This window comes from Bacillus sp. PSXD-155 (assembly GCF_049310765.1).
GTDB classification, from domain to species: domain Bacteria; phylum Bacillota; class Bacilli; order Bacillales; family Bacillaceae_G; genus Bacillus_A; species Bacillus_A cereus.
This window is the reverse complement of the sequence record NZ_JBMOWC010000008.1, coordinates 115343-173013: the sequence shown is the minus strand read 5'-3', so window position 1 is coordinate 173013 and position 57671 is coordinate 115343. Positions and strand designations below refer to the sequence as shown.

The window sequence follows — 57671 nt, the reverse complement described above, 5'->3', positions numbered from 1 at the left end:
AATTGGTTTTTGAGAAGTTGCTGCACTATCGAAATAAACAAGTTGTTTGCCGTTCACTTTTTGATCAAGAATTGGAAACTGTTTGCGTATTTCATGAATATTCATTAGCGAACTTTCCTTTCAATTACCTCAACAAGCTGTGCTTTTACTCCTTCAATTGGAAGCTCATTTACTACAGGTGCTAAGAATCCATGGATGACTAAACGTTCTGCTTCGCGTTTTGGAATACCACGGCTCATCAAGTAGTATAATTGGTACGGATCTACGCGGCCTACTGAAGCTGCGTGACCTGCCATAACATCATCTTCATCAATTAAAAGAATTGGGTTCGCATCACCGCGAGCTTTTTCGTCTAGCATAAGAACGCGAGAAGATTGTTGTGCATTTGATTTAGATGCACCGTGTTCAATCTTACCAATTCCATTAAAGATAGATGTTGCACTATCTTTTTGTACACCGTGTTTTAAAATCCAACCTTCAGAGTGTTTACCGAAGTGAACAACTTTAGTTGTAAAGTTTTGTGTTTGGTTACCACGGCCAATTGTTACTGTTTTCGTATCAGCATATGAACCGTCGCCCATTAAGTTCGTAACGTTCTCTGAAATTGTGTTTCCGTCATTCATAAGGCCTAGAGCCCAATCAATGCGGCCGTCGCGTCCAACAACACCGCGGCGGTTAACGTAAGTTGTTACGTCTTTTGCTAATAGATCAACCGCACCGAATTTCACTTGTGCGCCTTGTTCCACAATTACTTCTGCTACGATATTTGCAATACCTTTAGCATTTTCATTTGCAACATAGTTTTCTACATAAGTTGCAGTACTGTTCGCATCAGCTACGAATAATACGTGGTTATATACGTTAGCTTCTTCGCCGTCTACTAAGAATACAGCTTGAAGTGGAGTTTCAAGAACAACGTTTTTCGGAACATATACGAATGCACCGCCGTTGATTAATGCAGCATGAAGTGCAGTTAGACGATGCTCGTCTACTTTCACTCCGTCTTTCATTAAATACTTTTGTAGTAATTCAGCATGCTCTGTTGCAGCTGTTACGATATCTGTGAAAATAACACCTTTGTCTTTTGCTTCGTCTGCTAAAGAAACGAACGCAGTTGTACCAGTACGTTGCACTAATACGCTGTTATTTTCATCGATTAAGTTTTTCACTGCTTCTGGAAGCTCTGTTAAAGAACTTACAGGCTCTTGCTTAGCAGCGTCGCCTTTTCCGATAAAGTCCCATTTTTCAATTTTCGTTTTATCAGGCGTTGGCATTGGAAGTTCTGTTGCTTGTGCAAGAGCTTGTAAGCGGAACTCAGTCAACCAAGCAGCTTCGTTTACTTCGCTTGCGCGTTGACGGATTGTTTCTTGATCGAAAGGTAATGTACCGATTGTCATGTTTATGCTCCTCTCTTACGCTTCTTGCTCTGTTGTTTCGTCTTCAATACCTAATTCTTTTTTAATCCAGTCGTAACCTTCAGCTTCTAGACGTTGTGCAAGCTCAGGGCCACCAGATTTAACGATACGACCGTTCATCATAACGTGAACGAAGTCTGGAGTGATGTAGTTTAATAAGCGTTGGTAATGCGTAATCATTAGGCAACCGAACTCTTCGCCGCGCATTTGGTTAATACCTTTAGATACAACTTTTAATGCATCGATATCAAGACCTGAGTCGATTTCATCTAAGATTGCGATTTTTGGCTCAATCATCATTAATTGAAGAATTTCGTTACGCTTTTTCTCTCCACCAGAGAAACCTTCGTTTAAGTAACGTTGTGCCATTTCTGGATCCATTTCTAGGAATTCCATGTTTTTATCTAATGTACGGATAAATTTCATAAGAGAAATTTCATCGCCTTCTTCACGACGTGCGTTAATTGCAGAACGTAAGAAGTCAGCGTTTGTTACTCCGCTAATTTCACTTGGATATTGCATTGCTAGGAATAGACCCGCTTGTGCGCGCTCGTCTACTTCCATTTCTAATACATCTTCACCGTCAATGATGATGCTACCTTCTGTTACTTCATACTTTGGGTGACCCATAATTGCAGAAGATAAAGTTGATTTACCTGTTCCGTTAGGTCCCATAATTGCGTGGATTTCTCCACCTTTTACTTCAAGGTTTACACCCTTTAAAATTTCTTTGCCGTCAATTGATACGTGTAAGTCTTTAACCGTTAATGTAGAACCAGCCATCTCAATACCTCCATTAATCCTATATATACATTTTAAAAATTCCTAAAACGTTCATATTCTCATTTTATTCTCATTCTAATTTTATATCAAATAAAATGATATCGCAAACGACGAAAAAAAGTAACCGTTTTTTCACAAATGTATATAAGTATTTCCTTTACATCTTTCTATGATACACCTTTCTTCTTATTTATATAAAGAAAAAAGGACTGGTAATTTCCCAGTCCTTTCCTTATATTTATTCACTTACCGGAAGTACAGCACCTTTATATTCTTTATTAATAAAATCTTGAATTTCTTTTGAATGTAACACTTCTACTAGCTCTTTAATTTCTTTTTTCTTCTCATCACCTTTACGAACTGCAATGATGTTTGCATACGGAGAGTCTGCTCCTTCAATCGCAATTGCATCCTTCGTTGGATTTAATTTTGCATCAATTGCATAGTTCGAATTAATGAATAAAGCATCTCCCTCATTATTTTCATACAACTTCGGTGAAAGTCCAGGTTCAACATCTGTTTTAAATTTTAAGTTTTTCGGATTTTCGACTACATCTTTTACTGTCGCCTTAACCACATCTACACCATCTTTAAGCTTAATCACGCCGCCTTTTTGTAACAATGCTAACATACGGCCACGCTCCGCTACGTTATTACTCATAATCACTGTCCCGCCATCTGGTAAGTCTTTTAAGCTTTTATATTTCTTAGAATAAATGCCCATTGGCTCTAAATGGATTTTTCCTGCGTTTACAATTTTATATCCTTTTTCTTGGATTTCTTTATCTAAGTAAGGAATGTGTTGGAAGTAGTTCGCATCAATTTCCTTATCCGCTAACGCTTTATTCGGCAACACATAATCTTGGAATTTTTTAATTTCTAATTTAATACCCTTTTTCTCTAATATCGGCTGTGCCTTTTCTAAAATAACAGCGTGTGGCACGTTAGAAGCTCCAACAACAAGCTTATTCTCATCTTTCCCTCCGCAAGCAGCTAATGTAAATACAGACAGCGCTGTAACAACTGACAATAGAATCTTTTTCATATGATGTCCCCTTCTCCCCAATAGTTATGTAGTTATGAAAAAGAGCTGGCATCAGACCAGCCCTTTTCAGCAATTATTCTTTTACAGGAACAACTGCCCCTTTATATTCTTTATTAATGAAGTCTTCAATTTCTTTAGAATGTAATACTTCTACAAGAGCTTTAATCTCTTTCTTATCTTTATCGCCTTTACGAACAGCTACTATGTTTGCGTACGGTGAATCATTTCCTTCAATTGCAATGGCATCTTTTTCTGGATTTAACTTTGCATCAATTGCATAGTTAGAGTTAATTAAAACAGCATCGCCTTCTTTATTGTTATACACTTGTGGCAATAAACCAGGCTCGATATCCGTTTTGAATTTTAGATTTTTCGGATTATCTGCAATATCTTTTGGAGTTGCTTTAACTGGATCTACCCCATCTTTAATTTTTAAAATGCCTTCTTTTTGTAAAATTGCTAAACCACGTCCATGGTCAGCCACAGAATTACTCATAATGATTGTTGCTCCGTCCGGAAGTTCTTTTAAGCTCTTATATTTTTGAGAATATACACCAATTGGCTCTAAATGAATTTTTCCTGCTACTTCAAAGTCATACTTTTTATCTTTAATTTCTTTTTCTAAATACGGAATGTGCTGGAAGTAGTTTGCATCTAAATCCTTATCCGCTAACGATTTATTTGGTAATACGTAGTCTTGGAATTTTTTAATTTCTAACTCGATTCCTTTTTTCTCAAGTAACGGTTTTGCCTTTTCTAAAATTTCAGCGTGCGGTACGTTAGAAGCACCAACAACAAGTTTCTTTTCATCTTTATCTTTCCCGCCACAAGCAGCTAAACCAAAAATTGAAGTTGAAATAAGTGCCGTAAGTAATAATTTTTTCATTTGAAACATCCTCCCGTTTTTTATTATCGTTTATCTATTCGAGTCGTTAAACTATCACCAATCCACTGAATTAAAAATACAACTAGTAATACACAAATTGTCGCAACGATTGTTACATCGTTATTCCCTCTCTGGAATCCTTCTAAGTAAGCAAGTGTTCCAAGACCACCAGCACCAACAACTCCCGCCATTGCTGTATAGCCTACTAAAGCAATTGTCGTAACCGTAATACCAGATACTAATGCTGGTAACGATTCTGGAATCAATACTTTTAAAATAATTGTGCTTGTTTTTGCTCCCATTGCTTTTGAAGCTTCAATTACACCTTTATCAATTTCGCGAAGTGCGATTTCAACCATTCTCGCATAGAATGGTGCCGCTCCAATAATTAAAGCCGGCAGCGCGGCACTTGCTCCAAGAATTGTTCCAAGAAGAATCTTTGTGAATGGGATTAATAAAATAATTAAAATGATGAACGGTATAGAACGGAATATATTTACGAATGCTCCAATCACCGTATTAATTGATTTGTTTTCCCATAAATTATCTTTCGCTGTCATGAAGAGTAACAATCCTAAAATTAGTCCTAAAACAAATGTCGCAAGAGCTGCGATTGCCGTCATATATAACGTTTCACCAGTTGCTTCTAACATTTGATTCCAATCAACATTTGCGAGTAACTTATCCATGTGCAATCACCTCCAGCTCTACTTGATCTTGATGAATTCCTTCTATTGCTTGCTGGATTGCTGTTTCCTCACCATTTAAATGAACAACTAAACTACCGTAAGAACCGTTATTCGTTTGTGCGATATTTCCTTGCAAAATGCTAACTTCTATATCACTGCGCTGCATCAATCGTTGAAGCACTGGTCTTTCTACAGCCTCACCGATAAACTGCAAACGAATCACTTTTCCATCTGGATATTTTTCAATTAAACTTTCAATCGTTTCATTTGTATCTTCAGAATCTGTTAACTGCTGTACAAATCGTTTCGTAATATCTTGCTTCGGATTACGGAATACATCAAGTACTGGACCCGTTTCTACAATCTTTCCTCTCTCCATTACTGCCACTCGATTACAAATCTTTCGAATTACGTGCATCTCATGTGTAATGAGTACAATTGTTAAACCAAGGCGCTTATTAATGTCTAATAGTAAATCCAAAATTTGATCTGTCGTTTCTGGATCAAGAGCTGACGTTGCTTCATCACATAAAAGTACTTGTGGGTTGTTAGCTAATGCTCTTGCAATCCCAACGCGTTGTTTTTGTCCCCCGCTCAGCTGAGATGGGTACGCGTCTCCTCTTCCTTCTAATCCAACAAGATGAATTAATTCATCAACACGTTTTCTTCTCTTCGTTTTATCAACACCTGCAATTTCAAGTGGAAACTCTATATTTTCACGTACAGTTCGTGACCAAAGTAAGTTGAAGTGCTGAAAAATCATTCCGATTTCTTGCCTTGCCTTACGAAGTTCACTTCCTGTAATTGCTGATATAACACGATTCGCAATTGTAATTTGGCCAGAAGTCGGTTTCTCTAACTGATTAAACAATCTGATTAAAGAACTTTTCCCAGCGCCGCTATATCCGATAACACCAAATATTTCGCCTTTTTCTATTTTTAAATTGGCGTTATCTACAGCAGTGACATCACCGCTTTTCGCCTTATATATTTTCCTTACATTCTCTAATAGAATCATGATGTTCACCCCTTTTTTGTTTAGGTCGACTCCGCAATTTTTTATTTTTAATGCGTGTAGTCCACTGTTATCATTACTTTTATTATTTGAATGTCCTCCACATTCAAACAATAAAAAAACCTTTCTGCTTTAGAGAAGCAGAAAGGTTTATATGCGTATATAACAACATTATCCCTCTCTCTCATCTCTCAAAGCATTCGCTTTGCAGGAATTGGCACCATTTCAACATAAGTTGACGGTTGCCGGGCTTCACAGGGCACAGTCCCTCCACCTCTCTTGATAAGAGAAATCAGATTCAATTTTCGTCTGATTTGAAATTTATGAAATTGTCTATATTTTATGACTTGAATTGTATCAATATACACTCACCATGTCAACAGAAATTTTCGCAAAAAATGAAACTTCAGAATTTTAAGCACCTACTGACATCGGTTTACATATATGAAACATTGATTCAACTAATAACATCGTTTGGTACGTTCCCGAATATTGTACACGCCCATCGTTCATTAACATTTGCAATCGTACATTTCCATTCACCAATTGTTCTATATCCTTTTCGTCTAAGCAAATGATTTGTTCCGTTCCTCTTTCCTCTTGTAGCAGCTCTATATAATCTCTTGAAATTTGTAACGAACAACTTTCATCTCTAAAGCGGAAATTAACAGTTTTCTCCTCTCGTCTTAAAAGCGGCTCTAAATGATATTGACCATTAGCGTAATTTACAAATGATTGAAGCAAAGAATATAATTTCACCCTAAATCACATCCTTCATATCACTTTCTATTACATACCATTCCCTCTCAATAAAGAGCAATCCTGTTATTTTCGCTCGACAAATACTGTATCCATCCTGCATCTCGACATATTTCCCAAGAAATATGTCGAGGCGGCAAAAATTTTGCCGCCTACTTTAATTCCGTATATAGATATTCAACCGAATGAAATGCATATATCTTCTTCATCAGTGTCCCATTTTCAAAAACAAGTAAACAAGGTACACTTTCAATCCCATACTCTTTCGCTAAATGCGGAGCATAATTTAAATCTAACATCCCAATTTTGAGGCCTTCAATTGTCATCTCAACGACTGTTAACATCTTTTTTGCTAATTGGCATGTTCCACACATTGGAGTATATACATATAACACTGTTTTTTCTTCATTCTCTATTAGGGCTGTAGCTTCGGCTCCTGTCCAATCGATCACTTCTATCATTCCTTACCGTAAATATTCTGTATAAACGTCAATGTCGGCTCCCCATAATACATTTGCTAAGTGTGTAGATGGTGCAGTTGCCACTTCTCGGTACGAGCGATCAATATAGATATGCTCGGCTTGCGGAAATTCTTTTCGAAATTGTTTCCTTAACTTTTCTCCAGCATCATCAGCATCCACTAGCACATACACTTCCTTATCAAAAAACTGATCAACGAGCTCATCCATTTTCGACAAACCAATTGTACCATTTGTACAAACAATTTCCACTGGTTCACGAATAATAGATTCAATCTTTCTTCTATCTGATGTACCTTCTACAATAATGACTTTTTCCACATAAATCATATGTCATCACCCGATCACCATATACTATACAACCTTGAACTTAGTATATAGTATATTCGTTATTTTCATGTTGTTTCCTGTTTATTTTTGCAAAAGAAAAGCGAAACCGACTGTTTAGCCCTGTTGGCTAAGGTTCTTCCGTACAGAAGACGCTTTTTGTCTTCTCGTGCGGAAGGTTCTTAGACATGAAGGGCTAGGAGTTGGAGCTAGACAATGAAAAGCACAAGCGGCTCATTTAGATTGTGAGGGGGATGGAGCTTCTGACGTAGAGGCGCTTTTTGACTTGTAGGAAGAAGCGAAGCCACCGAACAATCTAGTCGCTGGAGCTAGACAACGAAAAACAAAAACGGCTAGACCTGCATAAAGATTAAACGAAAAAGTTTTTTCAAAAAACGTTCTCCTACACGATAATTAGTATATGATTCTACATTCATTATTTTACACAAAATAAAAAAGGACAGCACAAAGGCTGTCCTTTAGTCGACTATAATTAGTCTTGGTTTGTCATTTCTGCATATTTTTCTGCAGTTAATAACTTCTCAACTTGGCTTGCATCAGAAAGTTCAACTTTAACCATCCATGCACCCTCGTATGGAGATTCGTTAACAAGTTCTGGTTGGTCACTTAATTCTTCGTTTACTGCTACAACTTTACCGCTTACAGGTGCGTATAACTCAGAAACTGTTTTAACAGATTCTACGCTTCCGAATGGCTCGTCAGCTTCGATTGTTGCACCTACTTCAGGAAGTTCAACGAATACGATATCACCTAGCTCACCTTGTGCAAAGTGAGTGATACCGATAACAACTTCATTACCTTCAGTTTTTACCCATTCGTGTTCTTCAGAGTAACGTAAATTATTTGGAATGCTCATGACTGTACCTCCAGTGAATGTATTAATTATGTAAAAATACCTTATTGGTACTTTTTCCACACACTTTCAAACTGCTCTTCGTTAAAACCAAGTGTTACATTCGTTCCATCTGTTACAATTGGACGTTTGATCAACATGCCATCAGATGCTAAAAGCTCATACATTTCGTCTTCGCTTGCATCTTTCAACTTATCTTTCAGACCAAGTTCACGGTAACGCATTCCACTTGTATTAAAGAATTTTTTTAATGGTAATTCACTTTTTTCATGTAAATTACGTAAATCTTCTTTTGATGGTGGATTTTCAACAATATGAATCATCTCATATGCTACATCGTTTGCCTCAAACCATTTCTTTGCCTTTTGACATGTGCCACACTTTGGATATGAATAAAATGTTACTGTCATAAATTCACCTACTTTTTTACTAACCTTTACCTTTATCATATAGAAAACGTTTTATTATTTCAAACCATTATTCGCTAAACTTTTACTTATTTCGTGATAATTTTTAATAATCCTGCGAATTTTTCTTATTTTTCCGCCATTTGTTAAGAAAAAAATAAATATATAAATTTTTTTAGATTCTGCACCAAACATATATCTTAAACAAGCGTTTGATTAATTTCTTATTTTCCTTTGTTAGCCTTTGAACTACATGAGTTTCTTTCTACCGAACATACAGCTTAAACAAACGTTTGATTAATTCTCTATTTTTCTTTCTTAACCTTTGAGCTGCATCGGTTTCTTCCTACCGAACATACAGCTTAAACAAACGTTTGATTAACTCCCTATTTTTCTTTACTAACCCCTGGGCTGCATCGGTTTCTTCCTATAGTCACAAAACTTGGAAACAATTCACATGACAAAGGCGCACAGATAAAAGGAACTAACGATTTTGGCCGTAATAGTGAGAGAATTCCATGATGATTAAGAAATTACTACAAAGAAAAAGCCATGCATACACATGACTTTCATAGCATACTCACTTCTATATTCAATAGAAATTAAAGTGAATTATATTTCTTTACTTTTAAAGGAATATAATTCACATATAAATCTATAGCATAAGTAATAATCAAAATTACTTTTCCTTCATCAGCAAATTTCACTTACAGAAACTGTTCTGAAATTTTCCTTTTTCCCCATCTCTTTGGAAGCCATTCAACTCCTAAGAACATAATAATAATCCCTCTACTTATTAACTAGCTACTTTTCTTTTTTCCATGATATTTCAAATTCCCCACCATGTTCTTCTGTTATAATTTTAACTTTATATGTATCATCTTTAGACACTTTAATATTATTTTCGCCTTTTCCACTATTAACTTCCAGTATTGTATTATCATCTGAATCTAAAACATAAGCCTTTATGGTTCCTTGCTTAGTTTTATCATCAAAAGTAAATATCCAACTTTCACCTTTTTTTACATCCATATCTTGAGTTGCAAAACCTGTGAAACTTTTATACTTTCCATCTATACTATTTGAACCTCCATGAACCTTACCACCAACAATCGTTCCCTCTCTTGTAAAACAACCACTAAGAACCACCAAACATAGAACAAATAATAATGTATTTTTAATAGTTTTCAACATCATTCCCCCTTATTCTCACAATAAATACCCCCTATTTCCATTCAAAAAAACTATAGCATCTATAATATTATTTTAACTCTTCACGCAACTCCATTTACATATCCAGTAAAAATCACCTCTGATATATGTTCATGATTAAAAAACATATTATATTCGGTTGAAATATTTCCGATAGGATAATAACAAGCTACATAATCCCAAGTTTTCTTAGTTTTTGAATCTTCTTGTTTTCTATCATATATCATCAATGGTTGTTCCCATGTTTTAAATTTCACAGCTGAACCAATCGGAAGTAATGTATCTTTCTCTACTTTCTCCATTTTAATTCACCTCTTTATTTAATGAAAAATTTACCTATTTTATATAAAATTAAAAAACTAATAGGAACTGTAATTAAATATATCAATGAAAAGATTATTTTTCTTTTAAATTATATGTAACATCAAACATTGTAAAAATAATAGTACCAAAAAAACAAATAACAAAAAGAATTATTAAAATTTTTTTCAAACTTTCTAAAGTCATAAAAAATAATCCTTTTTATTTTATCTTTACTTCAACACCTGTACCCACAGGACTAGCTCCAGGCCCCCAAGGGAAATTTACTTTAAATCCACTTGAACTTACCTTAAAAGAACCACCCGTTTGTCCAAGTGAGGGTGAACCCCGATATGTAAATCATGATTTGTAAATGGTATAGGTATATCTATACCCACTTCATATTTTGCTAAAGAGGCCTCCTCCCCAAGTTCAAAACCATTTTTATCTATTTTATCAGCAACTTCTGTATTCCCCATACTTAAACTAGCTTCTACATAAAAAAATAAGAAGCCTCGTTTACAGGCTCCTTCATCATCGACTTAAGTAATCCGAAATGGTTTGAAATACTACTATATACATATTATGAATATTTCGATCGGAAACAGTATCATTATATAATCCCATACCCCAATATTGACCTTCAGGGTTCCCCATATTTACAAACCCTTGCGTATACGTCATCGTTTTATCCTTTGGGGTATTATCATAATCTAAATCCTTGTTAGTAAAAATTAAATACGGTCTATCTTGCAAACCAATAAAAAATACCGGCTTCTTTAACGATAAAAATAAGTCCGTATACTGCTCCTTTGATGCCTCTTTAAAGTATTCTTTCATAACGAAAAAACCATCAACTTTTGCTGATTTCTCCTGCATTTCTTCTAACTTTATACTTTCAAACTTTACATTCCTAAACGTATCTTTCGGCTTTTCTCCAACAACTCCAATTACGAGTGCTCTTCCGTTATATTCTAATTTTTCTCCTTCGTTATTCTTTGCACACCCAGCACCTACTAGGCATAACAATATAAAAACTAAAAAATATGATAAACGCTTCATTTAGCACCCTCCCCCTTCTTTTTAGTCAAGTGACAAAAACGTAAGGTTAATTCAAGAAAATGTAAGTAAAATCGATAGCCCAATTCACGTTTCTATATTATAATCAATTGAATTTACTTACATTACTAAACATAGGAGATCAACATGAAGAAATTTAAACTTTCATCTTTTCTTCCGTTAAGTTATATACTTCTACTCGTACTCGTAAGTCCCCTTTACGACGTATTAAATAAATCGACTGTTCACGCAGTAGACGTTACAACTGTAGTAGATGATTGGATTCCATTTGTAAAAGCATTTATTATTCCTTATTTACTTTGGTTTCCATACTTATACGGCGCACTTATTTATTACTGCTTCGCTGACCGAAAGCAATATTATGTCACTTTAAGTAGTGTTATTTTTGGAAAGCTTGCTTGTTTTTCTATTTATTATTTTTGGCAAACAACTGTACCGCGTCCGACTGTCGTTGGAACAGATGTATTTTCTGAACTAGTTCGCTATATTTATAGTATCGATCAACCGGTAAACTGTTTCCCTAGCATTCACGTTCTTACTACATTTGTAATTATGTTAGCTTCCTTTAAGCGTAGAGAACAACATGCTTTTGAATATTACATCCTTACTTTCTTCGGTACACTTATTATTTTATCAACGCTATTTACGAAGCAACATGCCTTTGTAGATGCCGTTTCTGGAATGACACTTGCAAGCATACTATACTTCGGCGTTCAGCTCTTATTAGCAAAAGAACCGATAAGAGTTCCAGTAAAACAAAATCATAAAATGTAACATAAAAAAGCAGACTGTGGCTTCTCAGTCTGCTTTTATCTATTATTAAGGAGATTTTCAATTTAAGATTGCGGTACAGTCATATCACCAGAATGAATACGACCTGCTTTTTTAAGAACAATGTAAAGTATATAAGAAACAGCTACTGGAATGACGATATAAGTAATTACCATCGCCGGGAGAACTTCCCATCCTTCGCTGGAAATTAAATTAATTGGTGCGATAAGAGAACTTAATCCAAGACCTGCAATTTCTTTTCCTGCTTCCAGTTGGAAAATTAATGCGGATACCGGACCGACTATAGCACTGGCGACGACAGTTGGGACGAGAATCATTGGATTTTTAGTGATATTTGGCAACTGTACTTTCGGAGTACAAAGAGCTTGAGCTAATATGCCACCTAAATTGTTTTCTTTTGCTGAGATGACAGAGAATCCGATAAACTGAGCGACGCATCCGGCAAGAGCTGCACCACCTGCAACACCGTCTAAGCTAAGTGCGATCGCTAACGCAGCTGATGAAGCTGGAGAGATAAGTAATAGTCCCCAAACTACTGCAATGACGATAGAAGCGATAAACGGGCTACCAGCTGAGCTATCTTTAATAAACGCTCCAACTGCATTTAAAACAGGAGTAATATTATGAGATAACCAAATACCAACTAAACCAGAACCTAATATGGCCGCAAATGGAACGAGCATCATATCTAAAGCAGTTTTTCCGCTTAAACGTTTACCAATATATACAGCTAAAGTTGCTGTTAATAACGCACCGATTGGCTCACCTGTTTTAATAATTAGACCAGCTTCAGTAATTGAAATGGATCCGGCACCAATCGCTCCAGCTACCATAGCCGAGAAGATTACAAGACCATTTGCACCGAGCATAAAAGCAATTCCAGCACCAATGGCCGGTGCCATAAGTGATTTTGCAACAACTCCGATTGTAATAAGCAACGGAATATCAACAATTCTTCCTATATTTTCGATTAGTAAACCAATTCCGAGGGATACGAAAATACCTTGTGCGATTCCAGCAGATGCTTTAAATACACGAGACATTATATATTCCTTCATTTGTTTCACCTTCTTCTATAAGTTAGTAACCAATTGTTTTCATATAATCACGTAAAATATCGTTTGATTTTGCGAATCGAGATTCTTCATCCTCTGTTAAATTGAGTTCTACAACTTCTCTTATACCGTCTCTAGTAATAATAGCTGGTACTCCTGTACAAATATCGTATTCACCGTACTCACCATCTAAAATGGCTGATACAGCAATGACACGATGATCATCATTAAAGATTGAGCTTGCAATATATGCTAGAGAATTTCCGATTCCGTAATAAGTAGTTCCTTTACGTTTATAAATTTCCCATCCGGCTTTTGCAGTCTTCTCAACGATTTCATCTAAATCTATTTCACCAAATCGTTCTTTTTGTTCTTCTAAAATTTGCAGAATTGGCTTTCCACCAACAGTTACATGAGACCAAGCAACCATTTGAGAATCACCATGTTCTCCTAATGAATACCCATGAATACTACGAGGGTCTACATGTAGCATTTCAGATAAAATTGTTCTTAAGCGAGAAGAATCTAGTGATGTACCAGTACCGATTACGCGATTTCTAGGTAATCCAGATAATTTCCAAACTTGATATGTAATAATATCAACTGGGTTCGATGCAAGTAAGAAAATACCATCAAATCCACTTTCCATTACGCCACCAACAACACTTTCCATAATCTTCGCACTCGCTCCTAAAGTATCTAAGCGACTTTGCCCTGGTTTTGGTGCTGGACCTGCTGTAATAATAACGATGTCCATATCTTTGCAGTCTTCATAGCTTCCTGCATATACTTTTGTTCTTGTATTTGTAAAGTTAATGCAATGTGATAAATCCATTGCTTCCCCAACTGCACGTTCATGATTTATATCAATTAATAATAGCTCTTCGCAAATCCCTTGATTTACAATGGAATACGCACAACTTGATCCAACTAATCCAGTACCGATAATTGCAATTTTTCTTGTATGTCTTTTCATAGCAATCTCTCCTAAGTGATCATATAATCTATTTCTTTTGTTCTTTACACTCTTAATTATAGAGGTTCTCACGATAGAAACCATGGATACTTTGTGAAATATTGAACAAAGTGTTTGTCCTTTTTGTGAATTGTTATATTCCATTTTCGTCATATTTGTTACAACTGGAAAAATATTTATTATGTATTTATTGACATACAAAAAAATAAAACGAGCGAATCTATTTTCGCCCGTTTTTTCATCCAATTATTCTGCACTTAACTGACTTTTTAATTGCTGCACGATCATCGGATTAGCAGGTGCTGCCGGTTTGTAATAACTCTTTTGCTTTGCGTACTCATACATATTACGTTGGCGCGCCTCATCTTGATTACGAATTTGGATTAACGTTTGATGTAACTGTTCATTATCAGACTGAGCAATATAATTTGCATAGCTTGTTAAACTTGCATTCAATCCTGCTAAATAATCATTTACCATATCTTTTTCATTCATCTTTCTCTTCCTCCTATCCTAGGAAAGTCATTAATTGCTGTTTCGTATTTCGTGCATCTTGCGCATCTTTTTGTAGCATTTGTTTCAGTTGTGGATCTGTACACGTCTGTGCATACTGCTCCAACTTGTTAATAATGGTAGCGTGTCCACCAATCAAATGACGTAAATTTTCTACTTCAAGCTCTGTTAAGTTTTGCATATAACATACCCGCCTTTCTTTGTTCATTCATCATTAGTATTTGGTTCTTTTTGGATTGTATTCATCAACTTTTCCCACATATAAACAAAATAAAAGATGAATAGCTAGGCCATTCATCTTTTATGCTAAATATTCATTCAATTTTATAAAGAAACAATCATACTTATACTCACAAGTAGGTTCCATACAATATGTAAAATGATGCTAGGTAAAATAGATTGTGTTTTCTTATATAACATAGCAAATACAATCCCCATAATCATTGCCGTAACCGGAAAACCACCATGAAGAATCCCAAAGATAAAGGAAGAAATAATGATACCAACTAGAAAACTATATTTCTTTTCAAAAAATCGATACAAAATACCTCTATATAAAATTTCTTCTTTAATTGGTGTAATTATAGCAACACTTAACACATATATAATACTTTGTAGACTATTTTGAAGTCCTAAGCTCCCTAATTGATCTCGTTGCTGCTCTGCACTTTCAAAGCTAAACAACTCTAACATTACATACTGAGTTAATGCAATGATGATAAAACCTATTAATAAATACAAGTAGGTTTTCCCATTTTTTAAAATAGATACATCCCATATGTTCTTAATAAAATGAAGCACTGGTTTATACGCAAATAAAACAATAGTAACAACAGCTGCATCAAATAGAAGTAAATAATATCCCTCTAAATTAGCACGTAATACCTCTTCTCCAAAAATTCCAAGGGCTAAAGCAAGGAATAATCCCCCTAAGAGTGAGAACCCTAGAATGCTTGCAATCGTTACAACTAGATTTTTATATGTTATGTTATCTACTTCTCTTTCTGCATTATACGCGTCTAATACTGTTTTTCTCATACTATTCCTCCATTTGTTTTCATTACCTTAACAAAAACCCTTTAATACAAATATATAGATAATATAACAAATTTTTCAAAAAGAATAATATGCAATTTTACATATCATGAAAGCTTTGTATTATATAGTTTTTGGAATTAGATTACTATAGAATAATTATTAGATGAAATTCCAAAAATTTCTTATCTATCCACCATAACCCTCGCATCATATAAATTTTATTAGTTAAAGGAGCAATGAACATGAAAACACATGACTTCCTTACAGAAATCCAGAAGGGCTCTGAGCCTAGTCCATATCAAGATCCTATTGCTTTTATTTTCGTTTGCCTTTCCGTAGCTATATACACATTTTTCAAACCTGCTAAATAATATCATGTAATGAGAAAAAGCCTACCGTTCTTTTTGAATCATATGCACTAAAAAACCTTAGAATCACTTCTAAGGTTTTTGTTTGCCTCGCTTCTTATTCACGTAATCCTTTAATAAACGTTTCCAATAATACATGTAAACTTATATCCAGATCTAACGGCAAACCAAATCCGCCTTGCTGTTCAATCGAAGCAAATCCATGACAAATACTTCTGAATCCGCGTGTCGCATGAAGTGCATTCTCTCCTTCTAAGCCATACTGTTGTAAAACTCGAAGACAAAGCTTTACAATTTCGTCACCTGCTTTTCTTACTTCTTCATCTCGTAAAAAAGTTGCTTCATATAGTCCAGGATGTTTTCGGACAAATGCTACATACGCTTCTCCTAATGCATGAATTGCTTCATCCATACGTTTATCCTCGGCCGCTTCTTCCAGTTTGTTATGCAGCTGTTTTATTCCGTAAATACCAAGATTTTTCCGTACATCTTGTAACCCTTTTACATGATTATATAGTGAGGGCGAACGTATCCCTAACCTTTGCGCTAATGAAGCTAACGTTACTTCTTGTATTCCATTTGTATCTGCAATTTCTGCAGCTGTTTCTACAATTTTCTGTAATGTAAGTCCGATTCTCGGTGACATAAATTATCCCTCTTTCTTACTTTCTATATTCCGTTTCGCTTCCTTAATAGCAAGCCCTATAACAGCCCCTGGGTCCTTTATCATTTTTCCGTGCCCTGCCGCAAGCAAGGAAGGTTCATATTCGCTTAGCTTCTGTGCACTTTGTAATGATATTTCTTTGCTCCACGTCGCCATCGCTGGAAACGGAAACCAAAATTTCATTTGTCCCGAAACAGCCATACCTCCTCTTGTTTGAAATGCATCCCCAACAATAAGAGCTTTATTTCGTACATCAAGAAACGACATGGATCCTGGTGTATGTCCCGGTGTCATAATTGCAAGAAGCGATCCAACTCGGTCGCCATCTTCTAATAAAACATCAGGTACCGTTTTTACTTTTTTAGGTACACCGCCTTTTATCGGTATATTCGGTTCATCCTTTTGTAACGTCGTATCTCCTTCTAACAGCTTTGCGTCCCGCTTAGAAATATGGACTGGAACATGAGGAAGTACTTCCTTTAATGCATCTAATGCACCGATGTGATCATCATGCGCATGTGTTAATACAATCTTAGTAATTGGTTTCCCTATTTTCTCAGCCGCCTGTAAAATACCTTTTGCGCTATATGGCAAAGCCGCGTCAATTAAAGTTAAACTATCTTCTTCCTCTACAAAGTAACAATTTACAGGAAACGCTCTTGGCAAAAATGACAATTGATATAACGTTTTTTCATGTATCATCCTCATAGTCCCATCTCCCTTTTCACAAAAACTAATACCATTAGTTTTATTATACTAATGGTATTAGTTTTATGTCACTAAAAATTTCTTTTTTTCAAAAAAAAGAACAGTAGCCGTATAAACGACTACTGTTCTTTAAAGATATTAAACTGTGTAACGCTCATCTTCTAAAATTTTCGCAGCGATTTCACGTTTCTTCGGAATTACGTTAAGTGGTGTGTGGCGAGTTAATTTACGTAATGATGATAACATCATGCGCAGCATGTCGCCGTTTTCAACTGCGATAAGTGTTTCTTTCGCATCTGCTTCGATTTCGTTGAATGCTTCTTGGCAGAATACTTCAGTGTATAACACTTTTTGTTTATTCTTTTCAAGACCAGTTGTTTTAATTGCTTTTTCTGTACGAAGAACAGCTGACTCCATTGCGTATAGGTTGCTTACGATGTCAGCGATATTTACAAGAATTTCTTGCTCTTTATCTAATGCTTTACCGTATTTTTGAGCAGCTAATCCAGCTACCATTAAGCCGATTTTCTTCGCGTTAGTTACTAAATATTTTTGAAGTGCTAATGGCTCATCGCCTACTTCTTCTGGCATCATCATCATTAACTCTTCTTGTAATTTTTGTGCTTTTTGAAGAAGTGGTAATTCACCTTTCATCGCTTTACGTAAGAACGTACCTGGTACGATTAGGCGGTTAATTTCGTTCGTTCCTTCGAAAATACGGTTAATACGAGAATCGCGGTACATTCTTTCAATCTCGTATTCTGCCATGAATCCGTAACCACCGTGAATTTGAACACCTTCATCTACTGTATAGTCTAATACTTCAGAACCGAATACTTTGTTTAAAGAGCACTCGATTGCATATTCAGCGATAGAAGCTGCTACTGCTTTACCGTCTTTTACTTCTTCTTCAGATAATGTGCTCATGCGGCTTTCGAATAAACCTACTGTACGATATACAGAACTTTCAGCTGCATATGTTTTTGCTGCCATATTCGCAAGTTTCTCTTGAATTAATGGGAATCGAGCGATTGGTTGTTTGAACTGTTGACGTTGGTTTGCATATTGTGCTGAAATTTCTACTGCACGTTTCGCAGATCCAACTGTACCAACACCTAATTTATAACGACCGATATTTAAAATGTTGAACGCGATAATATGACCTTTACCGATTTCACCAAGTAAGTTTTCTTTTGGTACTAACGCATCTTCTAAAATTAACGTACGAGTTGAAGAACATTTAATACCCATTTTCTTTTCTTCTGGGCTTGTAGATACACCAGCGTATTCTTTCTCTACGATAAATGCTGAGAAATGCTCTCCATCAATTTTTGCATATACAACAAATACGTCAGCGAATGCAGAGTTTGTAATCCACTGTTTTTCACCGTTTAATACATAATGTGTACCTTCTGCATTTAAACGTGCAGTTGTTTTTGCGCCTAATGCGTCAGATCCTGAACCTGGCTCAGTTAATGCGTATGCAGCTAATTTTTCACCAGTTGCAAGTAATGGTAAATACTTTTTCTTTTGCTCTTCGTTACCGAATAATACGATTGGTAAAGATCCGATACCTACGTGAGCACCGTGAGTGATTGCAAAGCCGCCAGCGCGAGAGAATTTCTCTGCGATTAACGCTGAGCTTACTTTATCAAGACCAATCCCACCGTACTCTTCTGGTACGTCAGCGCCTAATAAACCAAGCTCCCCAGCTTCTTTTAAAAGACGAACTGAACGATCAAACTCATGTTGCTCTAAATATTCAAGCTCTGGAAGAACTTCATTTACGATAAAGTCCTCTGTCGTTTTTGCAATCATTTTATGCTCAGATGAAAAATCTTCTGGCGTAAACACTTGATCAATCGTAATCTCATCAACTAAAAAGCTACCGCCTTTAACCGCATTTCCTACTGTTTTTTCCATGAAAATTTCCTCCTTCATATTTTCATGAGCAGCTTCTCTCTTTTTGAAAGAAGCTGGCTCTCCCGTTTATTTTTTATAAACCTTTGTTGCTTCCATTCTTTGCTTTAGCGTCGTCTCGTTCTGAACAAGCCGCTTCCACTTTTTTATAGTAATTCAAATACTCCCGCTGCTCCCATTCCGCCGCCAATACACATTGTTACGATACCGAATTGTTCGTTGCGGCGTTTCATTTCGTGAATAAGAGATAGTGTTAGTTTTGCTCCTGTACAGCCAAGTGGATGTCCAAGTGCGATTGCACCACCGTTTACGTTTACTTTTTCTTCATCTAAACCAAGTTCACGAATAACTTGGATCGATTGAGAAGCAAATGCTTCGTTTAGTTCGAATAAGCCAATATCAGATAGCTCTAAGCCAGCTAGTTTTAACGCTTTTGGAATTGCAGCGATTGGGCCGATTCCCATTACTTCTGGTGGTACGCCAGCTACTGCAAATGAACGGAATTTCGCAAGTGGCTTCATGCCATCGCTCACTGCTTTTTCACGATCCATTAATAGTACAGATGCTGCACCGTCACTCATTTGTGAAGAGTTACCAGCTGTTACAGAACCGCGAACGTTAAATGCTGGGCGTAATTTACCTAAAATGTCTAGCGTCGTCTCTGCTCTTACACCTTCATCTTGTGCGAAAATGATTGTTTCTTCTTGCAGTTTATTGTTTGAGCCAACCGAGCGTAACGTCACATCTACAGATACTGTTTCATCAGCAAAGTTTCCTGCCGCTAATGCTTTGGCAGCACGTTGATGACTTCTTACTGCAAATGCATCTTGCTCTTCACGAGAAATTCCATATTTCACAGCAACTTGCTCTGCTGTATGTCCCATACCCATATAATATTCCGGAGCCGCTTCTACAAGGCGACTATTCGGACGAACAACGTGTCCCATCATTGGAACTAAACTCATTGATTCCGCTCCGCCTGATAATACAGCTTCAGAGTGACCAAGCATAATGCGCTCTGCTCCGTAAGCGATACTTTGTAAACCAGAAGAACAGTAACGGTTAATTGTAATAGCTGGAACATCGTAAGAAAGTCCTGCTAATCCGCCGATATTACGAGCCATATTTAAACCTTGTTCTGCTTCTGGCATCGCACAACCGAAAATTAAATCATCGATTGGTCCTTCATAATTTGCACGCTTTAACGTTTCCTTTACTACTAACGCCCCTAGATCGTCAGGACGAACTGTTTTTAATGAACCCCTCTTTGCTTTTCCAATTGGTGTTCTTGCTCCCGCAACAATGACAGCTTCTCTCATGAACGATATCTCCCCTCGTTATTAGTTACGTAATGGCTTTCCTTTTACAAGCATGTGCTGCATTCTTGCTTGTGATTTCATCTCACTTACTAAGCTAATAAATGCTTCACGTTCTACATCTAATAAATACTGCTCATCAACTTCTGTTCCGTACGGCACTTTTCCGCCCGCAATGACATATGCAAGTTTCTTCGCAATGTGAAGATCATGTTCAGAAATGTAACCTGATAAATGCATTGCTTCTGCACCAAGTACAAGAGTTGCATATCCTGTTTCACCAACAACTGGTATCTTTTTACGAATCGGTGCTTTATAGCCAGCTTCATATAAAGCAAGTGCTTTCTGTTTCGCATCATATAGTAAGTGATCACCATTCACACTAATACCGTCTTTATCGCCTAAGAAGTTGTTCGATACAGCTTCTTGTGCTGATGTAGAAACTTTCGCCATCGCTACAGATTCGAACACTTTATTCGCAACTTTTTGCAGATCAAACTCTACACCGTTTGGCATTTTATTTAAGTGTTTAATGTATAGCTCTTTATTACCGCCTCCGCCAGGGATTAAGCCAACACCAACTTCTACTAAGCCCATATACGTTTCACTAGAAGCTTGAATGCTAGCTGCTGGTAAGCAAACTTCTGTACCTCCGCCAAGCGTCATACCGTATGGTGCTGCTACAACTGGCTTAGAAGAGTACTTAATTTTCGTCATTGCATCTTGGAAGTTTTTCACAACCAACTCAATTTCAAAGTAATTGTCGTCTTGTGCTTCCATTAAGATCATTGCTAGATTCGCACCAACGCAGAAGTTCTTCGATTGGTTACCGATAACAAGACCTTTATAATTCTTTTCTACTTCATCAACAGCGTAGTTAATCATTTGCGTAATATCCATACCGATTGCATTGCTCTTCGAATGGAACTCTAAGCAAAGGATACCGTCGCCTAAATCAATTAAGCTCGCTCCGCTATTTTTCTTTAATACACCATTTTTCGCTTTTAATTGCTTAAGAGAAATTGCTTTTTTATTACGCTCGATTAGCTTATATTCGCCATTATCGTAATAGTAGCTATCGCCGTTATCATGTTTATAGAAAGTAGTGAAACCTTTCTCTAACATTTCTTTCACCCAAGTAGGAACAACTACGCCGTTTTCTTCCATCTTTTGAACAGATTTTTCAACGCCGATTGCATCCCACACTTCAAATGGCCCTTGCTCCCAGCCGAAGCCCCACTTCATCGCTTGGTCAATTGCAACGATATCGTCAGCAATTTCTTTATGAAGTTTTGCAGAGTATAAAAGAGTTGGTGTAATGATGTTCCATAACAACTCTCCTGCGCGGTCTTTTGCGTATACAAGCGCTTTCAATTTATTCGATAAACCTTTTTCTTGTTTACTTAACTCGATCGATGCAGCTTTTAATTTTTTACGAGCTTCGTACTCCATCGTTTCAGGATTTAATTCTAAAATTTCTTTTCCTTGTTTTAAGAAGAAGCCTTGACCTGTTTTGCTTCCAAGCCATTTTTTATCAAGCATGTCATGCATGAAAGCTGGTACTTTAAATACATCACGCTCTTCTTCTTGTACGTTTTCATATACGTTATTTGCAACGTGTACGAATGTATCTAAACCGACAACATCTAATGTACGGAACGTTGCACTCTTCGGACGACCAATAAGTGGGCCTGTTACAGAATCAACTTCCCCAATGCTGTAGCCGCGTTTTATCATCTCTTGAAGAGTTACTAATAAACCGTACGTACCGATGCGGTTTCCAATAAAGTTTGGTGTGTCTTTTGCGATAACAACGCCTTTTCCAAGAACGTCTTCGCCAAATAGTTTCATGAAGCTTAATACTTGTGGATCTGTTTCTTTCGTCGGTATTACCTCTAGAAGTTTTAAATATCGTGGTGGGTTAAAAAAGTGTGTGCCTAAGAAGTGTTTCTGGAAGTCGTCTGAACGACCTTCTGCCATTTTTTCAACTGAAATACCTGACGTATTCGAGCTTACAATAGAACCTGGTTTACGAACAGCGTCTACTTTTTCAAATAATTTCTTTTTAATATCTAAGTTTTCAACTACTACTTCAATAATCCAATCTACATCAGCTAGAAGCTCAAGATCATCTTCTAAGTTACCTGCTTCGATCAGTGCTAGATTTCCTTTCACTGTCAGAGGAGCTGGTTTTTGCTTCAATAGTTTCTGTACAGCCGTATTACTAAAACGATTTCTCACACTTTTATGTTCTAATGTAAGTCCCTTCGCTTCCTCTTCTTTCGTAAGCGCAGGTGGTACAATATCAAGCAATAATGTCGGAATACCAATATTAGCTAAGTGTGCCGCAATTCCCGAACCCATTACGCCTGAACCTAGAACAGCAGCCTTTTTAATTTGGAACATCCAATTCTCCCCCTATTCTTGAATGAATGCTCATTCAATTTTTCGACATAAGTCGCAATCAATGAGTGAGCCTCTACTAATAAATATATGATACTGTTTAAATTTTCGCAATATATTTATTGATAAAATTTTCTGAAATAAATATTTTTCTTTCATTTGGCTATGCTATACATGTGTATTTTCTTTGTTTAAATGCACTTTTCCTTTTTATAATCTGACGAAACTGGAGGAATATATATGGCAAAACTTAAGAAGAACCCTTCAAAGGCTGGAATTAGTGCAGCTAGTGTAACTGGAAACGCAGGTCCACATAATCAAGGTGTTGAAAAAGGACGCCAAGGTAATAACCAACAATATAAGAAGCATAATATGGGCGAAAAATAACGCTATATTTTTGGGCAGAGAACGTGGCATAATGATTAATGGCTGCTTTTTCTGCCCAATTTATTTGTACATATGGAAAACAAAAGAGGGAACGATGATGAAACGAACAATAGTTATGATTGTAATGATTGCTACACTATTTACAGGAATGATTTTCTTCTCTTATGCACAAAGGCAACAAGCTGTAAGAGCTGATCAACCTAATATTACTGGGCAATATGGAGTTACAATCGATGCAAAAACAGGTGAAATTTTGTATGGGAAACGCGAAGACGAACGTTCTTACCCGGCTAGTATAGCCAAAATGATGACAACCCTTCTTTTACTAGAGAATGTAAAAGAAGATGAAGAAATTACGGTTACAGAAAATGCAATTAAAACAGAAAGTCAAAGCAAGAAAATTAAACTTCGTGCTGGAGAAAAATTAAAGCGTGATGAGGCATTAAAACTTATGCTTATCATTAGTGCAGATCCAATAGCTGAATCAATTGCAGAACATATCGCAGGATCAAAAAATGAATTTGTGAAAATGATGAATGCTAGAGCAAAGGAACTTGGTACAAAGCATGCAACTTTCAAGAACGCAAGTGGTGCTGATGCAATTGGGAATAAAGTATCACCATATGACATTGCTATTATTACGAAAGAAGCATTAAAGTATCCAGTTGTTTTAGAATATATGAATTCAACACGTACAACTCTACATACTTCAGAACGCTCTCCAAACATCGCAAATTATGGACGAGAAGAACTATATGACGATCCATATGCGATTGGAAGTAAAAGCGGTCTATCAGCACTCGGCAAATATACAGTCGTAACAGTGGATGAAAAAGACGGTAAACGCGTCATTAACGTCGTATTATCTTCTACTCGCGCGCAACTATATCCTGATACGAAAAAAATGGCGCATTACGCATTTCAGCAATTAAAATAACCAAGGAGTATTTTCTCCTTGGTTATTTTTTAACCATACCTTTTAATACGAACGCAACGTTTGCTGGACGCTCTGCTAGACGACGCATGAAGTAGCCATACCAGTCGTTTCCATAAGGTACGTAAACACGCATTTTGTAACCTTCTTTTACTAGCTCAAGTTGACGCTCATTACGAATACCATATAGCATTTGGAATTCAAATTGATCCCTTGGAATGTTGTGTTCTTCGGCAAGTTTTTTTGTATATTCAATAATCGCTTCGTCATGTGAAGCAATTGCAGTATAATTCCCATTTAATAAGTGCATTTTAATAATTTTTTTATAATTGTCATCTACATCTTTCTTGTCCGGGAACGCCACTTCTTCAGGTTCTTTATAAGCCCCTTTTACAAGACGTAAATTAGGATTATAAGCGTTTAAGTCTTCAATATCTTTTTCTGTACGATATAGGTAAGCTTGAATAACAGTACCAATATTATCGTATTCAGATTTTAATTGTTTAAAGATATCAATTGTTTTCCCGCAGCGTGTATAGTCTTCCATATCAATTGTAACGAACACACCATTTTCTTTTGCAGCTTCTAAAATACGGCGCATATTGTTCATTACGATTTCATCAGAGATATCTAATCCCATAGAAGTCATCTTTAAAGAAAGCTGCGAATCAAGACCTTCTCTTCCAATTGCACGGATCGCTTCAATCGATTGGTTAGCCATTTCATTTGCTTCCGCTTCATTATCAACGAATTCACCTAAATAATCGATTGTTACACAAAGTCCTTGCTTATTTAATGCCTGAATGGCAGCTGTCGCTAATTCAATCGTCTCCCCTGCGACGAAGCGACCTGCACCAAAGCGTAAACCGTACTTTTTAGCCAGTTTTGTTAGCGCTTTATTTTTAGATAAGAAAAGAAACGAATTTCGCATTAATTGTTCCATGTAATTCACCCCTATGACTGTAATTTATCTGTTTTTTACCCCTCTTCAAAATTATATCATTGTTTAAAATTATTGGATACAAATAATTATTTAGATAATTTACAAAATACTATAAAAACATTTAAAAACCTATATTCTCGCATGTAAATATGAAGGGAATATTTTTCGACATTTAGAAAAAACGGGTTTACTAGGGCAAAAATAGGCATACCGAAAATATTCGACATGCCTATAAAACCCTTAATATTCCATGTAAATTATATAAGGATATTAATAAAGAAAACTTGAGGTAGCATTCACCTCAAGTTTTCTCACTGCTCATTTCGCTTCTCTTCATTCAGCCTTTTAATATCCGTAATTAACTGCACCATCTCTTCTTTCGCATCTGGATATGTCTCATTCCAATGCTTCACTAAAGCTGGCATCGTCTTCGCTATGTAAGAATAAAGTGCCCACTTCTGCACCTGCTCTTTTCTCTCTTCATTGCTCTCTCCAAGTAATAATTCCGTGTATTTCTCTAACAACCCGTCAAATTGTTCATTAAACTTTTCACTCATCTTATTTACCTCCTATATGAAAAAAGCAGCGAAAATCGCTGCTTTTTCTTATAATTTTGATCGAACAGAGTTTAATTTTTTCTCCATTGTGCTTACTTTATCACGACGATCATCAATACGAATTGTTGTTGCAACACGCTGTGCACCTTTCGTATACGGAACTTCATGCATTTGTTGAATTACTTCTAGAATGACAGGAAGATCTCCTTCAATAATTGTATTCATCGGCGTTAATTGATACTTCACGCGATCCGCATTTTTCTCTAGCACCTTTTGTACTTCTGCTACATATTCACTAACACTTGGATTACCTGTTCCTACCGGAATAATCGATACATCAACAATTGCCATAGTAGTCTTCCTCCTATAATCGCTTCTTATATATCCATTGTCTATTTTACCGAAATCCTCATCATTTTACTAATATGTTACTCTTCCACTTTAAACTGCTCAACTAATCTTTCTAAATCTCTCATATGTTCTGTCAAACTTTCCATCGTGTGAGCTACCTTTTCTAAATGATTCACCTGTGATTCCGTTGCAGCATGTACCTCTTCGGAAACAGCTGCACTTTCTTGACTCGTACCAGCAATTGTGTGCATTACCGCTGTAATTTCTCCTTGCTCGTAACCTATGTTATGTACCTCTTCTACAATTTTTTCAACTGAAGTACTAATCGTATTTACAACTGACATAATTGTGCGGAACTCCATTTCTGCCTCTGTCGTCACTTTATTTTGCACATCTGCAATGTCTTTCAATTTACTTACAACTTCTACAACTCTTTTTACTTCTACTTGCACATCACCAATCATCGTTGTGATTTCTCCGGTAGCCTCTTTTGATTGTTCCGCTAATTTCCGAACCTCTTCAGCAACAACCGCAAATCCCTTACCTTGCTCACCTGCACGGGCAGCTTCAATCGAAGCATTTAAAGCAAGTAAATTTGTTTGATCCGAAATGCCTTTTATAAGCTCAACAACATTTTGAATCGATCCAACTCTTTGTTCTAACTTATCCGATGCTTCTTCTGTATGAACAACAATCGAAGATGATTGTCCCCTCGTACGGATTAAATTCCTCATTGTATTTAATCCTTGCTTAGATGCCTCTTCCGCTTTGCCAGCCACTCCTTTTATTTCATCAACAGAGCTATTCATTTGTTCCACTGACTCCGCCATATTTTCGAGCTGAGCAGAAACTTCATCCACACTATTCGCAAGAGTAGAAGCTCCTCCGCTCACATCATCCATTGCTCCTGAAACTTCTCTACTAGCCGCCACTGTTTCGTTCGTTAAATAATGTAAACTATTCGTTGATTGTTGCACCGTTGATACGCTGTTTTTAATTTTACTTACCATTTCATTCATTTGTTCAACCATATCATTAAAGTGCTTCGTCAACTCTCCAACTTCATCTTTACTTGTCACTTTCATTCGCAGCGTTAAATCGCCTTCTGCTACTTTTTGAACGTGATTCTTTAATAGTTGCAGTGGTCTTGCTAATCTTCTTGAGAATAAGTAGGAAGCTACGATTCCAACTAATAAACTAATACATGCCATTATAATAACTGTATTTCTCGTACTATTTAATAGCCCATCGATCGTTTCTTTCGGATAAAAGATTCCTATCGTCCATTTCATCGTATCAAATGATTGACTATAAACAACTACATCTTCACCTTTTATTGTAGTGACCGCATATTTTGTTACCTCTTTATTTAAACTCTTTATAAGCGGCTCTTTAGAAACATCTTTCCCTATCTTTTCTGGATAAACAAGAGCCATATTTTTATCATTTATAATAAACATTTCTCCGTCATTATTGTATTGAATATTGTGAAGCAACTTCTGAATCGTCCCAAGCGATACATCCATCGCAACAACGCCTAATACAGACCCATCTTGAGCTGTAATTGCTTTAGAAACACCTACACTTAACTTGCCTGTTGCAATTTCATAAGAAGGTTGTCCCCAATGGACCTTTTTTACATCAGCCTCTGAATCTTTATACCATGGTCTTGTCGTTGGATCGTATCCTTCTGGCACTTGCCCACCTTCAGCAAGATTGGCACTTAATGTTTTTTTATCTTTCGTACCAATATATAAATCTAAAATACCAGGATGATTCTTTTTATACTCCGCAAACTCTTTCGTTAAAAACGCTTCCTCTTCCGGAGTAACCCCACCTTGAAGCATATTACGAATCATCTCACTGTTCGCGTAATACCCCATATCTTCATCCGTTCTTTGAACAAATGTCGTAAGTTGCTCTGTCACAAGATCCATCGCATTTTGAGAATACTCGTCTAAGGAACGCACTTCCTTTTCTTTCTGTAATTGATACACAGCTGTACCCAATATTACGAACATCATAGAAATAAGTACCGAAAACACTACCGCAATTTTTAAACGTAAACTTCTTAACATTTTCCCCCAAGCATCCCCTTCGTATTAAATTAAAATCTTATTAATCATTATATTAAGTATAATAGATAAAATTAAAAAATTGAAATTAATTCTCACCTTAATACAATTAGAAAACGGACTACCACTTGTGCAAAAACAAATAGTTCATTATCCTTAAAATATAATCTCATTCGTTCGGAGGGAACTATGTTACAAAAATTCGGTTTCTCACAATATGAAAGCCAAGCTTATGAAGTTGTCGTATCAAGCAATGAACCATTAGATGCTACAACAATTGTGAAGCATTCAGGTGTTCCAAAAGCCAAAATATATGAAGTACTAGCACGCCTAATCGATAAAGGAATGGTAATGGATTCTGTTTCAGAAAAGAAAAAATTGTATACAGCATTACCACTAAAACTAGCAATTGAAAAATTAACGACAGAATTCCAATCAAATATTAAAGAGCTGGAAACAAACATATCAAAAAAATCATTTACAGATGACCGTGTGTGGAGCTTAAAAATGCAATCTTCTATTCGAGTTCAAAGTAAAGAACTCATTGAAAGTGCAAAAGAATCAATCCGTATTTCAGCTTGGAATGATACTCTTTTAGAATATCTCCCTTTACTAGAACAAAAAGCAAAACAAGGTGTTCAAATTGAATCTCTTATTGTTGGAGAAGTAGAAACAGACTTAGAAAACATGCATTTTCTAATCCCAGCTGAAGAGCCTAATGCATTAGAGCGCTACTTGCTACTCATCGTTGACGATCGTGAAATTTTATTTGCTGGCGTAGAACAAGAGTCATGGCAAGCGATGAAAACAATGTCACAACCTTTCGTAAAGTTCTTTACAGAATTTTTCTATCACGACGTTGCACTTGCAAAGATCACCCAGAAGCACCACGATCTCTTTATGGAAGATGAGGAAATTAAGAGTTTGTTAATGAAATTAAGATACTAATTAAATAATAAAAAGGAGTCTAGTTTTTCACTTAGACTCCTTTTTATTTTGTTCCTTTATCTCCATCAACAGCTCAATGATTTTCTCATTTTGCTCTACCTGTTTCTCAGAATTTTTATAGATGAAACGGACCCATCTAAGTGCAAGAATAATAAGAAACAAAGGGAGCATTGAAATTAGAAGACCAATAATTGAAAAATTCGTATACATATACCTCACCTCGCTATATACCCTTTTCTCCATTTACCTACTAAAACCTGCAATTTTTTACAAATAAAAAAGAACCTATCAAACGATAGATTCTTCTTTCACGAACTGAGTAGAGCGTCCTCTCGTAATCGAGAAAATCGCGCAAAGCAGTGCTAATATAATAAAGCCACCGCCTACCCAAGCATTATATATAACAGATGATTTTTCAATAACAACTCCGCCTACTGTTGAACCGAGTGCAATTCCTAAATGAAGCGCAGAGTTATTTAAACCTTGCTGAATACCAGCTGATTCCGGTGCAATTTCAATTAAATAATTTTGCTGTGCTGGTGAAATCGCCCAGCTCAGCATACTCCAAAGTCCCATCATAATGATGAAGAGCGGGAATGAGAATGTCATTAATGGCAACATGAAGATTGCACATGCAAATACGATAATAATCGAGATAATACTTTTCTTCGATCCCCATTTATCAGCAAGCCATCCACCGAATCCGCCGCCGATTACTGCTGCGATTCCGAAAATAAAGTAAAACACACTAATCCAGTTTGCTTCAACATGCATGACATCTTTTAAAAACGGTGTTAAATATGCATACAATGTTAAATGCCCCGTTAAAAACAAAAATGATGTTAACTGTGCACTTACAATTTTTTTATCTTTTAAAGTAGCAAGTTGTTCTTTTATTGATAATACCGATGTCGGTGGTACTTTCGTTAAGAACAATGAAATACAAGCTATTGCCATAACTGTTAATACAGAAATCAATACAAATGGTGCACGCCATCCGTATGCATTTCCGAGTACAAGACCAAGCGGTACTCCAAGTACAAGTGATCCACTAATTCCCATAAAAATGATTCCAATTGCACGCGCACGAAAATGCGGTTCTACTACACTAGACGCAAGTGTTACCGATAGTGCAATAATTAATGAACCACTCGCCGCACAAATAACCCTTGAGAACATTAGCATTCCATAATTCACACTAAATGCGGAAATAATATTTCCGATTAAGAAAATCGATAGTGCTCCAACATACAATGTTTTTCTTTCAAACTTCCCTGTCACAGCTAATAAAACTGGACCTGACAAAGCAAATACTACCGAAAATATTGTTATAAGCTGACCAGCTGCGCTAATAGATACTCCTAAATCATTGGCAACTAAATCGAGCGTTCCTCCTATAATTAACTCAACCGTTCCGACTACGAAAGCCGCGATAGCTAAAATATAAACACGAAAATTCAAGTCTTTCCCCACGCTTTCTATTTTGGTTACTACGACTATAGTAACCAAAATAGAAAGTGGACGCAAGTATAATTTTTTTACAGTAAAAAAGGTAGGCGTATTATACGCCTACCCTTCCATCATTCTGTTTCTTTCTTCTTATTTAAATACCAATACACCGGAAGTCCCGTAAAGACAATTCCAATTGATAAGAAACAACTTACCGGATCATTGATAATTGCACTACCAATTACAAAGAGCGAACCTAAAATCGCTATGATTGGTACGATTGGGAATAACGGCACACTATATGCACGCTCTTTATTCTTATTACGTTTTCTTAAAATGAAGACACCAATAAACGTCATTACATAGAAAATATAAATAATGAATACGGAAATCTCAGATAGCTTATTTGGATCACTAATAATCATTAAAATAATCCCTAAAATGATTTCAACAGTAATCGCATTTGCTGGTGTTTTAAATCTCGGACTTTCCTTTGCAATAAACTTAGAAAATGGAAGTTGTCCACGTTCCGCCATAGACATTGGAATACGTGGGAATGTTAAAATCTTTCCATTTAAACAGCCGAAAATAGAAACGATAATACCGATACTAATAATTTTCCCGCCATATTCTCCAAGTAACATACCCGCAGCTGTCGCTGTCGCATTTTCTCCAAGGTCTACAATTTTCGCTGCTGGTAATACATTTAATAACGCCAAGTTAATTAATACGTATGCAGCTGTTACAATTAAAATCCCAACTGTCATTGCTTTCGGTAATAACTTTGTTGGATTCTTCATTTCTCCGCCAATCGAAGCAAGTAAAATCCATCCGTCATAAGCAAATAACGTTGCTAAAATTGCCATACCGATACTTTGATTTTCTGATATCGGCACAACTACGTTAAAGATATCGCTATTCCCTTTCCAGAAACCTAACACGACAATTAATACAATCGGAATCATTTTCCCAATTGTCGTGATTGTTTGAACGATACCTCCGTATTTTGTTCCCATACTATTTACAAAGCCAAGGAACACAACTGTTCCGATTGCGATTGGTAAGTTCCATACTTTATCTAAATAGAAAAAATTAATCATTAAAGAACTAAAGTATAAACCTAATGTTCCGATAATAGCTGGTCCATAAACAATTGTTTGCATCCAGCCTGATAAATATCCCCAAAAACTTCCGTAAATCTCCTCTAAATACGTATACAACCCACCATTTTTCGGGATTTGCGCTCCAATTTCAGCTACTGTTAAACCACTCGCTAACGTCAACAGACCACCAATTACCCAAGCAAGAATGGCCATATTAGAACTCCCCGAGTAATCTAATACGCTCCCTGGTTTCATAAACACACCAGATCCAATAATCGTTCCTACTACGATAGAAAGTGCTACTGTTAAACCAATTTTGTTCTTCTCATCATGATGCATGCTGCGTATCCTCCTTCCAATCCTAGTGTGATGCAAAAATGAAATAAAAAAACACTCCTCCCTAAAAAAGGGACGAGTGTTGTATTCGTGGTTCCACCCTTGTTTCAATTCGTAAAGTAACATACTTCACCAATTTCTCAAGTCTAAATAACGGTTTTTGCCGGCAAGCAATTACTAGATGTTCGTTCACTGCTGCAGTTCAGAGGTGGTAATCCATTTTTCCGTATTAGGAAGCTCACAGCCAAAGGCTTCCCTCTCTGAGAATCGTAAAAAATTGATCGTGTCCTCATCATCACTTCTTGATGTCGAATTTTGTAGTTATTGTTCATTATATTGAATTGTTAGAAAAAATCAATATTTTTTTATATAACATAGGAAATATTTCTCTTCTTATATTATAACAGAAGATACAAAACTTCTCTAATTCCCTAAAAATGGTATAATTCATTTAGGAGGTGTACCAATAATGATCGCTGTCTTTTGTATCATCGCTACGTTTCTCTCTGTTCTATTCGCTATCATGTATCGAAACAAGTATCCTGGTTATAGCATTTTAGCGGTAGCTATTATACCAGCTGTTTCCTTCTACGTATTGGGTAAATATCAATATACGGAAGTGTTTATCGGTTTTGCAATCTTCTACTGCGTCTTCGGATACATACTAACAATAAAAAGAATTTCAATGCCTCATTAAAAGGGACCGATTTCTACTTATAGAAATCGGCCCTTGCACGTACCTTCCGGTTGCCCACACGAAAGATACGACTTCATTCAATTATTTATCTTCTTTTTTCATAAAAAACTTATGGTGCGGTAAATCAACATTCAATGCCTCTAATTGTTTCTTTTCATTGTCTAAAATCGCTTTTGCTTTTATTTTTGTTGCTTCATCTAATCCCGCAAAGATATCTTCACGCTTCTCTTTCTCTGGAAGTTTCACACCTAATTTTGTTAATTCTTCTTTTGCTTGCTCATGCGTTAATTTTCCGGATTTTTCTTGTTCAAAAATTGAATTCGCTTTCTCTTTTGCCTGTTCATCTAATCCTGCAAACATGTCTCCATGTTTATCTTTCTCCGGTATTTTCACGCCTAGCTTTGTTAATTCCTCTTTTGCTTGTTCATGCGTTAATTTTCCAGATTTCTTTTGCTCTAAAATCGCCTTCGCTTTCTCCTTCGCCTGTTCATCTAAGTTAGCAAACATGTCTCCATGCTTACCTTTCTCCGGCATTTTCACGCCTAGCTTTGTTAATTCCTCTTTTGCTTGTTCACGTGTTAGTTTTCCGGATTTCTCTTGCTCTAAAATGGACTTCGCTTTTTCTTTCGCCTGTTCATCTAATCCTGCAAACATGTCTTTACGCTTCTCTTTCTCTGGAAGCTTTACACCTAGTTTCTCTAACTGTTTCTTTGTATCGTCCATAATTGTTTTTACTTTTTGTTTTGTAGCGTCATCCAAATCCTTTTTCGCCGTTTTTGCAGGCTGATCCACTGCTGGAGTATTCGTTGCCGCGAATGCCGGAATGCCGACTCCTCCAATGATTCCGAATGATAACGCACCTGCAATCGCTAAATACCCAACTGTTTTCTTCTTCATAGGAAATTTCCTCCTTCATATTTCTAATGCATGTACACTTTCGTATACAATGCCTATAGTAATGTCGGTTTCTTAACATTTCCTTAACGACTTAACAAAAAAACACCGCTCGTAATGAGCGGTGTTTCTCTATGCTTTTTGTAATTGTAACTCTTCACGTTCCATTATTTTTCTTAATACAATTGTTTGTGTCATTGTAAATAAGTTACCTGTTATCCAGTACAACACAAGTCCTGATGGCGCCGCAAACCCCATAAATAGAATCATTGCCGGCATCATAATTTGCTGCATCTTTAGCATCTGTACTTGTTCTCCAGGTGTAATATTCGATTGGAAAACTTTCATCTGAATAAATGTCGTTAACGCTGCAATAATCGGTAATATATGATATGGATCTGCATGTCCTAGGTTCACCCATAAAAACGAAGATGTGCGAATCTCTTCCGTTCTGCTAATCGCATAATACAAAGCAGAGAAAATCGGCATTTGTATTAATAATGGCCAGCAACCAGCAAGTGGATTCCAACCGCCTGATTTCATTAGTTCTGACATTTCTTTTTGATACTGCTTTTGTTTTTCAAGGTCTTTGCTTACATCACCGTACTTTTTCTTTAACTTCTGCAATTCAGGTTGCATTTTCTTCATTTTCGCTTGGCTGCGATATTGCGAAACAGCTAATGGAATCATTGCTGAACGAATAACGAGCGTCATAATAATGATAGCAATCCCAAAGCTAGCTCCAGGTATATGATGAGCGACAAATTGAATCATAAACGAGATTGGATATACAAAATAATGATCCCAAATCCCAGTACTATGTGCATCAATTGGGGCTGCATTACTGCAACCAGATAAAACAAAAACAAATAATAATGATAAACTAACGAGCACAGCTCGGTATGATTTTAACATGTTCATTCCTCCAATGTTTCGTAATTATTTAGCGAAACATTGGTGTATACGGACCGACCTCGTCATTCTCTTCACTTGATTCTTGTCTGCGTACAGAACGAATCATTCCATATTTATAAAAAATAGAAAATAGCGGTACATTTCCCGCACTATCTTCACATGTATCAACTAGCGCAAAAGCTCTTTGTCTACCGCTTGATGCTTGTTGACGCACAAAGCGAGAAACATTAGCAAGGAAGAAAACTTCTAATAAACAAAGTGCCGTCGTTACAAACGATATATATAGAATTGCATCCTGCAATAAAAATTCCATCGCTTCACATCCTTAATAAGGTCATTTTAGCACATTAGGCAAACATTCTCTATTTCCTTTTATTTTCAAAAAAAGTATTTTGCATATTTTCTCAAGAAAATAATAATTAAGAAACGTTGTATTCGCTTTCTTTAGTATATTCACGCACCTCAATGAATAGGCTTGATTTATTAGAAATTTATAAAATTTTTGCATTATAATAAAACTATTGCCAGTTTTTGAAAAAACCTTTATTCTCTTCTTGTAATCAAAAATGAATATGGAGATGAAACATACTATGGGTCAACTAGGAGACGCCGATTACGTTCCCGACACCGCCTTTTTATCCTTCCCAGCAGCTAAAACATTTCACTTAGAATTTATGATACAGTTGGTTGTTATTTTTATAGCTTCTATTTTGTATGCAATTTCTATGAATATGTTTTTTATCCCGCATAACATGATTAGCGGTGGATTCGCTGGTGTAGGGATGATTATCGGTTATTTAATGCACTACAATATCGGTGCACTTATCTTTTTACTAAACATTCCTCTTCTTATTTTAAGTCACTTTTACTTAGGCAAGAAGACAACCTTTTTAACAGCTTACTTTGTAGCTGTATCATCGTTAGCGATGAACATTATCCCTGTACACCAGGTTTCAGACGATATTTTACTATCTTCTGTATTCGGTGGTGTAATCTGCGGAGCAGCTTCCGGAATCATATTCCGATTTGCTTCTTCAACAGGTGGCTTTGATGTTGTTGGATTGATTGTAGCGAAACATCGAGATATTTCAATTGGAGCAATCATCTTTGTATTCAACTTAGTCTTACTTGTTGCAGCAGGTTTTATTTTCGGATGGGATATTACACTTTATACGTTAATTAGCCGGTTTGTAGTCAGCAAAGTTATCGATGCTGTGCATACGAAACATATTAAATTAACGATAATGACAGTTACAGAAAAAGGTGAGGAAATAAAAAGCGCACTACTACATCACGGCATACGCGGGGTGACAATGGTAGACGCTGTCGGCGGCTATACAAACCATAAGAAAAAAATGATTTACACTGTCGTGACTCGCTATGAGTTAGGCGAAATGAAACGTATTATCCGTCAAGTGGATAACAAAGCATTTATGAACATTACTGAAACAGTTGAAATTGTCGGCCGTTTCAAACGCATATAAAAAAGGTTAATAAATTAAAGGGCATAACATATTAGTCATATATAATATGTTATGCCCTTTGTTATTCAACTCACGTACCTTTTAGCATAATAAAATCACTAAGTTTATTACTACAAATCGGAGGATAGCATCCCATATACAATACTATCTGTCCATTCATCTTTATTCCAAAAATCTTGTATGAAATGGGCTTCCTTTCTCATGCCTATTCGTTCACACAATTTTTGTGAAGCTGTATTACGTGCATCAAGATTAGCCTGTATACGATGTACATTAAATTCATTAAATAATTTCAATACCAAACTACTTACTGCTTCTGTCGCCAAACCTATCCCAGCTACTTCATTTGAAAAACTATAACCAATCTCAACAGTGTCTTTCATATTTGTGTACCATACGGATAAATCACCAACTACTTTAGTTTTGTATATAACTGCCAAACTTAATATTGATTCTTTAGTAAGTACATTATTTGCTAACTTCTTATTAAATCTTTTCTGCATGTCTTCATGAGTCCACTTATTATGTAATAGGAACTTACATGTATCATCACTATTATAAATAACAAATACATCCTGTAAATCAGTACTCTTAAAAGGTCTAATTATTAATCTTTCTGTTGTGAACTCCAAGTTAGCTCTCCTCCCTTACATTCATACTATAAAACATTTTTTATAGTATTTAAGCCTCCTTCTTAGATCTCACCTTGATTACATATTTCATCATAATAAATTAAAATCCTTCTTCCACTAAACTGCACCGTTAATGGTATTTCCTTGCGCTTTTTATTTTTTACACTTATTACAAAATCAGATAATTCTATTATTATGTCTCTAAATGTGTTATAATGAAAGCAGACTCACAAAAAAAGAGTATATAGACTTGGAAGTTTCTCTTATTTTACAAGCAAAAAGAAACGAGCAGTCGGGTATATTTCAGACACCATACACGTAACGGTTTAAACAACCGATCATCTTAGTTACTCTTCAATGATCTTTTTATAAAAAGATACGTACAATTAAAACTCACTTCAATATACTATACCTACCTTTTTGACTTCCAAATCATCTTATTACATAAGGAGATGAACATATGAATCAATATATACGATATACAATAGCTGTCCTGTTTGCTATTATCGGCGGAACAATCTGCTTCTGGACAAACACACAGCTTGGAGAGAATATCATTTTTAATGGAATCGAAACACTTGTAAGCGCTTCATTTTTAGGCGGATACATTTACTTCCTCTTTAATCCAGAAGAAAATGCTCAAAAAACAATGTTATTAACAATGATCGGAATCGTTGGTGGATGTATTTCCTACTCAATGACAAACTATACATTACCACTTCAATTAAGCTCAGCTTTCTTCCACGGTCTATGGACTTGGTTCATTGCATTCTGCCTAGCAGACGTATTCAACCTATTACAAGACAATGAAGAAGATAGCGGTCGCCAAATTGAAAGTAACTCTTAAGCTGGAAGATACTCTTCCAGCTTTTTTATGTTGGTTTGCATACCCCGCATCACGATAAAAAGAAGTTACCCTCACGGCAACTTCTTTTCCACATACCCCACTTCGTATTCACTAAAATATATCAAAGATTTTTCAAATATATCGATCGTTTCTCCACTTATATCAACGATTTTTTCATTATATCAACGATTCGACGTAGGATATCGATTTACCGACATCCTTCGACACTCAAAACGCACAACATACCCTATCCCCCAAGCAACTTACTGCCGAACTCTACGATTAAAAAGATAATTAATAGGATCGCGAGTATCTTTAATGCTACATATGCCACTTTAAAAACAACATAAATGAGCAAGACTATCAAAATAATTGATAAAATTTCCATATTTACTTCCTCCAAGCTTTGCTCTTCTTATCTCATTTTACTCGCCCTAGGCTATTTATGGAACGGCATAAGATGACATATAAAAAAGAGGATACCTCACCCATCGTAAGATACCCTCTCTTTCAGCTGCTTAAACCATTCTCTTTCTAATTGTAAATATCCCATTTCACTCTTCTCGGCGCTCTTTAATTCTTGATCAGCTTTCTTCATATAAGTACGGGACGCTTCCATATTGCCCTCTACATATTTAATAATTCCTTGTGTACGGTAATATCCACTTAGGTCCATTTTTGTAATAGCCTTTGCATGTTCTTTTGCTTCTTGCAAAGAAAGACTATCCATCTGATAAAGGGCTTTATATAAAAGGTACCAACTATGAAAACTACTAACGAAAAACTTATTTTCTTTCGTTACAGGTAATTGAACAATTCGTTCTATATACGGTATCGCTCTTTCCATTCCCTCTTGATCTGCACGAGCAAAAAAGACGAGCATAAGTCTACTCATTATCTCTCTTATCCCTTTATTCTCTTTTATTTTCTCCTCACTCAATTCTACTAACCTTTCATCCCAATCTTTCGGTCTTTTATAACTAAATAACTCACTCGATATTTGAATCTCATATAAGTGATTTCTAGCTCTTTCATCATCTTTAATTAAAATAAGAAATTGCATCCCATCACTCATAAGTATTCCTTTTATCGGCACAATTGTAACCGCAAAGATTGCAAAATGGAAAAAGGAAAAATATAAAAGATATTGATAATAACTCACCATGTATATGTAACCGGAAGTAATACCAAATAGTAAACTCGTAATCGGTCCACCTAAAGTGAGCCACGCCCACTTTTTCGAAAGATTCGGCGTCTCTATAGAAGGTGGTACTAATGTTGCAACGCCTCCAAAGTACGCCCATAATTTATTTTCTCGAATGCGTAATTTTCCCTTTTCTTTTTGAATAGTAATGGGTCCTACTGTCATAAATTTAAATGTTAAACCACCTATTACACCAAATACTACATGTCCTAGCTCATGAATGGCTAACACTAACAATGAAATTCCAACTATTGCCCATAGGTTCAAAATTACTTCTAATTTCCCAGTTCGGATTACTCCGTATAAAATGGACAGAATTAGCGCCACTGTCATTGAGCCAGCTGGCCTTCTTAAAATATCCACCTTTTTCTCCCCTTAATAAATCATTTTTCTCTGCATTTCGTACATGAACTTCCCGAGATGCAATATCCAAATAAATGAGATTAAGCCAATTAATACAAAATCGATATCACTAGCAGCTGTATATATAACCGCAGCCCACCATACATATGCCAATATTGTATTCGTAAATTCATACGCTTTATATCCAGCCTCATGCACAATGTGCTTTAATCCTTCATCTGCATTTTTCGTCCACATTTTCATAGATTCCATATACGTTACACCTTGTTCAGGATATAGCTTATTATAACGATTTTTTGTTATGAGTCCGATAATTACTACAGTAGTTAAACAAAGAATAGAAACTACTAAATTCCACACCGCAAATGAAACATTTGTATCCTGCAACAGTGCACGTCTACATGTAATAACTGCATATACAAACCATGCCTGCGTAACTATATCACCTACACGTAAATATATACTTATAATGCCTAATTTCCTACCTTGTACGCTCTCTTCTTCATCGCGTGCCTCTGCTAACATACGTGTATTCTTCCAAGTATAGTACATCATTAAAATTCCAAAAATAGTACATATACCTATAAATGTATTAGATGATAATTTTCTCGGTTCATCCGAGAGTAAATTTAAAGCTATATAAGACGTTAAAAAGCCACCCATCATACTTACTGCTATTTTCCCCACAGAATCAAATTGTTTTTTTCGCTTACTCTTCATCGTCCTCTTCCCCCTCTACTAACGTAAATATTTCCTCCACTGGTACATTGAAAATTTGTGCGATTTTTAACGACAATACAATAGATGGTGCATAATCCCCACGTTCAATTAAACTAATCGTTTGCCGTGATGATCCAATCACTTTTCCTAAATCCCCTTGTGATAAACGATGCTTTGCTCGCAATTCCCTCACTCGATTTTGAAGCTTCATGTCTTCCCTCTTTTTCATTTATTTAATTAAAATTGTAAATAATATCCTTATTTTTGTCAATTATAATTGTCATTACGACTATAATAATTGACAAGATACTTATTTCTTATCCTGTATCAAATTCCTATAAAGAATGTAAAATGTACATTAAACATAGTCTTAACAATAAAATAAAAAAGGCAGTGCTTTTGCACTGCCTTCCTAAATTCTGACATAGAATGGATTTCATATTAGCTTGCGTTTTGTAGTAATACTCGTTTTAACTGCTTACGGAAACGAATACCTAACGTAACCGCTACAATCACAATAACTCCAAAAATGATTTTACCGATATGACCTTCTAGCACTCCAAAGATATCATGTAAGTTTCCACCTAACCAGTAACCACCGATTAAGAAGAATGATACCCAAAATAGAGCGCCTGAATAAATTGTAATGGCAAAACGACGGAATGGTAAATTAATAATTCCTGCAAAGTATCCTGTGAAATGACGTACACCAGGAATAAAGAAACCAATAAAAATTAAGAAGTACCCATACTTATCAAACCACATTCTCGTTAAGTCAATTTTTCTTTGTGTTAAAAATACGTATTTCCCATACTTTTGAATGAAAGGCATACCTAATTTATTTCCTAAAAAGTATTGAATCGTCATTCCTACACTTGTCCCAATAAAGGATAGAATAATTAAAATCGGTAAACTTAAATCACCCTTATGTGCTAAAAATCCCGCATATGCTAACGTTGGCTCTCCCGGAAACGGAAGTGCAATATATTCTAACAGCAAACCTACAAGTACAACATAGTACCCGTATTGCTGAAATAATTCATGAATCCATTCCATGTCATCTCTCCTTTCAATCACGTACAACTTCTTACTATTATTGTATAAAAAAATTGTCGAAATAACTATCACAATAGCTTACATTTTTATTACATTTTTGTAAGGGTCACACTAATGATTTCCGTTCTTTATTAAGTAGTTAAAAGCATTTTTCAAGTCGAAATAACAAAAAGACGCATTAATAATATGCGAATTTTATCCATTTTTTAACACTGAAAAACCTTTCTTATTTTGTTCTCAATAAAAAACCACCACAAACTCATGCTAACTTCATATTAGCTTCATATACGTATTGTAAGATTATATCGGAATTTGTTGAAAAATTTAACTAATATATGACTAAGCATTAATTTGAATAAATATAAGTCGTTTTTCGAAATTGAAAAAAGGGTGAATACGAAATGGAAGCATATAAAATGCACGATTTTATTAATACAAATGTTGAATCTCATCAAAATGAAACCGTTTTTAATTTACACATATGTGAAACAAGTGAATTTGACGTAAGTTTAACAAAATCTACAACACTATCTTTTATCGTTTCAAAAAAGAATATTAAAATTGTCACGAAAAAATGGACTAACTCAAACCAAGAAAGCATGATTGGCAAAAGCTACATCATTCCAACGAAAGCTTTTCACTATTTCTTACCAATTATTTCTGAAAATGAAGATGAGCTAAATATTCAAGTTCAAAGTTTTGGACTACGTGGCGAGCTTTTATTAAACGAAAGATTACTTATTGATAAAAACAACAAACACAACAGCAAAATCACTACATTCTTTGAAACATTAGATGAAAATGTAAATAAAGCATTACGAGGATTACAACTTCATTGTATGTAAGACTATTACGATCGTAAAAGGAGAATAACAATGAAAAAATTATTATTAAGCGCACTATTATCATTAGGATTTTTAACTCTTCCATTCGCTAGCGCAGAGGCCGCTACAACGAAAGATCAATTAATCGTAGACACTCAGTTAAATAAAATGGATTATTATCAGGATGGAAAATTTATAAAAAGTTTTACTGTCGCTACTGGAAAAGCTGCAACGCCTACACCTAAAGGCACTTTTCAAATCGTAAATAAAATTAAAAACCGCCCTTATTATACAGGCAAAATTAAAGGCGGCGATCCACGTAATCCACTTGGTGACCGTTGGCTTGGATTAAATATGGCAGGAACTTACGGAACAACTTATGCGATTCACGGAACTAACAATAATCAAGCAATCGGCAAATGGACAACACTTGGTTGTATTCGTATGTATAATAATGATATACACTGGTTATTTGAGCGTGTTCAGCAGCAAGCTACTGTCACTGTAAAATAGCCTAAAAACAAGATTTATGTGTAGCCAAGAATTTTATGTCTTGGCTTATTTTATTTATTCATTTACAGTAGCAAAACAACTGTATTTACATATATAATAGGAATAGATTTGATTAGCTAATATCCAAACATTGATAAACGTAGATATTAAAATTATACAGTTATAATGTTTTATAAATTTTATAATACATACTATAATAGAACTACTGTAATTCTGAACTAATCAGTAACACTAAACTATTCCCCTTGCTACTTTTATTATTATTTTATAGCGGGGGCTTATTATATGTATAAACAATCTGAGTCACTCGAAAAATGATGAATTCGAATATTGCAGTAAAAAGCGTTATTTAGGAGGTGTTACTATGACGCATATACTGGTGATTGAAGACAACCCAGATATACAAGAACTTATTCGTGAATTTCTAATGGCACAAAACTTTACTGTTGATGTAGTTGGTGCTGGAACAGAAGGTATTCTTCTTTTCCAAAAAAATTCATACGATCTTGTCCTCCTCGATGTAATGTTACCAGATATAGATGGCTATAGTATTTGTAAAATTATGCGAGGACAATCTGATGTACCAATCATTATGTTAACTGGCTTACATAATGAAGAAAGTGAAATTAAAGGATTTGAGTTAGGTATTGATGACTATATTACGAAACCGTTCCATTACACCGTATTTATTAAGCGTGTAGAGGCTGTATTAAGAAGGGCAGCAACAAAGGAAGCAGAAGCTGCAACTATACTACAATTCCATGAATTGATGTTAAATTCTACAGCATATGCAGCTTATGTTCATGGTAATCAAATTGAATTGACAACAAAAGAATTTGAAATTATTTATACTTTACTGCAAAATCGAGGAAAAGTATTATCAAGAAGTGATTTGTTGAATAAGGTATGGGGCTATGAACATTATGGTGATGTAAGAGTTATAGATACACATATTAAAAACTTAAGAAAAAAATTAGGAATTCCTTATATTAAAACGGTGAAAGGCATTGGCTACAAAATCGAATCGTAGCAAAGACAACATCACCAAAAATATTTTCATCAAAACCTTATTATTTTGTATTCTTTTATCACTTTGTCTTTATCAAATCATTTACTTTCTAGCTTCAAACTACGATAAAGAACGTTTTGTGAAAGAAAATGGAACGCCAACTACAGAACAGGCGGATTTAGATAAGCAAAACGATCAAAGTAAAACGAATCAAAATAAAGCTGTGTCAGAGGGAAACATTTCTAATTTCCAATCTTCTATTGTAGATTATAAATCTCTTTCTACAGCTATCAATCACCTTTTGCAGCCTAGCCAAACTGCAAAGGCAAAAGAACATACACAAAACCTTTCGGGGGAAAATAGCACTTCTAATCAGCTTACAGAAGCAGAAAAGAAAGCCGCTAATAATGATGCCTTACATACACAAAATGCAGCAAGTAAAACAAATGATACAAATGATAATCCAAAGTTAGCAGATGCGTTGCAGCAGTTAGCTCCACAGGTTGGCGCGACAATGCTTGCATTATCTCTACTCGGATCTTTAATGTACGCAAAACTAATTGCTAAACCTTTTCAATATATGAGCGATGCTTTAAAAGATATTATGAATCTTGATTTCTCAGATAAAAAGCTACTTAACAAAAATACAGATCAAACAGATTTTAATTTGTCAGTAGCTGCTTCACAAGTACCAAATATTGTGAAGAATTTACATGAAAGCAATCAAGATTTAAGAAATGAGCTCAAGAAAGAACAACAATTAGAACAATCTCGTAAAGAATTTATGTCTATGGTATCCCATGAATTAAAAACACCAATCGCAGCCGTCATGGGACAACTAGATGGCATGATTCACGGAATTGGAGCTTATAAAGATAGAGATAAGTATTTGAAACGTTCCTACGAGATGATGCAAGACATTAACATATTAACGGAAAAAATGTCGGAATTATCCAAAATACAAAACCCTCAATTTAAACCGAATTTAGAAGTCATTTCTTTATCTAATATTATTGAGGATGTTATGAAGAAAGTAGATTACTTTGTATCTGTAAAACAATTAAATGTACAATCTAATATTAAACACGACGTACAAATTTTAGCTGATCCTAAATTTATTCAAACTGCTATTTTTAACATTATTTCAAATGCAATTCATTATACAATTGACCATCAGCACGTATATATAAAGCTTTATGAAAAACCAAACGGTTACGCATTAGAAGTATTGAATACAGGTTCACAAATTGATGAAGATAAACTTGCTCATTTATTTGAGCCTTTCTATCGCGCAAACCCTGATAAACACGGTTTAGTACAAGGTAGTGGTCTTGGATTATATATCGTGAAACAAATATTAGATAAACATCAGTTTCCTTACGGGATACAAAACACAGCTCAAGGTGTAAAATGCTCCATTGTATTCCCAAAAGCAATGTAACATTCACTATAATTACATACCCCAAACTCATACTTCATGTGTGAGTGGCGGAATTTTGTAGAGTGTCTTACTCTGTTTCGTTCGCCCGTTATCCTTATTTGGATAGCGGGCGTTTTTTATTACTTAAAAGGAGGATTTTTTATGGATAAGTTTAAATATTCATTGCTCGTTTTATTCGGTGCTTGCAGCTACGGCATACTTTCAACTATTTTCAAACTCGGATTCATAAATGGATTTTCAGCACATCAACTATTAGGGGGACAATATGTCTTCGGATGGATTGGACTATTTCTACTCGTTCTTTTCTTTTCACGTCATAAGGTAACAAAAAAACAATTCTTTTCATTACTAACCGTCGGAATAACAATGAGTATGACTGGGATTTTCTACGCTATTTCTGTAGAAGAACTACCCGCATCTATCGCTGTCGTCCTACTCTTTCAGTTCACTTGGATTGGTGTCATTATCGAAGCGATTGCAAATCGAACCTTTCCAAGCCGCGATAAGATCATATCTATCCTTATTTTATTTGCTGGTACATTGTTTGCAGGTGGTGTATTTGAAGGCCTCGGACAAAGTTTTTCTACGAAAGGGATTATCTTTGGACTATTAGCTGCAGTCTCTTTTTCATTCTATGTTTTTGCAAGCGGACGCGTTGCTACAGATGTTCCCCCTTATACGAAAAGCTTTCTCATGACAACAAGTGCGACTCTTATCGTATGTCTATTCTTCCCACCAACCTTTTTAACAGATGGTGCCCTCCAAGCCGGTCTATGGAAATATGCTTTCTTCCTCGGATTATTCGGCGTTGTTGTACCTGTCATTTGTTTTTCAATTGGCGTACCGAAAGTAGGAACCGGACTTGGTACAATACTAGGTGCAGCTGAATTACCAACTGCTATTATCGCTTCTATTACACTTGTACATGAAGTCGTAACATTCATGCAGTGGATTGGTATTATTTTTATATTGATTGGGATTTTCACTCCTCAGCTGCTTACGGCTAGGAAAGAAAGGAAACACAATCGCGTGCATAGCGCTTGAAAAAATACAGAATTTATATAAAAGATATAACTGCAATTAAAATAAGTAAATTTATCTGGAGGTATAAATGACTATTTTAAGCATCATATTTTTTGCTATTATGTGTATCTTCTTCCTAATAAGATATATGAAAGAAAAGAAATTTTACGATTTACTTCTCATTCCCGTTTGTATATATGCAGGAGCAGTGAAAACTCCTTTCGTAGAGTACTTAAACTTTAATACTACATTTAAAATAACGTATGATATTGCAGCTATTATTCTTGTAATCCTTGCTGTACTTTTCTTTTTGAAAGATAAGAAAGAGAATCATACTGCATAACAAAAGACCTTTCATTTACTTGAAAGGTCTTTTGTTATCTCTCATTTTACCGCTCCATATAACTTCTCTATCTCATGCTCAATTTGTTTTACATCGATTCGCTCAAATAGTGGCTGCACGCTATCAATTCTACTTGGCAACGTATTTTGCGGTTCCCAATTTCGTTTAATAATCGACAATGTGCTTCTAACTCTTTCACTTGAAAATGGTAAAAACGGTTCAAGGAGATTTGCAAAATTAGCGATAAGATACACACAGTTATAAATCGTTTCTTCACACGAAACTGGATCATCTTCTCTTTGTTTCCAAGGCTGCTTTTCATCAAAATATTTATTTGCAAAACGTACTGCATCAAATATTGTCTCTAACGCCACCTTAAATTTAGTTTGCTCAATCGCCTCTCCTACATTTTTATATAATCCTTCTACTTTATCTTTCAGCTCTATATCAATAGTCCCCTTTGGTACAGTGCCATCATAATATTTTTCAATAAACTTTAATGTGCGGTTCACGAAGTTTCCATATGCTCCTAACAATTCACTATTATGACTGTAAATAAATTCACGCCATGAAAAATCAGTGTCACGATTTTCTGGTGCATTTACTGTTAAGAAGTAACGGATAGAATCTGGATCATAGCGTTCTAATATGTCAGGCACCCATACTGCCCAGTTTTTACTTGTAGATAATTTTCTTTTTTCAACTGTTAAATATTCATTCGAAACGATATGACGCGGGATTGCTTCTTCCCCTATTCCAAGTAATACCGCTGGCCAAATGACGGAGTGAAATGGAATATTATCCTTGCCGTGTACATAATATGTTTGCGCATCGCTATTCCAAAACTCTTGATCATCTTTTCCTGTTTCTTCAGCCCAATGTTTACTCGCTGAATAATATCCTGCCACTGCTTCAATCCATACGTAAATTTTTTTATCTTCATACCCTTTCACTGGAATTGATACCCCGATTGGTAAATCTCTTGATACAGCCCTATCTTGTAACCCTTCCTTTACATATCTTTCCGTTAATTGAATTGCATTATCACGCCATGTTCCTTTTTCTTTTGCGATTTCTACAACTTTTTTAATTTGCTCCTGAAATGTATGCAATGCAAAATAGAAATGCTCTGTTTCCTCTACAGATGGCGTACTACCACATAACTTACATTTCTTTTCTAACAAATCAAGAGGATCTAAAATAGCAGAACAAGCATCGCATTGATCTCCTCTTGCTGCTTCATGGCAATATGGACATATTCCTTCTACATAACGATCCGGTAAAAACTGCGTACACGTTTCACAATACGCTTGTTCCACTGTTTTTTTATAAATATAGCCTTCTTCTAATAAACGTAAAAAAACTTTTTGAACAGTTTCATGATGATGCTCGCTATCGGTACGTGTATAGCAATCATACGTAAAACCGAGATCACGAAAACATCGCTGAAATTCTTCATGATACTTATTAGCAATTTCTTTTGCTGTCACACCTTCTTGTTTTGCTCTAATTGCAATCGGTGTTCCATTGCAGTCACTCCCTGAAACATACAGCACATTCTCACCTTTTGCCCTGTAATAACGCGCTAAAATATCTCCAGGTAATAAACTCGCAATATGGCCAAGGTGTAACGAACCATTTGCATACGGCCAAGCGCCTCCAATAAAAATACTCATCTTATATTCCTCCTTTAAAATATAAAAAGCCCCGCCCCTATCTTAAAAAAGATAAGGGCGGGGCTGTATAAACAGTCGCGGTACCACCTTATTTCGCCAATCACTCACATAATTAGCCTTAACAAGTACGGAGCTCTATGCTCTTATACTGTGGTTTTGATAACGAGTACCAACTCTCGTCGCCGCCTACTATTATCATTTGATAAGTTCAGGACGAAGCTCAAAGGCCATTGTTCAAATGAATATTCTTGCTTCTTCTCAGCTACCGAAGCTCTCTGGAAAGAATGTGTTCATCCTACTTTTCCTTTTCAACGCTTTTACGTATAACAAGTATTTTACGACTTAATCACAGAAAAATCAAACTTTTATCCAGAACGAAAAGGAAATCCCATCCTCCCGCCGAATACCTATACGTTCACAAAAGGAGTGATAACATTGAACCAAAAACAACTAAGCACTATAAATGAAAAAAGCTGGAATACAGCTGCTTATGAAGCTTGGACGAATCGCCACGGGGCACCGGAGGATTATGCGAAAAAAATCATGGAAGATCCCACACGCGAAGTAGCACATTATTTACCTTACATACAATCTCCAAAAGGAAAATGTATTATTAATTTACTCGGCTCAAAAGGAAATAAAGCTGTTGCTCTCGCCCTTTTAGGCTCTGACGTAACAGTTGTTGATATTTCAGCAAGTAATGCAAAATATGCAAATGAACTTGCTGCCGCCGCAGACGTCTCTATTCATTACATCGTTTCTGATGTACTAGATGTAAATCTCTCCAAATCATTTGATATCGTATTACTGGAGCTTGGTGTACTTCATTACTTTCTAGATTTAAAACCACTTTTCAAAAAAATTTCTCAACTACTAAAGCCAGGTGGAATACTTATCCTTCGCGATTACCATCCAATATACACAAAGCTATTAGGAGTAGACCATCCATCATTTCGAGCAAGTGGAAATTATTTCGATGAAGAATTAATTGAAGATGATGTTGCTTATAGCATCCTTCTTACAGAAGCACAGAAAGAATCGCTACCTAAAACAACCATCCGTCGCTGGACGCTAGGAGAAATCATTACAACACTTGCGGAAGAACGTCTTAAAATTGAAAAACTAGTTGAAGAACATGGATCTCATCAAAGATGGGTCTTCCCTTCTACTGCACCAGAAGGAATCGAAGAACGTATCCCTGGTCTATATACAATAATTGCGACAGCATGCAAAAAAGGATCCCTTCACGGATAGGATCCTTTTTGCATGCTCACGCATATAAGTTGAGGTTGGAGATTACCATAATTCTGTAGAATAGGACACAAGATATTTCAACATTTCGTCTCTGACTTACGTCGTCAAAAAGGGGTATGACCAACATAACGAAGAGTAATGTTTTTAGTTGATACTGATAATCGTTATCAACTAATTAGAAGTATACATGATGTCATTTCAAATTTCAATAGCATTTCTAATATTTATTTATGAATTTTATGATATGCAAATGTATACATTTTAAGAACTTTTTCTAATACCAATCTGACTCCTTCCATTATCTGCTATAATTTTTATTGAACAGATTAATAACTTCATAATAATGTTTTTATTAATTTCGTTTTAAATATCTATAAATCATAATAAATAATTTAAATGAGGGTAGGGGTAACGATGAAATATGTTAGTATTCGAAAAAAACTACTGTTCACACTCTTAAGCATTTCTTCTTTATTTAGCATTGCTCTTATTGTTATTCTTTCATTCGCCATGAATCAAGCAAGTGAAATCGAAACGTTAAAAAATGATGTATCGAAAAGAGCGACGATTTTAAAAGAACGTGGCGATTGGTTCCAAGGGCAAGTTGCTGGTTTACAAGAATATTTGCTATCACATGATCAAAAAGGATTAGATAAGTTCAACCGAGAAGGGAAAAAATTAGCTGATACTAGAGAGAAAGTAACAAGTGACAAAAAGCTCCCAGAAGGAATGAAAGAAGCCATTTTAATGGGAGGAAAATGGCGTAGCGTCATAGATAATGAGGTACTCCCTCTTGCGCGTGAAGGAAAATGGGACGAAGCATCTAGAATTGCTTTAGCACAAACAGATTATGTAAATGATCTTTTAGGTCGTTTTAATAAATATACAAATGAAGAAAATGAGAAACGTGACGCATTAATTGCTGATGTCGAGTCTTCTTCATCACTTATTCAATATATTATTTTCTTCTCACTCATTACATGTACATTAACGTCTATTTTATTAGCATGGTGGTTCTCTGGTAAACTCGTTAAACCAATTCGACAAATTGATGAGAAGTTAAAAGAATTAGCTTCTCAAGATGGAGATTTAACGGCTAGATTACACGTAACGAGTAAAGATGAAATTGGTGACATTGCAAATTCCTTTAATCAAATGCTCACTAACTTACAGCATATAATAAAACAAGTTCAACAAACATCAACAAGTGTAAAAGAAGCTTCCGAAAATGTATTTATCGAAACAACCGCTTCTATGGAAAATACCGCAAGGACCCAAGAAACTATGAATGCTCTTGAACACAATATTCGTTCACAAGTTTCTAGCATTGAAGAAAGTTCAACCGCAATGGATGACATGGCAACGAGTGTTCAGCGTATCGCTGAGTCCGCCTCTTCTGTTACTAGTTTAGCTGTCACAACTGCAGAAAAAGCAGATGATGGGAATAAAGTCATTGAGAAATCTATTACACAAATGCATACAATTAACGAAGCTGTTAACGCTACCTCACAAGTAGTTGAGCGACTCATTACACATACAAATCATATCGATACTGCACTTCAATCTATTTCGAATATCGCCGAACAAACAAATTTACTTGCTTTAAATGCTTCTATTGAAGCAGCTCGTGCTGGTGAACACGGAAAAGGATTCGCTGTTGTTGCCGATGAAGTTAGAAAACTTGCTGAACAATCTCAACTAGCCGCAACTGATATTAACCATTTACTGCATCAAATTCAAACCGATACAAAAATAGCAAATGACATGATGACACAAGGTCAAGCAGAGGCTTCTGAAGGAATTACGGTTATTCGTACCGCTGGATCTTCATTCTCAGAAATTGTTAACCACATTAACAAAGTCTCTACGCAAATGCAAGAAATGTCTGCAACTGCTGAAGAGATGGCTGCAAGCTCTGAAGAAATGAACGCAGCTTTAAATAATATCGCTTCTATTTCAAACGAAGTTGCTGCAGAAACATCACAAACAGCACATTCGGCTGGTGTTCAAGTAAACAAAATGAGTATCGTGGCTAACAAATCATCTGAAATGAAAACAATCGTACAAGAACTTGAAGTTCTCGTTTCTCATTTCAAAACAAACGCTTAAAGTGAAAATGACACAAGCTCAAAGGTATAAGAAAGAAAGTTTTACAGTCTCTCTTTTTTCACTTTAAAATATCTCTTTCTATCTCTCATTCCGTCTGCTATAATTCCTAAAGGAAATAAGAAAGCTTTATTCCAACTGGAGTAAAGCTTTCTTTCAATTTTTTACATTAATTAATTCTAATACTAAGATTTCACAAAGGAGGCTTTTTATCATATGAATTTTGTAAGTATCAGAAAAAAACTTATGTTCATGATGGGAACGATTTGCGCTTTATTTGGTATCGCCTTAGCATTTATTTTATTTTTTGCTATCGACCAATCTCGTAAAGCTGAAACATTACAAAAAGAAATTTCTCCACTGGCAACAGAATTAAAAGAGCGTGGAGACGCTTATCAAGTACAGCTCTCTGCTCTAAGAGGTTATTTACTACAACATGATCAAGTCGAATTAGACAAGTTTAATGAGATGAGTAAACGTCTTGAGGATTCAAAAGATAAACTTCTTTCTAATCCAAATGCTTCTTCGTCCGTAAAAAGCACAATGGAATTAGGGTCTACTTGGAGAAAGTTCGTTGAGGAAAAAGTATTCACTCTTGCAAAAGAACAAAAATGGGAAGAAGCTTTACAAGTAGCTTCTTCAGAGAACGGAACTGTCTATAAAGTAATTGGTGACTTCACAAATTACAGTAATGAACAAGCTAAATTACGTGAACAATCTATTGAAAAAATTGACCAATCTGCACTCTTAATCGAATATGTTATTTTTTTATCACTCGTTATTTGTATTGTCGCTGCAATTATTCTTGCATGGTGGTTCTCTGGTAAACTTGTGAAACCAATTCAACAAATTGACACGAAGCTAAAAGAATTAGCCTCTCAAGAAGGTGACTTAACGGCACGTCTACAAGTAAATAGCAACGATGAAATCGGTGCTATCGCAACATCATTTAATAAAATGTTAGAAAACCTACAACATATCATTAATCGTGTTCAAAAAACATCAGTGGAAGTACAAACTGCTTCTGAAAATATGCTAGAAAAAACGAATACATCACGTGAGGCGACAGTAAGAGTCCAAAGCTCGATGTCTAACTTAAATGCAAGTATTCAATCACAAACTTCTAGTATGGAAGAAAGTTCAACTGCAATGGACGATATGGCAGTAAGTGTTCAGCGTATTGCTGAATCTGCTTCATCTGTAGCGGAACTTGCTGTTGCCACATCTGAACATGCTAGCGATGGAAGTACCGTTATCCAAAAATCTGTTTCACAAATGACAACGATACACGAAGCTGTAAATGCTACGTCAGAAGTGGTTGAACGTCTAATCACTCATACGAAATATATTGATACTGCTGTACAATCTATTTCTAATATTGCTGAGCAAACAAACTTACTTGCTTTAAATGCTTCTATTGAGGCAGCTCGTGCTGGCGAGCAAGGAAAAGGATTTGCTGTCGTAGCTGACGAAGTTCGAAAACTTGCTGAACAATCTAAAACAGCTGCAACAGACATTAATCAATTACTACATCAAATTCAAAATGATACAGAGACTGCTAGCTCTATGATGTCTCAAGGCCGTTCTGAAGCATTTGAAGGCATTAATGTTATTCGTGAAGCTGGTACTTCTTTCTCAACAATTGTAGAACAAGTAAATAAAGTATCTACTCAAATGCAAGATATATCAGCAACTGCTGAAGAGATGGCTGCAAGTGCTGAAGAAATGAACGCTTCACTTAATAACATCGCTTCTATCTCGACTGAAGTATCCAGCGAAACCGCCGCAACGGCACAATCTGCTGAACAGAAAGTTATCGTTATGAATGAAATGACAGTAACTGCTGGAAAAATGAAACAAACAGTTGAAGAGTTAGATCAACTCGTATCTCATTTTAAAACAGAATAGATTTTCAAAAAAATATCCCCCTTTGAAAGGGGATATTTTTTTGAGCTCATTTCCGTTATAATGAGAATCGATATCATTAAATTGTAGGAGGGGCTGCTTATGTCACAAGAAGCATTTGAAAATAAATTATTGGCCAATTTAGAAGCTGTTATTGACCCTGAACTAGGTGTTGATATCGTTAATCTTGGATTAGTGTATGATGTTACAGCAGATGAAAATAATAATGCTGTCATTACGATGACCATGACTTCTATCGGTTGTCCAATGGCTGGGCAAATCGTATCAGACGTTAAAAAAGTATTATCAACAAACGTACCTGAAGTTAATGAAATAGAAGTAAGTGTCGTTTGGAATCCACCGTGGTCGAAAGAACGTATGTCACGTATGGCGAAAATCGCATTAGGTATTCGCGACTAGCGGGATAAAGAAAAAAAACCTGACACTCTAGTCAGGTTTTTTTCTCTTATTATTTTACGCCTACTGCATCATAAGCTTTCGTTACAGCTTGTACAGCTTTAGAGTTTTTACCATATAAATCTTCAGCTGACTGAAGTGCAGCTTGACGCATCATTTTGAAGTCAGAGTTTGCAGTTAAATATTTCGTAAGCGCACGGTAGTAAATTTTTTCTGTCGCTTCACGGCCCACTCCAGTTACTTTCACGCCGTAGTGATCTCCGCCTTCAGATACTAAATAAGCAGCTTTATTATTAATACTACTGTTAATATGAACGCCGCCATTATCAGCTGTTCCAGTATAACGTTTACTATAGTGATCTGGGTAACCTTCACTTGGTTTTAATGGGTTTGGAATAGATGCTGGATCTTTTAGTGAACGAAGTGCATCGCCTGGTTTATCAGGTGTATAAATGTCAGCACCTAAATCCCAGCTCTTCTTCTCAACCATAACACCCATAATGTCAGATAACGATTCATTTAACGCCCCTGACTCATTTTTGTAAACAAGGTTTGCTGTATGTTCAGTTACAGCATGCGTTAATTCGTGACCGATAACATCAAGTCCAGCAGATAATGGAATGAATGTTTTTCCATCGCCATCACCATACATCATTTGCACACCATTCCAAGCCGCGTTATTCCAAGCTGTACCTACGTGAACAGTAGAAATAAGCTTCGCACCTTTATCATCGAAAGAGTTACGATTAAATGTCTTTTTGTAGTAATCATATACTTTTCCTGCATTTACATGCGCATCAACTGCAGCTTTATCTTCGAAGAACTTAGATTTACTTTCAACTTCTTCTCCTGTATATCCAAGCCATTGTGAGAATAAATTAAACCAGTTCTCGTCCATATTTTCTGCATCAAATGTATGAACACCTTGTCCTCGTTTACCATCAAATAAGTTGAATTGTCCTGTTTTCGTATCTTGAGCAATTTCAAATGATTGTCTAGCACCTAATACTCCGTAACCAAATCCAGTAATGTTATCTACAGCGTTATATTTCTCAATAACATTTCCATTCGTTGCATCAACAAAATAATGCCAATATCCTGGAGCTGGTTTTGAAATCGATGCCTTAACTAAGTATGCAAGGTAGTAATTACCGTCCTTTTCATATACAAATAAATCTTTTTTCACACCGTCATAACTCTTTACTTTACCAATTTCTTTCTCAATATCTGCCTTTGCAATTGTTTCTGCTTGTTCCGCAGTAATGCTTGCAGCTGCAGGAATATTTTTATCATCTAAATTCGGAATAACTTGTCCGAAGAATGCTTTTACATTATTCTCTTTATCAAGTGTAACAGTTTGATCAGAACCGTACACAGGAATGTTATTATGTTTCTCAACTAGCTTCACATGTGTCGTATCAGATTCAGCGTCTTTTTCTTCCCCAACGATATTAAAATGCTTTTCAATATTTCCTGCTAATTTAAACATATCTTTCTTACTCTCTAAGTATTGAAAGACCGTCTCTTTTTTATCTAGCCCTTCCGGTGCTTTCCATTCTTCACCTATGTATGCAGGTGTTTTAAATTCTTGATGATATTGAATTTTTTGTTCTTCCGCTTTCGTTGTCGTTGCCCCAAACGCTCCAAATCCCCCGGCGATAACAGTTAACGCTAATGCTGATGAAATGACTTGCTTTTTCACTATAACATTCCCCATTCCCATAAAGATTTTTGACACTTTTATACAATTCTGATTTTTACAGCTGATACCTCTACCCAAAATTTGAGAAACATTTTTCAGACAATTCCAATCAAAAAAAGAGGACATCCTATCGGATGTCCTCTTTTTTTTACGCATTTTATTGTTTTTTCAATTCAATTGCTAAATAGTGCGATTGCTCTTTCGCTTGAATGTGAATATCTTCTTCTACCGCTTCTGCTGCATCACGCATAACAAGATTTTCACCATTGATTACACTGCTTCCTTCAATTTGTACAAGGTACAATTGACGGCCTTCTTTCACTGGAAAATGAATTTCTTTTCCAGCCTCTAATGATAAGGAGTATAAATTCGCATCTTGGTGAATTTGAATTGGTGCATTTCCTTCTACTGAAGATACCATATGAAACCATTCATTTTCGCGCTTGCTCCAATCAAATTTAAACTCACCATAGTTTGGTTTATGATCCGCACGGTCTGGTAAAATCCAAATTTGTAATAACCGCAGCGTTTCATTGCCTAAATTATGCTCGCTATGAAATACACCCGTGCCAGCACTCATATATTGAACATGTCCACGCTCAATCGTTCCGCGATTTCCCATGCTGTCTTCGTGTGTTAAAGCACCATCTACAACGTAAGAAATAATCTCCATATCACGGTGCGGATGCATATCAAAACCAGTTTGTGCCGCTACTAGATCATCATTAATAACACGTAACGCTCCGAAGTTCATGTTATTTGGGTTATAGTAATTAGCAAAAGAAAAATGAAAATGTGTATTTAACCAGCCATGATTTACTCTGCCCATATTTTTATGATCAACTTTTCTAAACATATCCTTCACCTCATACTATCTCGAATTCGAGATTTATTTTAAAATTTTTTCTTACTGTAACTTTTTTAGTAGTGTTAATAATTGCTTTTGTTCCTCTATATTTAAATTATGAAACTTCTCTGCTTGGAACGTTTCTTGAGGTGGGACGATTTCCTCATATAAAGCTCTTCCCTTTTCTGTTAAAGAAATATATTTCGTAGTACCCTCTTGTTCACGCGAAATCCACTCAAGCTGCTCCATTTTATTTAAAAGCTGCGTTACATTTCCTTTCGTAACAAATAGCTTATTTCCAAGTTCTTGCTGCGTTAAACGATTATGTCCTCCAACTTGAGCTAACACATCAAACTGGGCGGCAGATACATTCCATTTTTTCAAATGCTGATTCGTCTCACGAATACTCTTATTATAAAAACGTGATAAACGAAACCATAATAGTAACCCTAGTCTATCTTCTGTTTTCATTTCATCACCTCGCTCGTTTCATATCATTAGTTTAGAACTAAACTTCATAAAAGTCAAATACTTATTTTTAATAAGTACAAAGAAAGCACAGCGCTATTTCTCCACTATGCTTTACATTAACCTTCTACTCTTATATTCATCCAATTTCCTCTCCGCGAACTTCCTCGCATCTTTTTCAATCCACCGCTCTTCGTACCGTTCACTTCCCACATACAATATATCTCTCTTATGCTGCATCGCATGGCGGAATTCATGCAGTAGCGTTTTGAGAACTTGCTCATACTCTTCCCATATACAAACGAAAATTAATTGCTTTTCTTTATGATAAAAACCACCTACTGGGAATAGGAACTCTTCTTCCTCTTCTCCTAATGATAGAAGCACATCGTTTGCATCACACGTATCACAAAAAATAACGGGCGTTTTACATACTTCAATAAGAGAAAACAAATCCTCTCTCAACTTTTTGACATCCCAAGGAAGCTCCGAATCCAACACATACCAATTCTCTACCTGTTGATATACATTTTGAAACTGGAGTTCCATTTCTCTTTATTCCCCTTTCCAAGCACCCTTTTTCTATATGTATGCCACAATATGGTAAATATTAAACGTATTCTTTCATCCTTGAAAAAATGCCAATAAAAAAGAATCTACGTCGACATAGATTCCTTTTCTGTAATCACTTTTTTTTCATCATTTTTTTTAATACAAAATAACCAATTGCACAAACAATAGCAGCAAGTGCAAAGTATTTCACATATGGCCCCGCAACTTTATTAATACTTTCCCACTCTGTTCCTAATTTAAAACCTAAATATACAAACACAATTGACCACGGAATAACAGCTAATGTAGTTAGCGTAATAAACTTAGCATGTGACATTTTTGCAATACCTGCTGGTATCGAAATAGCATGACGCACAACCGGAATAAAACGTGCGGTAAAGATAACGCCAGTTCCATAACGATTAAACCAATCTTCAGCATAATCAATATGTTTCTTCTGAATTAAAATATATTTTCCATATCGCTCAAGAACAGGTCTTCCTCCATATCGACCAATCCAATAAATGAATAGTTGTGCAATTACACCACCAATTGTACCGAACGCGACAGCGCCCCAAAATGTAATGCTTCCTGTTGATACTAAATAACCTGCATAAGACAATACGATTTCACTTGGAATAACCTCTAGCATTAATCCAAGCATAATTCCCC

At 35.7% G+C, this 57671-nt stretch carries 64 protein-coding genes, 2 pseudogenes, 1 riboswitch and 2 other annotated features (2 of these 69 running past the window's edge); of the genes and pseudogenes, 17 read left to right on the top strand and 49 right to left on the bottom strand.

Annotated elements, in window-relative coordinates; all coding sequences use genetic code 11:
- The 17 genes and pseudogenes from sufS to ACO6VI_RS11955 form a co-directional block, all read right to left on the bottom strand.
- Window positions 1–105: the beginning of a cysteine desulfurase SufS gene (gene sufS, locus ACO6VI_RS12035; protein WP_001020767.1), read on the bottom strand. The gene continues 1116 nt to the left of window position 1, outside the view; the window shows 105 of its 1221 coding nt (coding positions 1–105); its start codon is at window positions 103–105; the stop codon falls past the left edge of the window.
- Complete coding sequence (gene sufD, locus ACO6VI_RS12030) at window positions 105–1397, bottom strand: Fe-S cluster assembly protein SufD (RefSeq protein ID WP_000152173.1); 1293 nt, start codon at window positions 1395–1397, stop codon at window positions 105–107. The genes sufS and sufD overlap by 1 nt, the downstream gene beginning before the upstream one ends.
- 15 nt (window positions 1398–1412) lie before the next feature.
- A complete protein-coding gene (gene sufC / locus ACO6VI_RS12025; protein WP_000929163.1) occupies window positions 1413–2198 on the bottom strand; it encodes a Fe-S cluster assembly ATPase SufC in 786 nt (261 codons plus the stop codon).
- 238 nt (window positions 2199–2436) lie between these two features.
- Window positions 2437–3243 carry a methionine ABC transporter substrate-binding lipoprotein MetQ gene (metQ, locus tag ACO6VI_RS12020; protein WP_000722397.1) on the bottom strand — a complete coding sequence of 269 codons (807 nt, stop codon included), beginning with the start codon at window positions 3241–3243 and terminating at the stop codon, window positions 2437–2439.
- Between the two features lie 73 nt (window positions 3244–3316).
- Entirely contained in the window at window positions 3317–4129 is an 813-nt protein-coding gene (gene metQ / locus ACO6VI_RS12015; protein ID WP_000735081.1) for a methionine ABC transporter substrate-binding lipoprotein MetQ, read from the bottom strand.
- Between the two features lie 23 nt (window positions 4130–4152).
- On the bottom strand, window positions 4153–4818 hold the full coding sequence (locus ACO6VI_RS12010) for a methionine ABC transporter permease (protein WP_000359401.1): 666 nt from the start codon (window positions 4816–4818) through the stop codon (window positions 4153–4155).
- Window positions 4811–5836 carry a methionine ABC transporter ATP-binding protein gene (locus tag ACO6VI_RS12005; RefSeq protein ID WP_000601791.1) on the bottom strand — a complete coding sequence of 342 codons (1026 nt, stop codon included), beginning with the start codon at window positions 5834–5836 and terminating at the stop codon, window positions 4811–4813. Before ACO6VI_RS12005 ends, ACO6VI_RS12010 begins: the two co-directional genes overlap by 8 nt.
- 178 nt (window positions 5837–6014) lie before the next feature.
- Window positions 6015–6122: riboswitch (SAM riboswitch) on the bottom strand.
- Between the two features lie 125 nt (window positions 6123–6247).
- The gene (locus tag ACO6VI_RS12000; RefSeq protein ID WP_000781229.1) at window positions 6248–6592 is read right to left on the bottom strand and encodes a hypothetical protein; all 345 of its coding nucleotides are present in this window, start codon (window positions 6590–6592) and stop codon (window positions 6248–6250) included.
- Between the two features lie 152 nt (window positions 6593–6744).
- Window positions 6745–7053, bottom strand: coding sequence for a thioredoxin family protein (locus ACO6VI_RS11995; RefSeq protein ID WP_002025020.1), 309 nt, complete (start codon window positions 7051–7053; stop codon window positions 6745–6747).
- 3 nt (window positions 7054–7056) lie between these two features.
- Window positions 7057–7401 (bottom strand): toprim domain-containing protein, encoded by a 345-nt coding sequence (locus ACO6VI_RS11990; protein WP_000640870.1) that lies wholly within the window; start codon window positions 7399–7401, stop codon window positions 7057–7059.
- A 490-nt stretch (window positions 7402–7891) separates the two neighbouring features.
- Window positions 7892–8275 (bottom strand): glycine cleavage system protein GcvH, encoded by a 384-nt coding sequence (gcvH, locus tag ACO6VI_RS11985; protein WP_000026896.1) that lies wholly within the window; start codon window positions 8273–8275, stop codon window positions 7892–7894.
- 41 nt (window positions 8276–8316) lie between these two features.
- Window positions 8317–8682 (bottom strand): arsenate reductase family protein, encoded by a 366-nt coding sequence (locus tag ACO6VI_RS11980; RefSeq protein ID WP_000218968.1) that lies wholly within the window; start codon window positions 8680–8682, stop codon window positions 8317–8319.
- A gap of 801 nt (window positions 8683–9483) precedes the next feature.
- Entirely contained in the window at window positions 9484–9873 is a 390-nt protein-coding gene (locus tag ACO6VI_RS11975) for a hypothetical protein (RefSeq protein WP_000920743.1), read from the bottom strand.
- Between the two features lie 80 nt (window positions 9874–9953).
- A complete protein-coding gene (locus ACO6VI_RS11970) occupies window positions 9954–10193 on the bottom strand; it encodes a DUF4176 domain-containing protein (protein WP_003272334.1) in 240 nt (79 codons plus the stop codon).
- A gap of 14 nt (window positions 10194–10207) precedes the next feature.
- A pseudogene (locus ACO6VI_RS11965) lies at window positions 10208–10398 on the bottom strand (hypothetical protein).
- 15 nt (window positions 10399–10413) lie between these two features.
- Window positions 10414–10670, bottom strand: a pseudogene (locus ACO6VI_RS11960) (hypothetical protein).
- 55 nt (window positions 10671–10725) lie between these two features.
- On the bottom strand, window positions 10726–11253 hold the full coding sequence (locus ACO6VI_RS11955) for a hypothetical protein (protein WP_000826910.1): 528 nt from the start codon (window positions 11251–11253) through the stop codon (window positions 10726–10728).
- Window positions 11254–11397: 144 nt separating this feature from the next.
- On the opposite strand from ACO6VI_RS11955, the gene ACO6VI_RS11950 reads away from it, so the two are divergent.
- Complete coding sequence (locus ACO6VI_RS11950) at window positions 11398–12045, top strand: phosphatase PAP2 family protein (RefSeq protein WP_000713776.1); 648 nt, start codon at window positions 11398–11400, stop codon at window positions 12043–12045.
- A 62-nt stretch (window positions 12046–12107) separates the two neighbouring features.
- Here ACO6VI_RS11950 and ACO6VI_RS11945 read toward each other — a convergent pair whose 3' ends face one another.
- The 10 genes from ACO6VI_RS11945 to ACO6VI_RS11900 all read right to left on the bottom strand — a co-directional run bounded on the left by ACO6VI_RS11945 (window position 12108) and on the right by ACO6VI_RS11900 (window position 23027).
- Window positions 12108–13121, bottom strand: coding sequence for a PTS transporter subunit IIC (locus ACO6VI_RS11945; protein ID WP_063548949.1), 1014 nt, complete (start codon window positions 13119–13121; stop codon window positions 12108–12110).
- A 22-nt stretch (window positions 13122–13143) separates the two neighbouring features.
- A complete protein-coding gene (locus ACO6VI_RS11940; protein ID WP_000820660.1) occupies window positions 13144–14094 on the bottom strand; it encodes an L-lactate dehydrogenase in 951 nt (316 codons plus the stop codon).
- A gap of 246 nt (window positions 14095–14340) precedes the next feature.
- Complete coding sequence (locus tag ACO6VI_RS11935; protein ID WP_001002981.1) at window positions 14341–14589, bottom strand: spore coat protein; 249 nt, start codon at window positions 14587–14589, stop codon at window positions 14341–14343.
- A gap of 13 nt (window positions 14590–14602) precedes the next feature.
- A complete protein-coding gene (locus ACO6VI_RS11930) occupies window positions 14603–14788 on the bottom strand; it encodes a hypothetical protein (protein WP_001180555.1) in 186 nt (61 codons plus the stop codon).
- Window positions 14789–14931: 143 nt separating this feature from the next.
- Entirely contained in the window at window positions 14932–15645 is a 714-nt protein-coding gene (locus ACO6VI_RS11925) for a CPBP family intramembrane glutamic endopeptidase (protein ID WP_001232991.1), read from the bottom strand.
- 465 nt (window positions 15646–16110) lie between these two features.
- Window positions 16111–16659 carry a TetR/AcrR family transcriptional regulator gene (locus ACO6VI_RS11920; protein ID WP_088020153.1) on the bottom strand — a complete coding sequence of 183 codons (549 nt, stop codon included), beginning with the start codon at window positions 16657–16659 and terminating at the stop codon, window positions 16111–16113.
- 3 nt (window positions 16660–16662) lie between these two features.
- Window positions 16663–17385, bottom strand: coding sequence for an MBL fold metallo-hydrolase (locus ACO6VI_RS11915; protein ID WP_088020151.1), 723 nt, complete (start codon window positions 17383–17385; stop codon window positions 16663–16665).
- Between the two features lie 138 nt (window positions 17386–17523).
- Window positions 17524–19308 (bottom strand): acyl-CoA dehydrogenase family protein, encoded by a 1785-nt coding sequence (locus ACO6VI_RS11910; RefSeq protein WP_000416293.1) that lies wholly within the window; start codon window positions 19306–19308, stop codon window positions 17524–17526.
- Window positions 19309–19451: 143 nt separating this feature from the next.
- Window positions 19452–20624 carry an acetyl-CoA C-acetyltransferase gene (locus tag ACO6VI_RS11905; protein WP_001206331.1) on the bottom strand — a complete coding sequence of 391 codons (1173 nt, stop codon included), beginning with the start codon at window positions 20622–20624 and terminating at the stop codon, window positions 19452–19454.
- 21 nt (window positions 20625–20645) lie between these two features.
- Window positions 20646–23027 carry a 3-hydroxyacyl-CoA dehydrogenase/enoyl-CoA hydratase family protein gene (locus tag ACO6VI_RS11900; protein WP_098818386.1) on the bottom strand — a complete coding sequence of 794 codons (2382 nt, stop codon included), beginning with the start codon at window positions 23025–23027 and terminating at the stop codon, window positions 20646–20648.
- 237 nt (window positions 23028–23264) lie between these two features.
- Here ACO6VI_RS11900 and ACO6VI_RS11895 point away from each other — a divergent pair, with 237 nt between their 5' ends.
- Window positions 23265–23411, top strand: coding sequence for a YuzL family protein (locus ACO6VI_RS11895; protein WP_001096346.1), 147 nt, complete (start codon window positions 23265–23267; stop codon window positions 23409–23411).
- Window positions 23412–23508: 97 nt separating this feature from the next.
- Window positions 23509–24348 carry a D-alanyl-D-alanine carboxypeptidase family protein gene (locus tag ACO6VI_RS11890; protein WP_000831465.1) on the top strand — a complete coding sequence of 280 codons (840 nt, stop codon included), beginning with the start codon at window positions 23509–23511 and terminating at the stop codon, window positions 24346–24348.
- Window positions 24349–24370: 22 nt separating this feature from the next.
- On the opposite strand, the gene ACO6VI_RS11885 is transcribed toward ACO6VI_RS11890, so the two are convergent.
- The 4 genes from ACO6VI_RS11885 to ACO6VI_RS11870 form a co-directional block, all read right to left on the bottom strand.
- A complete protein-coding gene (locus tag ACO6VI_RS11885; RefSeq protein WP_000436780.1) occupies window positions 24371–25288 on the bottom strand; it encodes a proline dehydrogenase family protein in 918 nt (305 codons plus the stop codon).
- A 311-nt stretch (window positions 25289–25599) separates the two neighbouring features.
- Entirely contained in the window at window positions 25600–25845 is a 246-nt protein-coding gene (locus ACO6VI_RS11880; protein ID WP_001290594.1) for a YusU family protein, read from the bottom strand.
- A gap of 48 nt (window positions 25846–25893) precedes the next feature.
- Window positions 25894–26196: an MTH1187 family thiamine-binding protein gene (locus ACO6VI_RS11875; protein WP_001018860.1), complete on the bottom strand. Its 303-nt coding sequence runs from the start codon at window positions 26194–26196 to the stop codon at window positions 25894–25896.
- Between the two features lie 77 nt (window positions 26197–26273).
- Window positions 26274–28274, bottom strand: a complete 2001-nt coding sequence (locus ACO6VI_RS11870) for a methyl-accepting chemotaxis protein (RefSeq protein ID WP_088020145.1) — start codon at window positions 28272–28274, stop codon at window positions 26274–26276.
- A gap of 186 nt (window positions 28275–28460) precedes the next feature.
- Here ACO6VI_RS11870 and ACO6VI_RS11865 point away from each other — a divergent pair, with 186 nt between their 5' ends.
- Entirely contained in the window at window positions 28461–29219 is a 759-nt protein-coding gene (locus ACO6VI_RS11865; protein WP_000939479.1) for a TrmB family transcriptional regulator, read from the top strand.
- Window positions 29220–29246: 27 nt separating this feature from the next.
- Here the strand turns inward: ACO6VI_RS11865 and ACO6VI_RS11860 are convergent, their stop codons facing one another.
- From ACO6VI_RS11860 to ACO6VI_RS11850, 3 genes are all read right to left on the bottom strand, one after another.
- Window positions 29247–29429: a hypothetical protein gene (locus ACO6VI_RS11860; RefSeq protein ID WP_000288474.1), complete on the bottom strand. Its 183-nt coding sequence runs from the start codon at window positions 29427–29429 to the stop codon at window positions 29247–29249.
- 78 nt (window positions 29430–29507) lie between these two features.
- Window positions 29508–30746 carry an MFS transporter gene (locus ACO6VI_RS11855; RefSeq protein ID WP_105559664.1) on the bottom strand — a complete coding sequence of 413 codons (1239 nt, stop codon included), beginning with the start codon at window positions 30744–30746 and terminating at the stop codon, window positions 29508–29510.
- 53 nt (window positions 30747–30799) lie between these two features.
- Window positions 30800–32110 carry an APC family permease gene (locus tag ACO6VI_RS11850; RefSeq protein ID WP_000546307.1) on the bottom strand — a complete coding sequence of 437 codons (1311 nt, stop codon included), beginning with the start codon at window positions 32108–32110 and terminating at the stop codon, window positions 30800–30802.
- 65 nt (window positions 32111–32175) lie between these two features.
- Window positions 32176–32412 (bottom strand) — a binding site (T-box leader).
- Window positions 32413–32576: 164 nt separating this feature from the next.
- Between ACO6VI_RS11850 and ACO6VI_RS11845 the strand changes: the two genes are divergently transcribed.
- Window positions 32577–32804: a hypothetical protein gene (locus tag ACO6VI_RS11845; protein WP_053563416.1), complete on the top strand. Its 228-nt coding sequence runs from the start codon at window positions 32577–32579 to the stop codon at window positions 32802–32804.
- 81 nt (window positions 32805–32885) lie between these two features.
- On the opposite strand, the gene ACO6VI_RS11840 is transcribed toward ACO6VI_RS11845, so the two are convergent.
- The 3 genes from ACO6VI_RS11840 to ACO6VI_RS11830 form a co-directional block, all read right to left on the bottom strand.
- Entirely contained in the window at window positions 32886–33701 is an 816-nt protein-coding gene (locus ACO6VI_RS11840) for a hypothetical protein (protein WP_098818388.1), read from the bottom strand.
- A gap of 129 nt (window positions 33702–33830) precedes the next feature.
- On the bottom strand, window positions 33831–34613 hold the full coding sequence (gene yidC / locus ACO6VI_RS11835) for a membrane protein insertase YidC (protein WP_000920524.1): 783 nt from the start codon (window positions 34611–34613) through the stop codon (window positions 33831–33833).
- A 28-nt stretch (window positions 34614–34641) separates the two neighbouring features.
- Window positions 34642–34926 carry a hypothetical protein gene (locus ACO6VI_RS11830; protein WP_000394930.1) on the bottom strand — a complete coding sequence of 95 codons (285 nt, stop codon included), beginning with the start codon at window positions 34924–34926 and terminating at the stop codon, window positions 34642–34644.
- A gap of 277 nt (window positions 34927–35203) precedes the next feature.
- On the opposite strand from ACO6VI_RS11830, the gene ACO6VI_RS11825 reads away from it, so the two are divergent.
- The gene (locus ACO6VI_RS11825; RefSeq protein WP_000530043.1) at window positions 35204–36097 is read left to right on the top strand and encodes a YitT family protein; all 894 of its coding nucleotides are present in this window, start codon (window positions 35204–35206) and stop codon (window positions 36095–36097) included.
- A gap of 110 nt (window positions 36098–36207) precedes the next feature.
- Here ACO6VI_RS11825 and ACO6VI_RS11820 read toward each other — a convergent pair whose 3' ends face one another.
- Window positions 36208–36729, bottom strand: coding sequence for a GNAT family N-acetyltransferase (locus ACO6VI_RS11820; protein WP_063548961.1), 522 nt, complete (start codon window positions 36727–36729; stop codon window positions 36208–36210).
- Between the two features lie 460 nt (window positions 36730–37189).
- Between ACO6VI_RS11820 and ACO6VI_RS11815 the strand changes: the two genes are divergently transcribed.
- Entirely contained in the window at window positions 37190–37576 is a 387-nt protein-coding gene (locus tag ACO6VI_RS11815) for a DUF3938 domain-containing protein (RefSeq protein WP_161520113.1), read from the top strand.
- A 247-nt stretch (window positions 37577–37823) separates the two neighbouring features.
- Here ACO6VI_RS11815 and ACO6VI_RS11810 read toward each other — a convergent pair whose 3' ends face one another.
- The 5 genes from ACO6VI_RS11810 to ACO6VI_RS11790 form a co-directional block, all read right to left on the bottom strand.
- A complete protein-coding gene (locus ACO6VI_RS11810; protein ID WP_000404758.1) occupies window positions 37824–37964 on the bottom strand; it encodes a DUF3985 family protein in 141 nt (46 codons plus the stop codon).
- Between the two features lie 96 nt (window positions 37965–38060).
- A complete protein-coding gene (locus ACO6VI_RS11805; protein WP_071731088.1) occupies window positions 38061–39113 on the bottom strand; it encodes a hypothetical protein in 1053 nt (350 codons plus the stop codon).
- Between the two features lie 42 nt (window positions 39114–39155).
- Window positions 39156–39863 (bottom strand): DUF3169 family protein, encoded by a 708-nt coding sequence (locus ACO6VI_RS11800; protein ID WP_000837722.1) that lies wholly within the window; start codon window positions 39861–39863, stop codon window positions 39156–39158.
- Window positions 39853–40074, bottom strand: a complete 222-nt coding sequence (locus tag ACO6VI_RS11795; RefSeq protein ID WP_000776173.1) for a helix-turn-helix transcriptional regulator — start codon at window positions 40072–40074, stop codon at window positions 39853–39855. The genes ACO6VI_RS11800 and ACO6VI_RS11795 overlap by 11 nt, the downstream gene beginning before the upstream one ends.
- Before the next feature lie 230 nt (window positions 40075–40304).
- Complete coding sequence (locus ACO6VI_RS11790; RefSeq protein WP_000454754.1) at window positions 40305–40919, bottom strand: DedA family protein; 615 nt, start codon at window positions 40917–40919, stop codon at window positions 40305–40307.
- 401 nt (window positions 40920–41320) lie between these two features.
- Between ACO6VI_RS11790 and ACO6VI_RS11785 the strand changes: the two genes are divergently transcribed.
- The 6 genes from ACO6VI_RS11785 (at window position 41321) to ACO6VI_RS11760 (ending at window position 46072) form a co-directional block, all read left to right on the top strand.
- Window positions 41321–41764, top strand: a complete 444-nt coding sequence (locus ACO6VI_RS11785; RefSeq protein WP_000388762.1) for a DUF3978 family protein — start codon at window positions 41321–41323, stop codon at window positions 41762–41764.
- Between the two features lie 30 nt (window positions 41765–41794).
- Window positions 41795–42256 carry a L,D-transpeptidase gene (locus ACO6VI_RS11780; protein ID WP_000735058.1) on the top strand — a complete coding sequence of 154 codons (462 nt, stop codon included), beginning with the start codon at window positions 41795–41797 and terminating at the stop codon, window positions 42254–42256.
- Between the two features lie 364 nt (window positions 42257–42620).
- Window positions 42621–43286, top strand: a complete 666-nt coding sequence (locus ACO6VI_RS11775) for a response regulator transcription factor (RefSeq protein ID WP_000148833.1) — start codon at window positions 42621–42623, stop codon at window positions 43284–43286.
- Window positions 43264–44706, top strand: coding sequence for a sensor histidine kinase (locus ACO6VI_RS11770; RefSeq protein WP_023523365.1), 1443 nt, complete (start codon window positions 43264–43266; stop codon window positions 44704–44706). The genes ACO6VI_RS11775 and ACO6VI_RS11770 overlap by 23 nt, the downstream gene beginning before the upstream one ends.
- Window positions 44707–44847: 141 nt before the next feature.
- Window positions 44848–45750, top strand: a complete 903-nt coding sequence (locus ACO6VI_RS11765) for an EamA family transporter (protein ID WP_098840338.1) — start codon at window positions 44848–44850, stop codon at window positions 45748–45750.
- 67 nt (window positions 45751–45817) lie between these two features.
- Entirely contained in the window at window positions 45818–46072 is a 255-nt protein-coding gene (locus tag ACO6VI_RS11760) for a hypothetical protein (protein ID WP_000154123.1), read from the top strand.
- Between the two features lie 41 nt (window positions 46073–46113).
- Here the strand turns inward: ACO6VI_RS11760 and metG are convergent, their stop codons facing one another.
- Entirely contained in the window at window positions 46114–47748 is a 1635-nt protein-coding gene (gene metG / locus ACO6VI_RS11755; RefSeq protein ID WP_023523367.1) for a methionine--tRNA ligase, read from the bottom strand.
- Window positions 47749–47798: 50 nt separating this feature from the next.
- Window positions 47799–48069, bottom strand: a binding site (T-box leader).
- 114 nt (window positions 48070–48183) lie between these two features.
- On the opposite strand from metG, the gene ACO6VI_RS11750 reads away from it, so the two are divergent.
- The 4 genes from ACO6VI_RS11750 (at window position 48184) to ACO6VI_RS11735 (ending at window position 53433) form a co-directional block, all read left to right on the top strand.
- A complete protein-coding gene (locus ACO6VI_RS11750) occupies window positions 48184–49002 on the top strand; it encodes a class I SAM-dependent methyltransferase (RefSeq protein WP_097912943.1) in 819 nt (272 codons plus the stop codon).
- Window positions 49003–49416: 414 nt separating this feature from the next.
- Window positions 49417–51111 carry a methyl-accepting chemotaxis protein gene (locus tag ACO6VI_RS11745; protein ID WP_098840339.1) on the top strand — a complete coding sequence of 565 codons (1695 nt, stop codon included), beginning with the start codon at window positions 49417–49419 and terminating at the stop codon, window positions 51109–51111.
- Between the two features lie 213 nt (window positions 51112–51324).
- A complete protein-coding gene (locus ACO6VI_RS11740) occupies window positions 51325–53016 on the top strand; it encodes a methyl-accepting chemotaxis protein (RefSeq protein WP_098311956.1) in 1692 nt (563 codons plus the stop codon).
- Window positions 53017–53115: 99 nt separating this feature from the next.
- Window positions 53116–53433, top strand: a complete 318-nt coding sequence (locus ACO6VI_RS11735) for a metal-sulfur cluster assembly factor (RefSeq protein ID WP_071731075.1) — start codon at window positions 53116–53118, stop codon at window positions 53431–53433.
- Between the two features lie 49 nt (window positions 53434–53482).
- Here ACO6VI_RS11735 and ACO6VI_RS11730 read toward each other — a convergent pair whose 3' ends face one another.
- The 5 genes from ACO6VI_RS11730 to ACO6VI_RS11710 form a co-directional block, all read right to left on the bottom strand.
- Window positions 53483–55132 carry a M4 family metallopeptidase gene (locus ACO6VI_RS11730; RefSeq protein ID WP_033685825.1) on the bottom strand — a complete coding sequence of 550 codons (1650 nt, stop codon included), beginning with the start codon at window positions 55130–55132 and terminating at the stop codon, window positions 53483–53485.
- A 157-nt stretch (window positions 55133–55289) separates the two neighbouring features.
- Window positions 55290–55988 carry a pirin family protein gene (locus ACO6VI_RS11725; protein WP_422423373.1) on the bottom strand — a complete coding sequence of 233 codons (699 nt, stop codon included), beginning with the start codon at window positions 55986–55988 and terminating at the stop codon, window positions 55290–55292.
- Between the two features lie 51 nt (window positions 55989–56039).
- Window positions 56040–56450 (bottom strand): MarR family winged helix-turn-helix transcriptional regulator, encoded by a 411-nt coding sequence (locus ACO6VI_RS11720; RefSeq protein ID WP_063548973.1) that lies wholly within the window; start codon window positions 56448–56450, stop codon window positions 56040–56042.
- 111 nt (window positions 56451–56561) lie between these two features.
- Window positions 56562–56996 carry a DUF3920 family protein gene (locus ACO6VI_RS11715; RefSeq protein ID WP_063548975.1) on the bottom strand — a complete coding sequence of 145 codons (435 nt, stop codon included), beginning with the start codon at window positions 56994–56996 and terminating at the stop codon, window positions 56562–56564.
- A 136-nt stretch (window positions 56997–57132) separates the two neighbouring features.
- A protein-coding gene (locus ACO6VI_RS11710; protein WP_000900214.1) for a DedA family protein crosses the window boundary here: on the bottom strand, window positions 57133–57671 show its 3' portion. 55 nt of this gene lie beyond the right edge of the window; only the last 539 of its 594 coding nucleotides appear in the window; the start codon falls outside the window, past its right edge; the stop codon is at window positions 57133–57135.

Coding starts and splice junctions, on each gene's coding strand:
- ACO6VI_RS11915 (WP_088020151.1), bottom strand. CDS start 17,385: ATGAGGATGATACATGAAAAAACGTTATATCAATTGTCATTTTTGCCA.
- ACO6VI_RS11975 (WP_000920743.1), bottom strand. CDS start 9,873: ATGTTGAAAACTATTAAAAATACATTATTATTTGTTCTATGTTTGGTG.
- ACO6VI_RS11925 (WP_001232991.1), bottom strand. CDS start 15,645: ATGAGAAAAACAGTATTAGACGCGTATAATGCAGAAAGAGAAGTAGAT.
- metQ (WP_000722397.1), bottom strand. CDS start 3,243: ATGAAAAAGATTCTATTGTCAGTTGTTACAGCGCTGTCTGTATTTACA.
- ACO6VI_RS11890 (WP_000831465.1), top strand. CDS start 23,509: ATGAAACGAACAATAGTTATGATTGTAATGATTGCTACACTATTTACA.
- ACO6VI_RS11795 (WP_000776173.1), bottom strand. CDS start 40,074: ATGAAGCTTCAAAATCGAGTGAGGGAATTGCGAGCAAAGCATCGTTTA.
- ACO6VI_RS11845 (WP_053563416.1), top strand. CDS start 32,577: ATGATCGCTGTCTTTTGTATCATCGCTACGTTTCTCTCTGTTCTATTC.
- ACO6VI_RS11940 (WP_000820660.1), bottom strand. CDS start 14,094: ATGAAAAGACATACAAGAAAAATTGCAATTATCGGTACTGGATTAGTT.
- ACO6VI_RS11800 (WP_000837722.1), bottom strand. CDS start 39,863: ATGAAGAGTAAGCGAAAAAAACAATTTGATTCTGTGGGGAAAATAGCA.
- ACO6VI_RS11830 (WP_000394930.1), bottom strand. CDS start 34,926: ATGGAATTTTTATTGCAGGATGCAATTCTATATATATCGTTTGTAACG.
- metQ (WP_000735081.1), bottom strand. CDS start 4,129: ATGAAAAAATTATTACTTACGGCACTTATTTCAACTTCAATTTTTGGT.
- ACO6VI_RS11785 (WP_000388762.1), top strand. CDS start 41,321: ATGGAAGCATATAAAATGCACGATTTTATTAATACAAATGTTGAATCT.
- yidC (WP_000920524.1), bottom strand. CDS start 34,613: ATGTTAAAATCATACCGAGCTGTGCTCGTTAGTTTATCATTATTATTT.
- ACO6VI_RS11725 (WP_422423373.1), bottom strand. CDS start 55,988: ATGTTTAGAAAAGTTGATCATAAAAATATGGGCAGAGTAAATCATGGC.
- ACO6VI_RS11920 (WP_088020153.1), bottom strand. CDS start 16,659: ATGTCACCGAGAATCGGACTTACATTACAGAAAATTGTAGAAACAGCT.
- ACO6VI_RS11950 (WP_000713776.1), top strand. CDS start 11,398: ATGAAGAAATTTAAACTTTCATCTTTTCTTCCGTTAAGTTATATACTT.
- ACO6VI_RS11760 (WP_000154123.1), top strand. CDS start 45,818: ATGACTATTTTAAGCATCATATTTTTTGCTATTATGTGTATCTTCTTC.
- ACO6VI_RS11775 (WP_000148833.1), top strand. CDS start 42,621: ATGACGCATATACTGGTGATTGAAGACAACCCAGATATACAAGAACTT.
- ACO6VI_RS11880 (WP_001290594.1), bottom strand. CDS start 25,845: ATGAGTGAAAAGTTTAATGAACAATTTGACGGGTTGTTAGAGAAATAC.
- ACO6VI_RS11990 (WP_000640870.1), bottom strand. CDS start 7,401: ATGATTTATGTGGAAAAAGTCATTATTGTAGAAGGTACATCAGATAGA.
- ACO6VI_RS11740 (WP_098311956.1), top strand. CDS start 51,325: ATGAATTTTGTAAGTATCAGAAAAAAACTTATGTTCATGATGGGAACG.
- ACO6VI_RS11810 (WP_000404758.1), bottom strand. CDS start 37,964: ATGGAAATTTTATCAATTATTTTGATAGTCTTGCTCATTTATGTTGTT.
- ACO6VI_RS11955 (WP_000826910.1), bottom strand. CDS start 11,253: ATGAAGCGTTTATCATATTTTTTAGTTTTTATATTGTTATGCCTAGTA.
- ACO6VI_RS11945 (WP_063548949.1), bottom strand. CDS start 13,121: ATGAAGGAATATATAATGTCTCGTGTATTTAAAGCATCTGCTGGAATC.
- ACO6VI_RS11765 (WP_098840338.1), top strand. CDS start 44,848: ATGGATAAGTTTAAATATTCATTGCTCGTTTTATTCGGTGCTTGCAGC.
- ACO6VI_RS11935 (WP_001002981.1), bottom strand. CDS start 14,589: ATGAATGAAAAAGATATGGTAAATGATTATTTAGCAGGATTGAATGCA.
- sufD (WP_000152173.1), bottom strand. CDS start 1,397: ATGACAATCGGTACATTACCTTTCGATCAAGAAACAATCCGTCAACGC.
- ACO6VI_RS12005 (WP_000601791.1), bottom strand. CDS start 5,836: ATGATTCTATTAGAGAATGTAAGGAAAATATATAAGGCGAAAAGCGGT.
- ACO6VI_RS11720 (WP_063548973.1), bottom strand. CDS start 56,450: ATGAAAACAGAAGATAGACTAGGGTTACTATTATGGTTTCGTTTATCA.
- ACO6VI_RS11840 (WP_098818388.1), bottom strand. CDS start 33,701: ATGAAGAAGAAAACAGTTGGGTATTTAGCGATTGCAGGTGCGTTATCA.
- ACO6VI_RS11715 (WP_063548975.1), bottom strand. CDS start 56,996: ATGGAACTCCAGTTTCAAAATGTATATCAACAGGTAGAGAATTGGTAT.
- ACO6VI_RS11885 (WP_000436780.1), bottom strand. CDS start 25,288: ATGGAACAATTAATGCGAAATTCGTTTCTTTTCTTATCTAAAAATAAA.
- ACO6VI_RS11970 (WP_003272334.1), bottom strand. CDS start 10,193: ATGGAGAAAGTAGAGAAAGATACATTACTTCCGATTGGTTCAGCTGTG.
- metG (WP_023523367.1), bottom strand. CDS start 47,748: ATGAGTATTTTTATTGGAGGCGCTTGGCCGTATGCAAATGGTTCGTTA.
- ACO6VI_RS11860 (WP_000288474.1), bottom strand. CDS start 29,429: ATGTATACGAATTTTTCAATTATTGGTCTTCTAATTTCAATGCTCCCT.
- ACO6VI_RS11790 (WP_000454754.1), bottom strand. CDS start 40,919: ATGGAATGGATTCATGAATTATTTCAGCAATACGGGTACTATGTTGTA.
- ACO6VI_RS11850 (WP_000546307.1), bottom strand. CDS start 32,110: ATGCATCATGATGAGAAGAACAAAATTGGTTTAACAGTAGCACTTTCT.
- ACO6VI_RS11905 (WP_001206331.1), bottom strand. CDS start 20,624: ATGAGAGAAGCTGTCATTGTTGCGGGAGCAAGAACACCAATTGGAAAA.
- sufC (WP_000929163.1), bottom strand. CDS start 2,198: ATGGCTGGTTCTACATTAACGGTTAAAGACTTACACGTATCAATTGAC.
- ACO6VI_RS11870 (WP_088020145.1), bottom strand. CDS start 28,274: ATGTTAAGAAGTTTACGTTTAAAAATTGCGGTAGTGTTTTCGGTACTT.
- ACO6VI_RS11995 (WP_002025020.1), bottom strand. CDS start 7,053: ATGATAGAAGTGATCGATTGGACAGGAGCCGAAGCTACAGCCCTAATA.
- ACO6VI_RS11780 (WP_000735058.1), top strand. CDS start 41,795: ATGAAAAAATTATTATTAAGCGCACTATTATCATTAGGATTTTTAACT.
- ACO6VI_RS11980 (WP_000218968.1), bottom strand. CDS start 8,682: ATGACAGTAACATTTTATTCATATCCAAAGTGTGGCACATGTCAAAAG.
- ACO6VI_RS12010 (WP_000359401.1), bottom strand. CDS start 4,818: ATGGATAAGTTACTCGCAAATGTTGATTGGAATCAAATGTTAGAAGCA.
- ACO6VI_RS11745 (WP_098840339.1), top strand. CDS start 49,417: ATGAAATATGTTAGTATTCGAAAAAAACTACTGTTCACACTCTTAAGC.
- ACO6VI_RS11875 (WP_001018860.1), bottom strand. CDS start 26,196: ATGGCAATTGTTGATGTATCGATTATTCCGGTAGGAACAGGTAATCCA.
- ACO6VI_RS11735 (WP_071731075.1), top strand. CDS start 53,116: ATGTCACAAGAAGCATTTGAAAATAAATTATTGGCCAATTTAGAAGCT.
- ACO6VI_RS11825 (WP_000530043.1), top strand. CDS start 35,204: ATGGGTCAACTAGGAGACGCCGATTACGTTCCCGACACCGCCTTTTTA.
- ACO6VI_RS11865 (WP_000939479.1), top strand. CDS start 28,461: ATGTTACAAAAATTCGGTTTCTCACAATATGAAAGCCAAGCTTATGAA.
- ACO6VI_RS11805 (WP_071731088.1), bottom strand. CDS start 39,113: ATGACAGTGGCGCTAATTCTGTCCATTTTATACGGAGTAATCCGAACT.
- ACO6VI_RS11895 (WP_001096346.1), top strand. CDS start 23,265: ATGGCAAAACTTAAGAAGAACCCTTCAAAGGCTGGAATTAGTGCAGCT.
- ACO6VI_RS11815 (WP_161520113.1), top strand. CDS start 37,190: ATGAATCAATATATACGATATACAATAGCTGTCCTGTTTGCTATTATC.
- ACO6VI_RS11910 (WP_000416293.1), bottom strand. CDS start 19,308: ATGGAAAAAACAGTAGGAAATGCGGTTAAAGGCGGTAGCTTTTTAGTT.
- gcvH (WP_000026896.1), bottom strand. CDS start 8,275: ATGAGCATTCCAAATAATTTACGTTACTCTGAAGAACACGAATGGGTA.
- ACO6VI_RS11900 (WP_098818386.1), bottom strand. CDS start 23,027: ATGTTCCAAATTAAAAAGGCTGCTGTTCTAGGTTCAGGCGTAATGGGT.
- ACO6VI_RS11930 (WP_001180555.1), bottom strand. CDS start 14,788: ATGCAAAACTTAACAGAGCTTGAAGTAGAAAATTTACGTCATTTGATT.